Source organism: Flavobacterium sp. LC2016-01, from assembly GCF_009711135.1.
GTDB lineage: Bacteria > Bacteroidota > Bacteroidia > Flavobacteriales > Flavobacteriaceae > Flavobacterium.
The window spans coordinates 865,073-922,743 of the sequence record NZ_WMIC01000001.1 but is presented as its reverse complement, the minus strand read 5'-3'; the positions used below and the strand labels follow the sequence as shown (position 1 = coordinate 922,743).

42 protein-coding genes (2 of these 42 running past the window's edge) are annotated in these 57,671 nt (G+C 35.5%); 17 read left to right on the top strand and 25 right to left on the bottom strand.

Features of this window, described 5'->3' with window-relative positions:
- The 3 genes from GKZ88_RS04055 to GKZ88_RS04045 form a co-directional block, all read left to right on the top strand.
- Nucleotides 1-823, top strand: partial view of a DUF6596 domain-containing protein gene (locus GKZ88_RS04055; RefSeq protein WP_347343851.1) — the 3' portion only. Its footprint begins 425 nt before the window's first position; only the last 823 of its 1,248 coding nucleotides appear in the window; its start codon lies off the left edge, out of view; the stop codon is at nucleotides 821-823.
- Between the two features lie 20 nt (nucleotides 824-843).
- Nucleotides 844-1,716: an AraC family transcriptional regulator gene (locus GKZ88_RS04050; protein WP_155101110.1), complete on the top strand. Its 873-nt coding sequence runs from the start codon at nucleotides 844-846 to the stop codon at nucleotides 1,714-1,716.
- 78 nt (nucleotides 1,717-1,794) lie between these two features.
- The gene (locus GKZ88_RS04045) at nucleotides 1,795-2,844 is read left to right on the top strand and encodes an alpha/beta hydrolase (RefSeq protein WP_196216444.1); all 1,050 of its coding nucleotides are present in this window, start codon (nucleotides 1,795-1,797) and stop codon (nucleotides 2,842-2,844) included.
- A 106-nt stretch (nucleotides 2,845-2,950) separates the two neighbouring features.
- Here the strand turns inward: GKZ88_RS04045 and GKZ88_RS04040 are convergent, their stop codons facing one another.
- A complete protein-coding gene (locus GKZ88_RS04040) occupies nucleotides 2,951-3,826 on the bottom strand; it encodes an NAD(P)H-binding protein (protein WP_155101109.1) in 876 nt (291 codons plus the stop codon).
- A gap of 81 nt (nucleotides 3,827-3,907) precedes the next feature.
- Here GKZ88_RS04040 and GKZ88_RS04035 point away from each other — a divergent pair, with 81 nt between their 5' ends.
- Together GKZ88_RS04035 and GKZ88_RS04030 are read left to right on the top strand one after the other, a co-directional pair.
- The gene (locus GKZ88_RS04035; protein WP_155101108.1) at nucleotides 3,908-4,273 is read left to right on the top strand and encodes a helix-turn-helix domain-containing protein; all 366 of its coding nucleotides are present in this window, start codon (nucleotides 3,908-3,910) and stop codon (nucleotides 4,271-4,273) included.
- Between the two features lie 43 nt (nucleotides 4,274-4,316).
- On the top strand, nucleotides 4,317-4,742 hold the full coding sequence (locus GKZ88_RS04030; protein WP_155101107.1) for a DoxX family membrane protein: 426 nt from the start codon (nucleotides 4,317-4,319) through the stop codon (nucleotides 4,740-4,742).
- Between the two features lie 154 nt (nucleotides 4,743-4,896).
- On the opposite strand, the gene GKZ88_RS04025 is transcribed toward GKZ88_RS04030, so the two are convergent.
- From GKZ88_RS04025 to GKZ88_RS03995, 7 genes are all read right to left on the bottom strand, one after another.
- Nucleotides 4,897-6,525, bottom strand: coding sequence for a DUF5597 domain-containing protein (locus tag GKZ88_RS04025; protein WP_155101106.1), 1,629 nt, complete (start codon nucleotides 6,523-6,525; stop codon nucleotides 4,897-4,899).
- Between the two features lie 91 nt (nucleotides 6,526-6,616).
- Nucleotides 6,617-8,815, bottom strand: coding sequence for an endo-1,4-beta-xylanase (locus GKZ88_RS04020; protein WP_155101105.1), 2,199 nt, complete (start codon nucleotides 8,813-8,815; stop codon nucleotides 6,617-6,619).
- Nucleotides 8,816-8,827: 12 nt separating this feature from the next.
- Complete coding sequence (locus tag GKZ88_RS04015) at nucleotides 8,828-10,192, bottom strand: glycan-binding surface protein (protein WP_155101104.1); 1,365 nt, start codon at nucleotides 10,190-10,192, stop codon at nucleotides 8,828-8,830.
- Nucleotides 10,193-10,229: 37 nt separating this feature from the next.
- Nucleotides 10,230-11,861 (bottom strand): RagB/SusD family nutrient uptake outer membrane protein, encoded by a 1,632-nt coding sequence (locus tag GKZ88_RS04010; protein WP_155101103.1) that lies wholly within the window; start codon nucleotides 11,859-11,861, stop codon nucleotides 10,230-10,232.
- 13 nt (nucleotides 11,862-11,874) lie between these two features.
- Entirely contained in the window at nucleotides 11,875-15,042 is a 3,168-nt protein-coding gene (locus GKZ88_RS04005; protein ID WP_155101102.1) for a TonB-dependent receptor, read from the bottom strand.
- 601 nt (nucleotides 15,043-15,643) lie between these two features.
- The gene (locus GKZ88_RS04000; RefSeq protein ID WP_155101101.1) at nucleotides 15,644-16,675 is read right to left on the bottom strand and encodes a LacI family DNA-binding transcriptional regulator; all 1,032 of its coding nucleotides are present in this window, start codon (nucleotides 16,673-16,675) and stop codon (nucleotides 15,644-15,646) included.
- 86 nt (nucleotides 16,676-16,761) lie between these two features.
- Nucleotides 16,762-18,363, bottom strand: a complete 1,602-nt coding sequence (locus GKZ88_RS03995) for a Na+/H+ antiporter (protein ID WP_155101100.1) — start codon at nucleotides 18,361-18,363, stop codon at nucleotides 16,762-16,764.
- A 338-nt stretch (nucleotides 18,364-18,701) separates the two neighbouring features.
- Between GKZ88_RS03995 and GKZ88_RS03990 the strand changes: the two genes are divergently transcribed.
- The 5 genes from GKZ88_RS03990 to GKZ88_RS03970 all read left to right on the top strand — a co-directional run bounded on the left by GKZ88_RS03990 (nucleotide 18,702) and on the right by GKZ88_RS03970 (nucleotide 26,614).
- On the top strand, nucleotides 18,702-20,180 hold the full coding sequence (locus GKZ88_RS03990; protein ID WP_155101099.1) for an ankyrin repeat domain-containing protein: 1,479 nt from the start codon (nucleotides 18,702-18,704) through the stop codon (nucleotides 20,178-20,180).
- 162 nt (nucleotides 20,181-20,342) lie between these two features.
- Nucleotides 20,343-20,825, top strand: a complete 483-nt coding sequence (locus GKZ88_RS03985) for a DUF2271 domain-containing protein (RefSeq protein WP_155101098.1) — start codon at nucleotides 20,343-20,345, stop codon at nucleotides 20,823-20,825.
- A 49-nt stretch (nucleotides 20,826-20,874) separates the two neighbouring features.
- Nucleotides 20,875-23,058, top strand: coding sequence for a PepSY domain-containing protein (locus GKZ88_RS03980; RefSeq protein ID WP_155101097.1), 2,184 nt, complete (start codon nucleotides 20,875-20,877; stop codon nucleotides 23,056-23,058).
- 12 nt (nucleotides 23,059-23,070) lie between these two features.
- Nucleotides 23,071-24,078 (top strand): FAD:protein FMN transferase, encoded by a 1,008-nt coding sequence (locus GKZ88_RS03975; RefSeq protein WP_155101096.1) that lies wholly within the window; start codon nucleotides 23,071-23,073, stop codon nucleotides 24,076-24,078.
- A 187-nt stretch (nucleotides 24,079-24,265) separates the two neighbouring features.
- Nucleotides 24,266-26,614 (top strand): mechanosensitive ion channel domain-containing protein, encoded by a 2,349-nt coding sequence (locus GKZ88_RS03970; RefSeq protein WP_155101095.1) that lies wholly within the window; start codon nucleotides 24,266-24,268, stop codon nucleotides 26,612-26,614.
- 79 nt (nucleotides 26,615-26,693) lie between these two features.
- Here GKZ88_RS03970 and GKZ88_RS03965 read toward each other — a convergent pair whose 3' ends face one another.
- The 4 genes from GKZ88_RS03965 to GKZ88_RS03950 all read right to left on the bottom strand — a co-directional run bounded on the left by GKZ88_RS03965 (nucleotide 26,694) and on the right by GKZ88_RS03950 (nucleotide 33,083).
- Nucleotides 26,694-27,146 (bottom strand): hypothetical protein, encoded by a 453-nt coding sequence (locus tag GKZ88_RS03965; protein ID WP_155101094.1) that lies wholly within the window; start codon nucleotides 27,144-27,146, stop codon nucleotides 26,694-26,696.
- Nucleotides 27,147-27,320: 174 nt separating this feature from the next.
- The gene (locus GKZ88_RS03960) at nucleotides 27,321-28,727 is read right to left on the bottom strand and encodes an efflux transporter outer membrane subunit (RefSeq protein WP_155101093.1); all 1,407 of its coding nucleotides are present in this window, start codon (nucleotides 28,725-28,727) and stop codon (nucleotides 27,321-27,323) included.
- A gap of 18 nt (nucleotides 28,728-28,745) precedes the next feature.
- On the bottom strand, nucleotides 28,746-31,913 hold the full coding sequence (locus tag GKZ88_RS03955; RefSeq protein WP_155101092.1) for an efflux RND transporter permease subunit: 3,168 nt from the start codon (nucleotides 31,911-31,913) through the stop codon (nucleotides 28,746-28,748).
- A gap of 6 nt (nucleotides 31,914-31,919) precedes the next feature.
- Complete coding sequence (locus GKZ88_RS03950; RefSeq protein WP_155101091.1) at nucleotides 31,920-33,083, bottom strand: efflux RND transporter periplasmic adaptor subunit; 1,164 nt, start codon at nucleotides 33,081-33,083, stop codon at nucleotides 31,920-31,922.
- 267 nt (nucleotides 33,084-33,350) lie between these two features.
- On the opposite strand from GKZ88_RS03950, the gene GKZ88_RS03945 reads away from it, so the two are divergent.
- From GKZ88_RS03945 to GKZ88_RS03935, 3 genes are read left to right on the top strand one after another with little or no spacing between them, the layout of a single operon-like run.
- Nucleotides 33,351-34,394 carry a histidine kinase gene (locus GKZ88_RS03945; RefSeq protein WP_155101090.1) on the top strand — a complete coding sequence of 348 codons (1,044 nt, stop codon included), beginning with the start codon at nucleotides 33,351-33,353 and terminating at the stop codon, nucleotides 34,392-34,394.
- On the top strand, nucleotides 34,394-35,125 hold the full coding sequence (locus GKZ88_RS03940) for a LytTR family DNA-binding domain-containing protein (protein WP_155101089.1): 732 nt from the start codon (nucleotides 34,394-34,396) through the stop codon (nucleotides 35,123-35,125). Before GKZ88_RS03945 ends, GKZ88_RS03940 begins: the two co-directional genes overlap by 1 nt.
- A 19-nt stretch (nucleotides 35,126-35,144) precedes the next feature.
- The gene (locus GKZ88_RS03935; protein ID WP_155101088.1) at nucleotides 35,145-35,438 is read left to right on the top strand and encodes a DUF3861 domain-containing protein; all 294 of its coding nucleotides are present in this window, start codon (nucleotides 35,145-35,147) and stop codon (nucleotides 35,436-35,438) included.
- Nucleotides 35,439-35,489: 51 nt separating this feature from the next.
- Here the strand turns inward: GKZ88_RS03935 and GKZ88_RS03930 are convergent, their stop codons facing one another.
- From GKZ88_RS03930 to GKZ88_RS03915, 4 genes are all read right to left on the bottom strand, one after another.
- The gene (locus GKZ88_RS03930) at nucleotides 35,490-38,330 is read right to left on the bottom strand and encodes a hypothetical protein (protein WP_155101087.1); all 2,841 of its coding nucleotides are present in this window, start codon (nucleotides 38,328-38,330) and stop codon (nucleotides 35,490-35,492) included.
- A 352-nt stretch (nucleotides 38,331-38,682) separates the two neighbouring features.
- Nucleotides 38,683-39,294 (bottom strand): thioredoxin family protein, encoded by a 612-nt coding sequence (locus GKZ88_RS03925; protein ID WP_155101086.1) that lies wholly within the window; start codon nucleotides 39,292-39,294, stop codon nucleotides 38,683-38,685.
- Between the two features lie 3 nt (nucleotides 39,295-39,297).
- The gene (locus GKZ88_RS03920; protein WP_155101085.1) at nucleotides 39,298-39,774 is read right to left on the bottom strand and encodes a TlpA family protein disulfide reductase; all 477 of its coding nucleotides are present in this window, start codon (nucleotides 39,772-39,774) and stop codon (nucleotides 39,298-39,300) included.
- A gap of 99 nt (nucleotides 39,775-39,873) precedes the next feature.
- Nucleotides 39,874-40,191: a helix-turn-helix domain-containing protein gene (locus GKZ88_RS03915; protein WP_155101084.1), complete on the bottom strand. Its 318-nt coding sequence runs from the start codon at nucleotides 40,189-40,191 to the stop codon at nucleotides 39,874-39,876.
- A 166-nt stretch (nucleotides 40,192-40,357) separates the two neighbouring features.
- Here GKZ88_RS03915 and GKZ88_RS03910 point away from each other — a divergent pair, with 166 nt between their 5' ends.
- The 4 genes from GKZ88_RS03910 to GKZ88_RS03895 all read left to right on the top strand — a co-directional run bounded on the left by GKZ88_RS03910 (nucleotide 40,358) and on the right by GKZ88_RS03895 (nucleotide 43,733).
- Complete coding sequence (locus tag GKZ88_RS03910) at nucleotides 40,358-41,272, top strand: DsbA family protein (protein ID WP_155101083.1); 915 nt, start codon at nucleotides 40,358-40,360, stop codon at nucleotides 41,270-41,272.
- A 171-nt stretch (nucleotides 41,273-41,443) separates the two neighbouring features.
- Nucleotides 41,444-42,280 (top strand): sulfite exporter TauE/SafE family protein, encoded by an 837-nt coding sequence (locus GKZ88_RS03905; protein ID WP_155101082.1) that lies wholly within the window; start codon nucleotides 41,444-41,446, stop codon nucleotides 42,278-42,280.
- A complete protein-coding gene (locus tag GKZ88_RS03900; RefSeq protein WP_155101081.1) occupies nucleotides 42,267-42,674 on the top strand; it encodes a DUF1634 domain-containing protein in 408 nt (135 codons plus the stop codon). The genes GKZ88_RS03905 and GKZ88_RS03900 overlap by 14 nt, the downstream gene beginning before the upstream one ends.
- Before the next feature lie 36 nt (nucleotides 42,675-42,710).
- Entirely contained in the window at nucleotides 42,711-43,733 is a 1,023-nt protein-coding gene (locus GKZ88_RS03895) for an LLM class flavin-dependent oxidoreductase (RefSeq protein ID WP_155101080.1), read from the top strand.
- 144 nt (nucleotides 43,734-43,877) lie between these two features.
- Here the strand turns inward: GKZ88_RS03895 and GKZ88_RS03890 are convergent, their stop codons facing one another.
- The 9 genes from GKZ88_RS03890 to GKZ88_RS03850 all read right to left on the bottom strand — a co-directional run.
- Entirely contained in the window at nucleotides 43,878-46,307 is a 2,430-nt protein-coding gene (locus tag GKZ88_RS03890; RefSeq protein ID WP_155101079.1) for a TonB-dependent receptor, read from the bottom strand.
- Nucleotides 46,308-46,485: 178 nt separating this feature from the next.
- The gene (locus GKZ88_RS03885) at nucleotides 46,486-47,463 is read right to left on the bottom strand and encodes a glycoside hydrolase family 43 protein (protein WP_155101078.1); all 978 of its coding nucleotides are present in this window, start codon (nucleotides 47,461-47,463) and stop codon (nucleotides 46,486-46,488) included.
- A gap of 131 nt (nucleotides 47,464-47,594) precedes the next feature.
- Nucleotides 47,595-48,773 (bottom strand): aldose epimerase family protein, encoded by a 1,179-nt coding sequence (locus GKZ88_RS03880; RefSeq protein WP_155101077.1) that lies wholly within the window; start codon nucleotides 48,771-48,773, stop codon nucleotides 47,595-47,597.
- A gap of 33 nt (nucleotides 48,774-48,806) precedes the next feature.
- On the bottom strand, nucleotides 48,807-49,829 hold the full coding sequence (locus tag GKZ88_RS03875) for a glycoside hydrolase family 43 protein (RefSeq protein ID WP_155101076.1): 1,023 nt from the start codon (nucleotides 49,827-49,829) through the stop codon (nucleotides 48,807-48,809).
- A 196-nt stretch (nucleotides 49,830-50,025) separates the two neighbouring features.
- Nucleotides 50,026-51,837 (bottom strand): sugar-binding domain-containing protein, encoded by a 1,812-nt coding sequence (locus GKZ88_RS03870; protein WP_155101075.1) that lies wholly within the window; start codon nucleotides 51,835-51,837, stop codon nucleotides 50,026-50,028.
- 178 nt (nucleotides 51,838-52,015) lie between these two features.
- The gene (locus GKZ88_RS03865) at nucleotides 52,016-53,062 is read right to left on the bottom strand and encodes a glycoside hydrolase family 43 protein (RefSeq protein WP_155101074.1); all 1,047 of its coding nucleotides are present in this window, start codon (nucleotides 53,060-53,062) and stop codon (nucleotides 52,016-52,018) included.
- Nucleotides 53,063-53,338: 276 nt separating this feature from the next.
- Nucleotides 53,339-54,514, bottom strand: a complete 1,176-nt coding sequence (locus GKZ88_RS03860) for a cellulase family glycosylhydrolase (RefSeq protein WP_155101073.1) — start codon at nucleotides 54,512-54,514, stop codon at nucleotides 53,339-53,341.
- A gap of 83 nt (nucleotides 54,515-54,597) precedes the next feature.
- Nucleotides 54,598-56,121: a RagB/SusD family nutrient uptake outer membrane protein gene (locus GKZ88_RS03855; RefSeq protein ID WP_155101072.1), complete on the bottom strand. Its 1,524-nt coding sequence runs from the start codon at nucleotides 56,119-56,121 to the stop codon at nucleotides 54,598-54,600.
- 18 nt (nucleotides 56,122-56,139) lie between these two features.
- Nucleotides 56,140-57,671: the 3' portion of a TonB-dependent receptor gene (locus GKZ88_RS03850; protein ID WP_155101071.1), read on the bottom strand. Its footprint extends 1,477 nt past the window's final position; 1,532 of the gene's 3,009 nt are visible here — the last part of the coding sequence; the start codon falls outside the window, past its right edge — the gene reads right to left on this strand; the stop codon is at nucleotides 56,140-56,142.

The window sequence follows — 57,671 nt, the reverse complement described above, 5'->3', positions numbered from 1 at the left end:
AAGCGAAATATCGGATGCTTTTCTTTCAAATAAAGAAGTGATTTACAAACGTATCAATCGTGCTAAAGAAAAACTTAAAGAAGAAAACATTAAAATACAAAGTCCGAATAAGACTGAAATCTCAGACCGGATTGATACGGTTTTAAAAACCATTTATCTGCTTTATTCTGAAGGTTATTACTCGACTTCACAAAATACCACACTGCGTAAGGATCTTTGTGCCGAAGCCATGCGCCTTACCTATTTATTGGTTCAGAATCAAACAACTAATCTTCCCGAAGTAAATGCTTTAATGGCATTAATGTGTTTTCATTCGTCCCGATTTGATGCGCGTACCTCAGAAAGCGGTGAAATTATTTTATACCAAGATCAGGATAAAACGCTTTGGAATCAGGAATTAATTGACCGAGGAACTTATTTTTTAGGTAAATCTTCTATCGGAAATACACTTTCAAAATACCATCTTGAAGCCGGAATTGCTTATTGGCATACACTAAAAAGTGATACTTTAGAAAAATGGAAACATATTCTGGAACTTTACAATCATTTAATTATTTTAGAATATTCTCCAATTGTTGCTTTAAACAGAACTTTTGCTTTATCAAAATCTATTGGCAAACAAGAAGCAATAATTGAAGCAGAAAAGTTAAATTTGACTGATAATCATTTTTATTATTCGCTGCTTGGGAATTTGTATACCGATATTGACAATTTAAAAGCACTTCATCATTTTGAAACCGCTCTAAAACTGGCCAAAACTCTTTCGGATAAAAATATTATCAGTAAAAACATTTTAGAACTTTCGTCGAAAGAAAAGAATTAGAAATAAAAACAGCTTCACCAATGCTTAACCATAAATTTTTTGAATCTAATTATAAAAAGCTGGGCTTCTTCGCCCTGAATGAAGATTTTATTAAAGAAATTAATGGCGATTTGTACAAATCATATATTAAAGTCCTTTATCTTCCTGAAGGATATTCAATTACAATAGACTTTAAGCAGTATCAAACTTCCAGTCCTTCCCTATTTTTTATCAACAGCAATCAATATCTGCAAATTGATAAGGAAGGAAAAAAGCAAGGTTATTTTATGTATTATAACCGAGATTTTTATTGTGTACAAATTCATGATGCCGAGGTGGCATGCGACGGATTATTATTCAATAATATTTTTGAAATGCCAATGACTGCTCTGCCTGATAAAGAGGTCTTATTTATTGATGGCATTTACTCACAGCTGCAGCAGGAATTTGATGCACCTGATTCTTCTCAGGAAGAAATGATCAGAACGTATTTAAAACAGCTGATTATCAAAGCAACCCGAATTTGGAAAATACAGCAGTTAGGTGTTTTGAATGATGAACCTTCAAAAGAAATGGATTTTTTCAGAGATTTCAGCCGATTGGTCGAAATTCATTTCAGAACCAAACATACTGTAGCAGATTATGCCGATATTCTTGGCGTTGCTCCAAAAACACTTTCTAACAAATTCAATCGGTTAGAACTTCAACAGCCAAATGATATTATTAAAGACCGAATTATTCTCGAAGCAAAACGGCTTTTGGGCTATTCTTCCTTAAGCGTAAAAGAGATTGCTTATCAGCTTGGATATGAAGATCCGGCTTATTTTAACCGACTTTTTACCAATAAAGTCGGCGACACTCCTTCAAATTTCAAGAAAAAATACCTTCAAGGGAAAAATGTACAATTAGAATAGACTTTTGTCTATTTTTAAGGCTTTACAACCGCCATATCTTTGTCCTATCAAATTATAAATAATTAAAAGATAAAAGATATGAAAACTATTAAAGCATTACAACAAAGTTTATTTATTGCAGCATTGTTAATCGTAAATACAATTGCTTCAGCACAAGAAAGACCTTATAAAGGACAAAACGACCCGGAAATATTTACAGAAGTCAGAGGTTTTTTAAACGCACTAAATTCAGGTGACGGAAAACCGCTTGAACAATTATCTGTTACTGACGCACGTAATGTTTTAGTTGGTGCCCAAAAATCAGTTGAAGTTGATTATTCTGGTATCGAAGAATCTGAAAAAGTAATTTCACAAAACGGTTTAAAAGTAAAAATTCATATTACAAAACCAAAAGGAGCTAAAGACAATGCCCCTGTATTTATCTTTATTCACGGCGGTGGCTGGGTTTTAGGAGATTATCCAACTCATAGAAGATTAGTAAGAGATCTTGTGGTTGAAAGCGGTGCCGTTGCAGTTTTTCCTGACTATACTCCTTCTCCAGAAGCTAAATATCCTGTAGCAATAAATGAAATTTATGCCGCAACTCAGTGGGTTGCCGAAAATGGAAAAGAAATTGGCGTTAACGGCAAAAACCTTGCTGTTGTTGGAAACAGCGTTGGAGGTAATATGACTGCAGCAATTACTTTGATGGCAAAAGACAAAAAAGGACCTCATATCAAACTTCAAGTTTTACTTTGGCCAGTAACCGATGCTAATTTTGAAACTGAATCTTATAATTTATATGCCAATGGACGTTTCTTAACTAAAAATATGATGAAATGGTTTTGGGATAATTACTTGCCAGAAACTTCAAAAAGAGCTGAAAAATATGCTTCTCCACTTCAAGCAAGTTTAGCTGAACTTAAAGATTTGCCTCCTGCCTTAGTTCAAACTGCTGAAAATGATGTTTTAAGAGATGAAGGTGAAGCTTATGCCCGAAAATTAAACGAAGCTGGAGTTCCTGTAACTTTAACAAGATACAACGGATTGATTCACGATTACGGACTTTTAAATCCAATTTCAAATGTTCCAGCGATTCAAACAGCAATTCAGCAAGCTGCAATTGTGATTAAAACTACCCTGAAATAAGAATTTAACAATATCATAATGAAAAAGAGACAGTAATAAGCTGTCTCTTTTTTTGCTCAAAAAAGTTACAATAAACAGTGAATTTTTATTCTAGCTTTTGATCGATTTAGTAGTTTACAGCAAATTCTTTTGCAAAATCTTCCAGTTTTGTTTTTCCGTCAATAATCTTGTTTTTTAAGAAATCAGCTGCGATTGCGCCACTGCGTAAACCCGTTCCCATTTCAGTATATAAGCCGGCAAATTCTTCTGGCAATCCAGCCTGAATCATTCCGTTTAAAGATTGTTCATCCGTAAATTCAATCCATGGCAATTCTGGCTTTTCGATTGCTGTACCCAATATTTTTGCAGCCTCACCTGGAGTACGCACATCACTTATAATGTAGCGAATATTTTTTCCTGATCCTGCTTTTACCAATTCTTCTGCGGCCGCGTTTGCGATATCTTCTGGATGCACATAAGGAATTACAGTTGATGCAGGATAATTTGCCCCCATAATCTCGGCGCCTTTTATCATTGGAACATCATTATAAAAATTAGTATAGAAAAATCCTGCTCGTAAAAAAGTTATCGAAGCATTTTCTAATTTTTCATATATTTTTTCAATGTTGTAAAGTCCTGCAATAGGACCAGTACCATTTGGCAAATCAGCACCAATACTGCTCAACATTACAACTCTGCCAATTTGAGCACCAGCAATTGCTTTAGCAAAAGCATGTCCGGCATTTATTGTATTCGCTATAACATTACTGCCTCCCATGTTTGGCGGTGTCATTGCAAAAACAGCATCTGCTCCCTCAAATGTTTTCTCTAAAAAGACAGCATCGCTCACAGAACCAATTGCTGCTTTTGCTCCTAATGCTTCGATTGCTTCGCTTCGATCTGAATTGCTGGTAATTACTGTTACCTGATGTCCCGCAGCAATAAGTTTTTTAACTAATGGTTTCCCGATGTTCCCTAACGAACCTGATATTGTAATTTTCATGACTGTATATTTTTTTATTATCTGAAACAAAGGTATATTTGTACTTACTTTTACACAAGTACTTACCCTAAAGTATGCACTATGACAGCAATTAAAGAATCTTCAACAATTCAGGAAAACAAGCAGTACGCCTTAGAAAAATGCCCTGTTACCTATGTAATGGAAAAAATTGGAGGTTATTGGAAACCTATTATTCTTTATCATCTTTCGGAAGGAAGCAGACGCTATAGCGAATTAAAAAGAGCCATTCCTGCCGTCAGCGAGAAAATGTTGATCCAGCATCTTAAACAGCTCGAGGCCGATAATCTTGTTATCAGAGAAGCTAAACCTGTCGTTCCTCCTTATGTAACCTACCGCTTGAGCCCAGCTGGAAAGGGTTTAATGCCTGTAATTCATGCAATGGCAGAATGGGCTTTTAAAGATAAAGAAAACGGTTTTACATCTTAAGTTACCCAACATCTTTTTACTTTTACATAAAAAATTGTCCAATATGAAAAACATATCCTTATCAAATGCCGGTTTTATTTTAAGAATCTTTTTAGGAATTACCATGCTTTCTGCAGTTGCAGACCGTTTTGGCTTTTGGGGCGCACCAGGAGCGCCGGGAGTAGCGTGGGGAAATTGGGATAATTTTATTGCTTATACCCAAACGCTTAATTCTTTTGCTAGTAAATCTTTAGCTGGAATTTTAGGTGCATTAGCTACTTTTTTCGAAATTACATTTGGCCTGCTTTTGATTATCGGATTTAAAACCAAATATGCTGCTCTTGGAACAGCTGGATTAATGCTGCTTTTTGCATTGACAATGACTTTTTCAATTTCAATTAAAGCGCCATTAGATTATTCTGTTTTTACCAGTTTTGCGGCGGCGTTAACGCTTTCTGCAATTGATAAGACTTCTTTTTCTTTAGATTAGTTGTAAAGGGAGACAAAGAGACAGAGAGACAAAGGTTTCTAAACTGTATCCATAAAGCAAACCCGACAAGTTTTTAAAACCTATCGGGTTTATTGTTTAGTGACTAAAAAAAACCTTTACAACTTTGTCTCTTTGTCTCTTTGTCACCTAAAATTTACTCATAAGAGTACAATTTTACCCTCTGAATTTCATAATCATCAACAGCAATTCTTATATGTCGGCCTTGGTGAGTTTGATCTCCGTTGAAGTGGCGAATGGTTTTCCAAACTCCATTTTCAAAAATTCCCTGATCTGTTTTTAAGATTCCTGCATTCAATTCTTTATTTTTTAAAGGTTTAAAAGTGACTACAATTCCGGAGCCGGAAATATAGAATTCGTCTGGAGCAATTTCAATAATAATGGCGCTGGTCATTGGCCAAACTGCTTCCTTGGCACCATCTGACCAATTTAAAGTATAATCATGTTTGAACGTAAATTCATAATTTCCCAACTGAATAATTTGTGACTGATTTTCTTTATCTAATAAAACCCCGTCAATTCTTCCTTGCCCTTTATTTGCTTCAATAATTGGCGTTAATTGCTTTACCAATTCATAAATTTTTCCAAGCGGTTCTTTTTTTGCATCGGCAACAGATTCAATAGAAAAAGGCGAAAAACCTATGGCTTCATAATGACCAATGGCATACAAACCTTTGAACGGCGCAGAAGCATCAAAACGATGTTCAGGAATAAACAACGGGTCGCCCTGACGCGTAAACAAATCATTCCAATGCTTAAAATTTGGATTGTAAAAATCTGGCGAAAGAAAATCAATTGCTGTTCCGCCAGCTTTCCAGACATCCATAAGATGTGGCAACGGCCCGGCACTCGGATATTCGCCTGGTTTTTTTTCTGGCGCATTCAAAGCTGCGTTTACAAACATTGGCAATGCGTAAACCTCTTTTCCGGCTTTGGCAACTTTATTGGTAAACTGCGAAAAATACCAAGCCATAAAAATTTCATCGGTTTGAGTTCCTTTTCCGAAAATGTCTTCCCAATTTCCTTTCGTTTTGAAACCATTTTTCTTCCAGATTTCTAAAAATTCGGGAATTAATTTTTCTTTGTTTTGCTGTAAATATTTTAATAAATCAGCTGGAACTTCTTTCTGAAAAACAATATTCGCCTCTGAGCAATAATCTCTCGCAGTTGGCAGCATTCCAATTTCATTCTCCACCTGAATCATTATGACGGTCTGCTCCTTTTGATCAAAATCTTTGATGTGTTTCATCAATTTCTGAAAAGCATTCGAATCGGCTGTTAAGTTGTTTTCGCTGAAAGGCGTCAGGATCTCATGGCTTTTGTTTTTATCATCTTTAATTCTTGGATATTTCTTCTGATTTAATTTTACCCATTCTGGTGCGTGACTTGACATGCTGTTTTTCCAAGAACCAAACCAAAGAAACACCAGTTTTAAATTCTCTTTTCTGGCTCTGACAATTAAATCATCGACCAAAGAAAAATCAAATTTGCCTTCCTCCTTCTCTATCAATTCCCAATAAATTGGTGTCAGCACTGTGTTTAAATTCATATCCGTCAGTTTGGGCCAAATTGGTTCCATACTTTCCATCGTAGTTGCAGAAGAATTCCCTAATTCTCCTCCGCGAATTATAAATGGTTTTCCGTTAACCATTAACTGTGTCTTGCTTCCTTTTTTTTTTTGATTTGGAATTTTTTCCTGAGAAAATCCAAACTGTATAAACAGTACAAAAAGCAGAAAAAATCTCGTTTTTAGAAAATATTGCATTCTGATTGTTTTAAAAATTTAAGAAAACAAATAATCCATGCACAAACCCGAAATGGAATTTGTGTCATGGATTATTTTTAATTAAAAAATATTACTTCTTTACTAATTCACCAGAGAATCCAGCACTTACATCTTTTCCTGCAAGACCGTCTGCAGTTCCTTTGTAAGCGTGTTTACGAACATAATTTGCGTCCCAAAGGTTTGGAGATTCATTTGGAAGCCAGTATTCGTGCTCTTTAACACTGTCTGAAACACCCCAAATTGTAATTCCGTATTGCTGTGCTGCCGGAATATATTTTTTGTACATGTCAATAACATATTGATACATTGCCGCTTGCGAAGCCTGTTGTTCAACAGTTGGCGTAGCAGTACCTAATCTGATATCCAGCTCCGAAATTTTAATCAATTTCCCAGAAGCTGCCAGTTTTTGGAACATCTGAACAATTTTATCTTTATCAGTTGTCAACGAAATGTGCATTTGAGTTCCAATTCCGTCAACCGTAGCACCTTTGCTTTCAATATATTTCACATATTCAATCAAACCGTCACATTTGTCTAATCTTGATTCAAGATTGTAGTCATTGATGAAAAGTTTATCTGTAGCATTTCCATTTGTACGAGCTAACTTAAAAGCAGTAACGGCGTAATCTTTTCCTAAATATTTAATCCAAGAGAAATAATCTGTTGCTGTGTCGCCTTCTGTTCCGTTTCTTAAAGTTCCGTCTTCTTTCATTGGCTCATTCACAACATCCCAAGCAAAAACGCTTGTTTTATAATGTGCCATCATTTTAGCGATCCAATCAGCCATTGCGTTACCAATGATCGTTGTTTTTTCAGCATCCGTTTTATCGATATTAACTGGAGGAGTTGCACCACCGCTTGATGTTCCGTCAGAAACTACCACATTATCGATATAATACGTTCCAGCAGTTCCTCCTAAGTCAAAGTTCAATCCAGTTTCTGTTCCATTTCCTTTAAACTTCCATTCAATCAGTTTCCAAGTTGGTGAAGTTGCCTGATCTCCTTGATAATGTGCTGTTGTTCCAGTTGTAGAGCAGCGTACAGAACCTGTTGCCTCTGAACGAATCATAAAAGAAATTGTATAATCTTTATCTAAAACTAGCGTAGAAGTAAAATCAGAATGAATCTGTGTTTTCCATTGATTTGCTGCATCACTTGTAGCATTTACTACTTTCATAGCACCATTTCCTTCATAAGCATTTGCTGCTGTTGCAAGACTCAAAGAACCAGCGGCACCATTGTATTGAGACCATCCGTTAATATCTGTGTTGAATTTACCATTAGCAACCAAATTAGTAACCCCTACTGGCGCATCTAAATCAACAACCGCTAAAGTATTAACGTCAATTAAATACGTCACATTTGGCAAGTAACCTAAATCTAAATTAAACTGAAAACTTGTACTTCCAGCCTTAAAATCGCCTGGAGCCAACTTAATTTTAACCTGCTGCCATGATGATGTAGTTGCAAAAGCTTCTGTCTGCGAACCTGTGCCATACCAATCTTTATATGGATATTGACTATTCAATGATGCATTAAAAGAAATACGGCCTTTTCCAGCGATATCCGATTTAATATAAAATGAAAGTTCATAATTATGAGCAGCATTAATAGGAACATTTGGCGATGTCAGCTGTAAATTATACGCTACTGAAGATGTTGCGCTTGACTGTAATTGCACTGCCTGCGAAGTACTCGTAAGTCCAGAATTTGCAACTACCGAAATTCCTTTTCCAGGATTATTTTTTGCCCAGTTGGTAAACGCACCGCTTTTTAAGCCTGCAATATCTAAAATATTAGCACCACTTGAACCCGGAATTACCGTTGCCGCAATAATACTGTTCAAATAACTTGCATTTTGATTCGAATGCCAAACTAAAGTGTGCCCAAAAACTTTTAAGCCAGCTTCTTTAGTTTTAGCAATAAAAGCATCCATTGTAGCAAAGTTTATTTCTCCTTTTGAATTCACCATCGCGCCATGTTTCATCTCATATCCCGGTGTCACCTCGTCAAAATTTTCATTTACAATTTTGCGGTAAGCGGCATCGTTCAGGTATAAATCTGCTCCAATTCCGTTTCCTAGAACGAAATTGGTGTAGTTTTTTAATGGCTCATAACGGCCTATTTTTTCAACTAATTCTAATGGAAGCTCTGCGCCTGTTATAGCACCGTGTTCCGGATCTTTTTCCCAGTCCATCAAATTATCATCGCAAGATGATAAAAACATTAATGACAAGGCAGCTATTGGAAGTATATTTTTATATTTCATTTTGATGCTTTTTTAGTTAAAATCGTTGTAAACTGGTGTGTTTAAAGAAACTATTCTCCAGTTGTCTGTGTACACTTTTACAGAAGTTGCTTTTGATGGAAATTCGACTTCACTTGCAGTTCCTGTTACATCTTTAAGCTTGACATCAGAGTTTTCGAAAAACATTCCGAAGTTTTGATATGTTGCCGCTTCACGGAATGCCAAAACAGTTTCGAAAGTATAAGCTTCTTTCGACCATGCGTAGAATTTATTTAACGGAATAGTTACTGTTTTCCAACCAGTTGTTTTAAACTCTACTGATTTTCCATCAACAATCCACGGAACATAATTATAAACAGCGCCTGTCCATTCTCCTCCGTTAAAGTTATTAATCATACATACTTTTAAGAAACCCGAATCTTTCCATGCATCTGGAACAAAAACATCAAATTGCAATGCTACTTTATCAAGTGGTGTATTTGCCGGAATGTATGGCGTTAATTGTGTTCTCCAGTTATCAACTCCGCTTCCTGCAGTCCAAACTTCTGAAAGACGATTTTTTCCAGCATCAAAAGAAGCGATACGAGCCGGACGATGCGGTACATATTTCCCTTGAGAAACATTACCCGTTCCAATTGCTGCTGATTCCAAATCTTCTGGCTGTATCATACTTGTGCCTGTTCCCCAATATCCGTGCTGTCCTTGTCCGTCAAAATTAAGAAGCAATCCTTTTTTAAAGTTGAAATATGCCGGAGAATAAACACCGCCGTTTGAACCTTCAACATATAATGAACCTCCATTATCTGAAACTCCGTTTGGCATTGCAACCGTAAAAAATTCACCATCTGGATCTGAAACAATTCCTGTCGTTACAGTAACATTTCCTGGGAAAACTACTTTTTTAACTTCTGTCAAACCAGAACCTGAAACCGTAATAATTTCTCCTGGATTAGGCATTGTATTCGAAATTTCATTAATAGCTGGTTTTCCTGAGCGAATATCAAAATTGAAAGTCGTTTCAGTATTATCATTTACAAAACGAATTGTATTTCTTGCTGCAGGATCTGCTTCAATTGTTGGTGTATCAGCAGAAACACTGACAATCATTGAATTATCAGAAACAAATACCACATTAAAATACGTTGAATATCCATTTATAAAAACTCTTCTTAGTCCTGTAAATCCTGAACCTTCAATACGTAATGTCTGTCCTAAACGGGCAAAAGTTACTTCTCTGTCGGGAACAGATGAGTTTACATCTTCCAGAAATACTTTGCTTATTACTATTTGTTTACTGGCGCCATCAGTATTGTCGCAGGCAGTAAACAGCATATTAAAGACCATCATCCCAAGAAATGCGATGGGTGCCCAATACTTTTTATTTAAAATATATTTCATATTAATCTTTCTTTTAGATTTATTATTTTCAGTCTGATTAGAATAAGTCTTTGATTTTCTCTTCTGTAAATTGATACGGAACTGGATTTTCTCTCAACAGCGGATTCTGAACCAATTCAGATTCTGGATAAGGCAGTACAAAAATTGTAGCATCAATTACACCAATCGAACGTGTGCTGTTGCTTTTTGAAGCATCAACCGAAACCGTATTTGTTGCAGAATCATACAAAATTGGCACAATAGTTCCTCTGTTTTGACCTGTTATATAGTTTATTACTTCCTGTTGTTTGTAATACGATCTACGTACTAAATCATACCAATATTGTCCTTCCATACACAATTCTACTCTTCTTTCATGGATAATATCAGCATAAGTCAAAGTTGCTTTTGGATCAAGTCCTGCACGCTGGCGAAGCAAGTTTACACCACTAATTGCAAGAGCATCTGCAGTTGAAGCATTATTTCCTAAAGCGGCTTCGGCATAATTCAAATAAACTTCGCCTAAACGCAACATATAAGTATTTAAACCTGAATTCATACGCGTTGTTTTAGGGTTGTCTTTTGTAGAACCTACAACACCTTTTTTCACAGTAAGGAAATCTTTTGTATGGTCAACCGTATAACCTCCGTTTGATTTGTTTATTTCTGGATAAAAATCATCATCACCCATCCAAGTTGCTTTTCGGCGGGCATCTTTAGATTCATACTCATACAAAATATTATTAGAAGCTCTTGTCCAATATCCCCAAGCCGCATCATCTCCTGTAACATCAGAACCTAGCGCAAAATAAGCCTGATGCATATTATTCACTCCATAATCACCATTTGGAACCCATTGCAAAGCAAACATGGATTCTGTATTGTTATTATTATCAATTTTAAACAAATCAGCATAATTGGCCATTAACTTGTATGGACCAGAATTGATTACTTTTTCAGCTGCTTTTTTGGCTAAATCAAGATATTCCTGCTTTCTTGTACCGCTGTTTGGGTTATCACTTACTCCTGAAAAAGACAAATAAACACGAGAAAGCATTCCGAATGCACTATATTTTGTCAAACGTCCTGCCTGACCTGCCTGCTCTGGAAGATATTTTGCTGCAAATTCTAAATCACGAATCGCAAATTCATAAACATCTTTCATCGGACTTTTATTTACAATTGGATTTTTAACCAATTCTCTTGGGTCAGTAGAAATAATTGCGTCACCCCAAAGCGATGCCAAATACCAGTAAGCAGTTCCTCTCATAAAACGAGCTTCGGCAATGTATTTGTTTTTAATAGTTGTATTTACATTACTGTCTGAAATACCAATAATTACATTGTTTGACTGTTGTACAACATTATATAAAGATCCCCAGGCAGAAACTAAAGGTCCTGTCAGTCCTGTTTCAGATAAATCTGTAAATGGATAAACATAATCGGAATACGGTGCATACAAATTGTCCGAACGCCCGTCACCTAAACCATAATAAAATTTATCATTAAAATCGAACCAAACTTTATTGTAAAGCGGTCCCGTTGCAGCCTGAAAATCGGCTTCTGACTGATAAAAATTTTCTTTTGTAATTTGATCTTCGGGTTCAACATCTAAAAGATCACTGCAACTAGTCCAAACAAATGGTAATGCGATCAAAAGAACCGAGTATAATATTTTTTTTGTTTTCATTGTCTGCACGATTTTAGAAGTTAACATTTAATCCAAGTGTTGTAATCATTGGCGAAGGATAGCGTCCGTTATCAATGCCCGTTAAAAGCGCATCTTGGTTAAGCGAACCAACTTCAGGATCATACCCTTTATATTTTGTGAACGTTAAAATATTTTGAGCATTTGAGTAAATTTTGATATTCGAAATTCCGTATTTAGAATATAATTTCTGCGGAAGATTATATCCTATCGAAATATTCTTAACTCTTACATAAGAACCATCTTCTACAAAACGGTTGCTGAAACGGTAATTTGATGAAGAAGCGGCAGATGATGCAGCAATTCTAGGCATATAAGGATCTCCGCCAACGATGTGTACGTTACGGTAATCATTTGGTCCCGTTGGATCAATCAATTCCAATTGTGCATAAACTAAAGACGATGACAATAAATTGGTATTTTCACGAGGGTTTTCTAACCAGCGTCTTTGGTAGTTTACAACGTCGTTTCCATAAGAACCTGTCAGCAAAATGCTAACATCGAAACCTTTGAAAGAAAATGAGTTATTGATACCAAAAGTAAAATCAGGATTTGGGTTACCAACATAATCACGGTCTTTTTCATTAATTACGCCGTCTTTATTAATGTCTTCAAAAATATAATCCCCAATCCAAACACCATTTTCACCAATTTGCATTCCTTCTGGCAAAGCAGTCGGCTGTACAGCTCCGTTTTTATCTTTATAATAGAAATCAGTTGCGTTTTCAAAACGTCCAATTACTTTGTAGCCATAGAATTGACCAATTGGCTGTCCAACTGCAGTACGCGTAACAATCGTTACATCAGAACCTTGCTGAATGCTTTTGTTCAAAATTCCTGTTTCTGTGTTTAACGAAAGGACTTTACTTCTGTTCATTGAGAAAGTAACATTAGTTCTCCAAGAAAAATCTGGTCTGTCCATATTTAAAGTATTCAGTGTAAACTCAATACCTTTGTTTTCAAGCGAACCAACATTCACCCAAGGAGAAGATGTTGAACCTTGTCCAGTTGTTCCAACATAAGCCGGAAGTGGCAGTTGTAAAAGCAGATTGTCTGTCTTTTTATAATAAACATCTGTCGTAAGTTCGATTCTGTTATTTAAGAATCCTAAATCAAGACCAATGTTTGTTTGGCTTGAAGTTTCCCATTTTAAATCTTTATTAGCTGTATTTGCTGCAAGAAGTCCTGTTCCCCAATTTGTTGCCGAAGCATTGTAAGTTGAAGTATAAGCGAAGTTTGGCACATTTTGATTACCTACTTCTCCCCAGCCCACGCGTAATTTCATGTTATTGATTACTTTGCTGTCTTTTAAAAATTCCTCATTTGAAACTTTCCAAGCCAATGCTGCAGACGGAAACCAGCCCCATCTGTTATCTTCTGTAAATTTTGAAGAACCGTCACGACGGATTGTGGCAGTCAATAAATATTTATCGTTAAACGAATAAAATAATCTAGCAAAATAAGAGCTTAATCCACTTTTGTTGCTTCCGTTTGAGTTCTTAGCAGTTGTTGCGTCACCAGCATTCAAATCGGTTGCGCCGTTTGTTAAATATCCTGAACGGTATCCGTAAAGATTTTCCCAGTGTGATTCCTGCATTTCCTGAGACAACATTGCGTTGATAGTGTGTGAACCAAAAGTTTTATTGTAAGTCAAAATATTATTCCAGTTCCAATAATCACTGTTTGATTTTGTTCTTGTTCCTTCGCGAACATCATTTACAAGTGCACCAAAAGTATAAGACGGACTAAAAGTGTAATTGTTGGCAAAACTATAATCAACAGAATATTGTGATTTGAATTTCAAGTCTTTCGTAAAACTGATTTCAGCATACGTGTTGGCTCTCATATTGTAATTAATATTGTGATTGTCTTTGATAGAAGCAAGTCCAATAGGATTGTTTTGCACAAACTCAGTTGTATCTGGACCATCAAAAGTTCCATCTGCATTACGCACCGCAACGTTTGGTGTTTGCTTAAGCGCTGTCAAAATCAAAGATTCATCTGTAACCGTTGTCGTTTGGTTTGTTTTGCTCAGTGCAAAATTTACTCCGATTTTAAAATAACTTTTCACCTGAGAATCAACAACTCCTCTTAAATTAAAACGGTCAAAACCAGATCCAATCGCAATACCTTCCTGATCTAAATATCCAATTCCCAGTGCATAAGTAGTATTATCTGTCCCTCCCGAAGCAGATAAATTATAACTCTGCATCATGGCTGTAGTGAAAAGCTCTTTCTGCCAATCAGTTCCTTCTCCTAACAAATCAGGTCGAATGAAAGTATTATCACGCTGTACAATTCCTAAATCGGAACGCGTATTTTTTAGTATACCGTATTCTTTTAAATTCAGCAAATCCAAATGTTTTGGAATTTCCTGCCAGCCTACATAACTGTCAAAATTAAGGGCCATATCTCCTTTTTTGCCACGTTTAGTAGTAATGATGATAACTCCATTTGCCGCTCTTGATCCATAAATAGCAGTAGCTGAAGCATCTTTTAAAACATCAAGTGAAACAATGTCTGCTGGATTAATCGAAGCCAATGGGTTTGACATAAGCGCACTCGCTGTTCCGTCAATAATAACACCGTCGATTACATATATAGGTTCATTAGATCCATTTAGCGAACTGATTCCACGAATACGAACCGAAGAACTCGCTCCCGGCGCACCGCTGTTTGCCTGAATTTGAACACCCGCCACACGGCCTTGTAAAAGCTGATCAACGGTTGTTGTTACTGATTCTGCAACTGCTTTACTTGAAATAGAAGAAATGGCGCCGGTTAAATCGCCTCTTTTCATGGTACCATAACCTACTACCACTACTTCCTTTAAGTCGTTTGCGTCTTCTGTTAGCGTAACATCAATTTTAGTTTGGTTAGCAACAGCTATTTCTTTTGTTTTATATCCGATGAAACTGAAAACCAAAACGCCGTTAGCCGGCAATGTGTGAATGGTATAAGCACCATCAAAATTAGAAACTGTCGAAATATTAGTTCCTTTTACAATGATATTAACTCCAGGTATTGGTCCATTTGCATCTGAAACTACACCAGATACAGTGGTTTGAGCATTTACAGCAGCAGAAAACAGGAACATCAGGAACAGCAGTCCTAGATTTTCAAAGTATTTCCATTTGCTTTTCGTAATTAAAAAGTTAGTCATAAATGGTTGATTTAATTAGTTAATAGTATGGTTAGTTAGTTTTTTTAAACAGACATATTATAGGGTTCATTTGAATCATAATGAAAGCCAAAACAAATCTTGTCTGAACAAATATATATAAAATACAACAACACACAACCGGTTGTGCAATTTTTTTATTCGAATAATTAAAAAAAACGCAGTTTAAAAAATACATAATTCAATATTTATATTAAAATTTTAAATATTTAATAAAACAGCAATATTATTCAACGAAAACGTTGTAGATAAATTGATGTTTTGTTAAAAAAATTAAAAAAAATATAAAAGTTGAATATTGGAATTTTTTATTTCTCTTATAATAGCAGTTTTAAGCAATCTGTAAGTAAATATTCTCTAGTTTTACAGTGGTGTAGGAAAATTAACTAAAGACCTATTTTGTTCAGAAAAATAAACCCAAAAGACAATCGGTTGCTTATTACAACAAAAAAACTCCCGTCATAAAAATTGACGGGAGTTTTTTATATATTTCTAAAACTGATTATCAAAAACAATAAACATCTATTAATAAGACATTTAAACATAAAATTGAACTAACCATTAATCCACTTAAAACAGCAATTTACTTTCTATGTGAAGATTCTCGAACAAGAACCTCTGTATTTAAGAAAGTAATTTCCTGAACATCGCTTTCTTTTGACGATTTTAGGTTTTTTATAATGATTTCGGCTGCTGCTTTTCCCATTTTTTCTGCTGGATGCGTGATTGTAGATAAATTAGGATCTATAATTTCAGAAATAGGGTCGTTATTGAAACCAATAACTGCCAACTCTTCCGGCACTTTTATTCCTCTTTTCTTTGCAGTCTGCACGGCACTTACTGCTATAATATCTCCAGAAGCAAAAAGACCGTCTGGAATGGGTTTCAAATCAAACAATTTATTGCTTGCTTTTACGCCATCTTCATAAGTAACCGATTTTAAATCAACTATCAATTCCTCTATTATAGGCAAATTATGATCTCTTAAGGCTTCTATGTAACCTCTTTTTCTTTCATTATAAAGATTTCCAAATTCAGCGCCGGCAGTTAAATGTGCAATTCGGATACAGCCCTGCTCAATTAAATGTTTAGTCGCTTTATAACCTGCTGAATAATTATCGATAACGACTCTAAACGTATTATAATCCTTTGGAACCCTGTCAACAAACACAAGCGGAATATTATTATTTGAAAATTGCTCAAAATGCGAAGTATCTCTCGTTTCCATCGCCAGCGAACAAATAACACCGCTTACACGATTGCTGTACAATGATTTAGCCATATTTACTTCTTCGGCATAGGAATCGTGCGACTGCATAATAATTACAGAATAGTCCGATTTTTGTGCTGTAATTTCAATACCGCTGATTAAAGAGGACAAAAACGGCTGTGTAACTGTTGGAATCAAAACTCCAATTGTGTTTGTTTTATTTCCACGCAGACCAGCTGCCAGAGTATTAGGAACAAATCCCATTTCTTTGGCTGCCTTTTTGACTTTTTTTATCGTTTTATCACTTATTGAATGATGATCTTTCAATGCTCTTGAAATTGTAGAGGTTGCTAAATTCAACTTCTCTGCAATATCGTAGATCGTTACATGTTTATTCTCTTCCATGAAATAAATAATATGAGATGTAAATATAAGTTATTTTACAACACTATAGGATTTCTAAAATTGACTTAATTAATTATCTAATTACCTTATTCCTCATACATTTCCATCCAAAGGCGCGTTTCCTCAAGATCCAGCTCTTTTTCTATTTTTCTGAAAATCTCTTCGTTTACCGAGCCGTTTTTATGCATGAGTTCTAATTTTGCACGTTCAACATTTAGCAGATCGATCTGTAATTTCGTAAAATCATTAAAAATCTCCCCTCCCATTACTTTTCCTTTTCCAAAGAAATTTGCCGGAAGCTCTGTTTTCTGCAAACGATTAAATTTTACTTCATATTTACTTTTAATATTATGGAGCAAATCGTCATTTAGAAGCGAAAAATTATCTTCAATATGAGCGATTGTCTCTGAAACAATCACATTTCTGATCTCATATTCTTCGGCTAAAATCGAATACGGCTGTAATTTTAATTTTCGAATGAGCCAAGGCAGCGTAAGTCCCTGAACAACCAAAGTAGAAAGTATAACACAAAAAACTAAATAAATAATAAGGTCACGAAGCGGAAATCCTTCTTTTTCATTTAACATTAATGGCAAGGCCAATGCTGCTGCCATAGAAACCACACCGCGCATTCCTGACCAGCCAAAAATGATCATATTGCGGTAATCAAATTCTTCATTGTCTCGAATTTTTTTGCTGAGAAATCTCGGAACTAATGTTGCCGGAATAATCCATAAAAAGCGCACTACAACTACAACGATACTTATACTCGCACCCCATAAAAACAAAGAAGTTCCAGAATAATTGCTAATTCCCGAAATAATATCGCGCAACTGCAGCCCTATTAATATAAAAATCAGGCCATTTAATATATTGGTCAAAATATTCCAGATAGTCCCTGCCATCATACGGCTTTCATGCGTAAAAATAACGCTCGATCTCGCCGACAGAAAAAGTCCTGTCGTTACAACCGCAAGTACTCCTGAACATTCAAAGTGCTCTGCAATTAAATACGATGCAAAAGGCGTTAAAAGTGTCAGTGTCGCTTCAATAACATCATCACAGACAAATCTTTTATGAATAATACTCATGACATAACCCACCAAAAGACCAATCGCAATTCCTAAAGTTGACATGATAAAGAAATTTAATCCGGCTTCCCAAAGCACAAAATTTCCAGCAATTATGGCAGTAAGCGCATATTTGTATGCTACAAGTCCGCTTGCGTCATTCAGCAGACTCTCGCCTTCGAGAATAGCAATCAATCGCGGATGCAAGCCAAGTCCTTTAGTAATTGAAGTCGCAGAAACAGCATCTGGCGGCGAAACAATAGCACCAAGCAAAAACGCTAACGGCCAAGAAATATCATCTATCAGCATATGCGCCGCAACAGCAACGGCAAATGTGGTAAATAAAACCAGTCCGACTGCGGCAAGCGTTATAGGCCGAATTGTTTTTTTAAACTCATACCAACTAGTATACCAGGCCGCATGATACAAAAGCGGTGGCAAAAAGATAATAAAAACGACTTCGGGATTTAAGGCAATTACTGGAAGTCCTGGAACTACACTAATTGCAACACCACAAAGAACCAGTACAATTGGAATTGGAAAATTATATCTTTTACTCATTAAGCTCAAAAAAGCGACTCCAAACAGTAACATTATAATTACAGTAATATTCTCCATCTACAGGTTGTTTTGGGTTTTTAAATTTCAATGGTATCGGAAACGGCTACTAAATTAATATTTAATGATAATTATACCCTTTTTTGTTTCAGAAAATAAATTTTGAATGAAATTAAACTTTTATCCTTTACATAGGTCTTATAGAAAGAAAATCATATAAAAAACGCTTAAAATCTGCTTAAGTCCAAAGTTTCTGAGTCAAATAAATTGATTTACTGATATTAATTTTTACATTTGCGTTATTTTTATTTATTCTAAATAGAATCATTTCAACAAATGATTTTTATCAAAAAGAACAACCAAATTATAACTTATTGAATAACAACAAATACCAAAATATGAAAAAGAATATCTTTCTTTATTTGGCATTAACTACCGCTTTTTTTGTTAATGCACAGCAAAAAAATACTTTATTAGAAGCTTCTTTTTGGAAAACCGCGCCAGATGTAAATACCGTAAAAGCCGAAATTGCAAAAGGAAATAATCCGGCAGAAGCCAACGCAAATGCTTTTGATGTTACAACCTTAGCCATTAATAATGATGCACCTTTTACAACAATAACATTCTTATTAGAGCAGCCAGGAAACCCTATAAACAAATCTACGCACGATAATCGTATTTATTTACACTGGGCTGCTTATAGAGGCAATACCGAATTAGTACAATATCTAATCACAAAAGGATCTGATGTTAATTTTGAAGACAGCCACGGTACTACTCCACTAGTTTTTGCTGCGGGCAACGGACAATCTGATCCGGCACTTTATGAGGCATTTTTTAAAGCAGGAATTGATCCAAAGAAAAAATATAAAGACGGCGAAAACTTATTGCTTTTAGGAATTCCATCTGACAAGGATTTAAAACTTGCCGATTTTTTAACTACAAAAGGCTTATCATTAAAAGATACTGACAAAGATGGAAACACTGCATTTGATTATGCTGCCAGAACTGGAAATATTGTTCTTTTGAAAAAATTATTAAACCGAAAAGTAAAACCTACTGACAACGCGATTCTTATTGCAACTCAAGGAAGCCGCAGAGAAACAACTTCTCTTGAAGCGTACAAATTTTTAGTTGAAGATTTGAAGTTAAAACCAACTGTAACAGCAAAATCTGGAGATAATGTGCTTCATTTTTTAGCAACAAAGCCAAATCAAAAAGAAATTATTACTTATTTCTTATCAAAAAATGTTGATGCAAACAAAGTAAATAATGACGGAAATGCGCCTTTCATGAATGCAGCCGGTGCTAGAGAAAATGGAGCATTAGAAGTATTATTGCCTACAGCGAAAAATATTAATCTTAAAAATACAAAAGGAGAATCGGCTTTAACAATGGCTGTAAAATCAGGAACGCCTGAAGCTGTTGCACTTTTATTAGATAAAGGAGCTGACGTAAATATTGTTGATAAAGACGGAAATACTCTAGGTTTTTACTTAGTACAAGCTTACAGACCAGATCCTAAACAAGATACTTTTGATGCTAAAGCAAAACTGCTTCAGGAAAAAGGATTAAATCTTGCTGCACCGCAAAAAGACGGAAGTACTTTATATCATTTCGCAGCAGCGAAAAATGAGCTGCCGTTAGTAAAAAAATTAGCCGCTTTAAATATTGATGTAAACGCTAAAAACAAAGACGGAATTACAGCATTACACAAAGCCGCAATGGTTGCAAAAAATGATACAATCTTAAAATATTTGCTTTCAATTGGTGCTAAAAAAGATCTTATGACAGAATTTGACGAAAGCGCCTATGCGTTAGCAAAAGAAAATGAGTCATTAACAAAACAAAATGTATCAATCGAATTTTTAAAATAGTTTTAAAAGGCTAAGAGTTATTTGTTATGAGTTAAGAGTTTAAACTTTCTTAAACATATCTCTTAACTCATAACAAATAACTCATAACAAATAACTCTTAACGTATAAAACTCTTAACGTATAAAACTCATAACGAATAACCCATAACGAATAACTCACATAATGAAATCAATTCTAAAAATCGCACTTACAAGTGCTCTTATCTGCCTTGTTTCTTTTCAATCTAATGCACAGACTAGCAAATATAAATGCATGCTTCAAATGGCAAATTATATGGGAGAAGGCGCATACATTGTAGTCTCGCTGATCAATCCAAAAGGCGAATACGAGAAAACACTTTATGTAATGGGAGATGATAAAAAATGGTACAAATCATTGAAAGAATGGAACAAATTTCATACTGTAAAAGGCGATGATGTTAGCGCTATTTCAGGAGCGTCAGTTACTGGAGGAGACCGAAGTGTTACTACTTTTGAAATCGATGATTCTAAAATCAATAAAGGATATAAATTACGATTTGAATCGGCTGTTGAGGACCAGAAATATTACGTAAGTGATTTAGAAATTCCTTTGACAACGGCTGGTCTTGCTGATAAAACTGACGGAAAAGGTTACATCAGATATGTACGATTAAACAAAATTTAATACCTTATATTACCGATTTATATTTGATTACCTTTTTAGCTTACATTCAATGACTCTTTCTTTTTGGCGTTACACTCACTTAGCTTTGGCTTTGTTTTCTTCTTTGTTTTTATTGCTGGCATCCGTTACAGGAATCATTTTGGCTGTAGATGCTGTGCAGGAAAAAACGCTTCCGTACAAAACAGAAAATTTTGATTCGTTGACTTTAGGTCAGACGCTTCCTGTTTTAAAAAAGAAATATGCTGAAATCACCGAATTAAGTGTCGATTATAATCAGTTTGTAACGCTTCAGGCAATTGATGAAGATGGAAATGACATCAATGCTTATATTGATGCAAAAACAGGAAAAACGTTAGGAATTCCTGCAAAAAAAAGTGAATTTATTCAGTGGATTACAAGTCTTCACCGCTCTTTGTTTCTTCATGAAACGGGGCGTTTTTTTGTTGGTGTAATTTCGTTTCTATTATTCCTGATTGCCATTTCAGGCTTTATGCTTGTCTTGAGCCGACAAAGAGGAATTCGTAATTTCTTTTCGAAAGTAATCAAAGAATATTTTGCTCAATATTATCATGTTCTTTTTGGAAGATTAGCTTTAATCCCAATTTTAATAATTGCACTTACAGGAACTTATTTATCTCTTGAAAGGTTCAACTTTTTTATGGGAGATGAAAAAGCAAAACCTGTAAAAACAGAACTTTCGGCAATAGCCAAAAAAACTTCTGTCTTTGAAAAAACACTTTTGAAAGATGTAAAGAAAATCGAATTTCCTTTTACAGATGATCCAGAAGAATATTATATCATTGAATTAAAAGACCGCGATATAGAAGTTAATCAGATAACAGGCGCTGTAATCACTGAAAAGCTTTCGCCAATGACAATTCAGTTAGCCGCTTTAAGTCTTGATATTCATACAGGGCGAATAAATGCCATTTGGGCTGTTATTTTAGCAATTGCATGTTTAAATATTCTGTTTTTCATCTATTCTGGTTTTGCGATTACCTTAAAACGAAGAGCGAGCCGAATCAAAAACAAATTCAAAGCTGCAGAAAGTTCCATCATCATTTTAGCAGGTTCCGAAAACGGAAGTACGTTGCGTTTTGCCAATTCTATTCTGAAACAATTAATTGATCACGGACACAAAGCACATATTGCTGAATTAAATAATTTTACTGTTTTTCCAAAAGCAGAACATATTATTGCTTTTTCTTCAACGCACGGTTTGGGTGATGCGCCTTCTAACGGAAGTAAATTTGTTCAGTTATTAAAAAAACACAATCAAGAGCAAAAAATCAATTTTTCAGTCGTTGGTTTTGGTTCAAAATCATATCCAGATTTTTGCGGTTTTGCTGTTGAAATGGATCAGCTTTTAGAAAAACAAAACTGGTCGGAACGTTTCTTGGAATTACAGACTGTCAATGATAAATCGGCTTCAGAATTTGTAGAATGGGTTAAATTATGGAGTGCCAAAACTGGAATTTCATTATCGGCGACGCCTTCACTTTATAACCATGTTCCAAAAGGATTACAGAAATTAATGGTTTTAGATAAAACTTTAGTTTCTGAGTCAGAACAGACTTTCTTAGTTACTTTAAGAGCTAATGCAAGAACCAAATTTACGTCTGGTGATTTGCTGGCTATTTATCCTGCAAACGACAACAGAGAGCGCCTCTACTCTATTGGAAATCATTCTGGAAACATACAATTGGTTATTAAACTGCATCCGCACGGATTGGGTTCTGGCTTCTTAAATAATTTAGAAGTCGGAAAAGTCATAAAAGCAAGAATTATCAATAATCATGCTTTTCATTTTCCAAAAAAAGCATCAAAAGTAGCTTTAATTTCTAACGGAACCGGAATTGCGCCTTTTCTTGGAATGATTGAACAAAACAAGAAAAAAATCGAAACGCATTTGTATGCTGGATTCCGAATGGAAACTGAAATGGTTTTAGGCTATAAAAAGTTTACTTCGGAAATGATTGAGAAAAAACAGCTTCATAATTTTCATTTGGCTTTATCGCGCGAAGTAGAACATTTTTATGTGATGGATTTAATTAAAAAAGATGCTAACTTTTTTGTTGATTTATTAAAAGAAAACGGGACAATAATGATTTGCGGTTCGCTTGCGATGCAAAAAGATGTTGAAACTATTTTAGAGGAATTATGTTTGGCAAATGGCCTTAAAAAAATATCTGAATATAAAAATAATAAGCAACTACTAACAGATTGCTATTAAAAAATTTATATCATGAAGCCGAAATTATTATATCGAATACTATTGCTTCTTGCAATTTTAAGCTTCTTTTCGGGCAATGCTCAGGTTTTGCGAAAAAGAACGACTCTTTTGATGGGCGGACGTTTCGATATTACAATTGTAGCCAATGATTCATTAACAGCAGAGCAAAATATTGATTTGGTGATTGCCGAAATCTCACGAATTGAAAATTTAATATCAGATTGGAAACCGACTTCACAAGTTTCCGAGGTCAATCAGAATGCCGGAATCAAACCCATAAAAGTAGATCGAGAAGTTTTTGAACTGGCACAGAGAGCCGTAAAACTTTCTGAAATAACGAATGGCGGATTTGATGTGAGTTTTGCAGCAATGGACAGAATCTGGAAATTTGACGGCTCGATGACCGAAATGCCTTCGGCGGAAGCCATAAAAAAATCGGTTGAGAAAGTCGGTTACAAAAACATTATTCTTGACAGCGCACAATCAACAATTTTCCTAAAATTAAAAGGAATGAAAATTGGATTTGGCGCTTTGGGTGAAGGATATGCTACAGATAAATGCCGTGCCATGATGCTTGCAAAAGGCATCAATGCCGGAATTATAAACGGTTCAGGTGACATGAGTACTTGGGGAAAACAGCCAAACGGAACACCTTGGAAAATTGGCATTACTAACCCATTTAATCCAGAAAAACTTCTTGCCGTTGTGCCGCTTGAACAGCAGGCTGTCACTACTTCTGGCAGTTATGAAAAATTTGTTGTTTTTAACGGTAAACGCTATTCACATATTATTAATCCTGCAACAGGTTATCCTGCAACGGGTTTATGCAGTGTAACGGTTTTTGGGCCAAATGCTGAAACTGCAAACGGCTTAAGCACTTCACTTATGGTTTTAGGTCAAAAAGAAGGTTTGATTCTACTTCAAAAACACCCTGAATATTCTTGTTTGATGATTACGGATAAAGGAAAAGTGATTAAGTCTAAAAACTTTAATATTAAACATTTTAAGGCGAAATTCTAGTTGATTGTCTTCCAAAGCCAAGATAAGTCCATAAAGAATCAATCAAAAACACCTCAATAATTTGAAGCGCTTTATGTAATATTCTTTTGGAAATTCTACATTATATTTCCTATAATATTTCGTTAATTACACACCAGAAATAGCTAAAAAAATCTAAATTTGAGAACCCAAATTTCATTCTTAAATTATGATTCTAAAAAGAAGTTACCTCTACTTATTCGCCTTATTAACAGTCTTGTTTTTTGTGCCAAATGCCTACTCGCAAACGGCTCCGCAGAAAAAAGAAAACCGCCCAAAATTATTTGAAAAAACCACAACTGACAGCGATTATCTGATGGCAATTGAAAAAGCTGGCGAAGTTATGGAATCGGCCTATAACGATACTGATTTTGATGGTGAAACACGTCATTTATTTGGCGAAATCAAAAGAACACAAGGCAAACTTGATCTTATTTTAACGAGTCTGAAAGGAGCAAATCCTAATGTGCGTAATCAGCAAATGTATCGCATTGTTCTGAAAGAGATTCAGCAGGAACTGGAAGACCAAAATACGGCCATCAATTCCCGAAATGCCAATCTTGAAAAAATCAAAAACAGGTTTGTCGATTTACGCAAAGACAAGACTTTTATGGAACTCATAAAAGATACTGTTCGCCGTAAACAATTCAAAAAAGAGTTTGCCAACCTTAAAAAAAGATATCTGGCAACAGACAGTTTGATGTCGAAAAATCAAGGCATTTTAAACAACAAAAAAAGACTGACCGTTGAAAGAAAAATTGCGGTATCAAACGCCTTAATTACTGTTGAAGGAAAACTCGAACAATCCGGAATTAGTATTCTTAGAAAAGAGTATCCGTTTTTATGGAGCACAAACGATTCGGTACCTAAAAAAGCCGTTTCGCAAAATATAAGAGCAAAAGTCATTATAGAAAAAAGTGTTGCATCTTATTATCTAAGTTACCGCGCCGGCGGATTAATTACATTGTTATTCTTTATGGGAATTTTGTTTTGGTACATTTCCCGTAATTTAAAATACTTAAAAGAAAGTGGACACATTGAAAATCTTAGTCATTTCAATTTTAATTACTTAAATCGAGGTATTTTAATTCCCGTTCTAGTTATCGGACTTAACATTGCTGTCGTAAGTAATTTGTATGCTCCTGCCCTGTTTTTAGAAATGCTTCAGCTTATTTTGCTGGGAATTCTTACCGTATTATTTAAAAACAGATGGTCAGCAAAATCAATGAAAAATTGGACATTGCTTCTAGGTCTCTTCTTTACTCTTTGTTTTCTTGATTTATTTATAGAAGTAGGTTTTATACAGCGCTGTGCATTCATTGTAATTAATATTCTGGGAATACGCTATGGTTTAGTGCAGATAAAAAGCATCAAGGATCAATTGTATATCAAAGGATTTTTTAAATGGGCAAGTATCATTTTTATTGGCTTTAATGCTTTATCGATACTTGATAATCTTTTTGGAAGAGTTTCACTTTCAAATATGCTGACCATTACCGCTTTTATTTCGCTTACGCAGATAATTGCATTGAGTGTTTTATTAAAGATTATTCTTGAAATCATTCTGCTTCAAATCTATACGACAAGAATTAAACGCGGTTTAGAAAAGATTTTTGATTATGAAAGTTTATCTGATACCTTAAAAAAGCCTTTTATCCTTGTAATCAGTTATATGTGGCTTGTAGTGATTGCTTCTAATTTAAATATTTGGGAATCGCTTCGTACTTCTTTAGGCGATTTGCTGAGTCATCCAAACACTATAGGAAGCATTACTTTTACTTTAGGAAATATTGTTTTATTTTTTATCATTATTTGGATTGCCCATCTTCTTCAAAAGTATGTCGCTTACTTTTTTGGTGAAATCGATGATGAAAATGAAGAAAACGTAAACAAAAGACAACATTCTAAACTATTAATTACTCGACTTCTTGTTTTGATTGCCGGTTATCTTCTGGCCGTAGCAGCTTCAGGAATGCCATTGGATAAATTGAGTATTCTTTTAGGTGCACTTGGAGTCGGAGTTGGACTTGGACTTCAAAATGTGGTAAATAATTTTGTTTCGGGTGTCATTTTAATTTTTGATAAACCAATTCAAATTGGAGATGTTATCGAAATTAGTTCAGAATCTGGCCGAGTGAAATCAATGGGATTAAGAACTACAAAAATCAATGCGCCAAATGGAGCTGAAATCATAATTCCGAATGGAAATTTACTCTCTCAAAACATTACAAACTGGACGTATACCGACAACTTTAAGCTTGTCGAAGTTGCAATTGAAATTAGTGGCGAAACAACTCCAGACGCTATAAATGCAATTGTAATGCAAACTCTTGAAAGTCTGCCGTTAATTAATCTTGAAAAAGCACCTCAACTATTCTACACCGCAATTTCAGACGGAAAATACAAACTGCTGATTAAATTCTGGTGCAGCATTTACCGTACCGAAGAAACGATTAGTGGAGCTCGTCAAGCTTTGTTCAGCAATTTTAAATCAAAAGGCTTAACTTTCTCTACTTAGAATTTTAAAATAAGAAAGTATTAAAATCAAAAAACGTCCCGAAATTCGGGACGTTTTTCTTTGTCATGTTTAAATTTGCTTAATGGTGATCGTGGTTTTTATTTGAATGTTTTCCATTTCCTTTATCATTCCCGTAATGATTTCCGTTATTACCTTTTGGTTTTTCACCTCTGTTTTTCTGAGGTTTTCCTTTATATCCTTTTGGATATTCGGCTCTGTGTTTATTATGATACGTATAAGGAGCGTCGCCTCTGTAATCATTCAAAACTACTTTATAACCTGAGTAAAGATCATATTGTCTGTATCTTTCTGGAAGTCTTTTTTCGCGTACCCATTTTCCGTTATTATCAGAAATAAATACACTTTGAGTTACATCATAATACACATCAATATCTGGCAAATAATAATATCTGCTGTTATCATAACCAGCTGGCCCCCAATTTGGAGCTGTTCCAATATTTACATTAACTGAAACCTGTGCCTGAGCAAAAACACTTGTAAAAAGCATTAAGGCGAATACTAACTTTTTCATCTTTTTAAATTTTTAAATATTAATTACGGTAGATATTAATCTAAAGTAATGCCAAATATCGTTTTAATTGCATTCATTATACAAAACCACCAAACTAATCGACGAAAAGTGCTTCTCAACCGATATACATTGCAAAAAAACATCTCAGAATTTGAGATGTTTTTCTTTTAAATTTTATTTCCAGCCACCGCCTAAAGCTCGGTACAAGTCAACAACCGCTTGCAGTTTTTGTAAATTATCATTAATGCCGCTCAATTGTGCTGCTAATAAATTTTGTTCCGAAGTTAATACATCTGTATAATTGGTCGCCGAACTGTATTCTAAAAGCTGTTGTGTATAATCTACCGCTTTTACCAAAGCTTCAATTTGTTTTGTTCTCGAATCTTCTTTTTCGGCTGCCATTTGATACGCATACAAGGCATTTGAAACTTCCTGACCTGCTGTCAAAAGACTTTGCTGAAAATTATTGTAAGCTTGTAATTGCTGAGATTGAGCAGTTGTCAATCGCATTTTATTGAGTCCTTTATTGAATATTGGCTGTGTTAATCCTCCAATAATCGAATAAAAAACAGAATTGGTAAAAAAGTCAGTCAATTGCAAATTCGAAAATCCACCGCTTGCTGTAAGCGTTAAACTAGGATAAAAATAAGTTTTAGCCAAATTTGTAGACTCAAAAGCGACTCTGAAATTAAATTCCGCTTGACGGACATCAGGACGATTTTCAAGCAATTGAGAAGGCAAACCTAAAGCAAGATTTTGCGGAACAATCTGTGAATCTAATTTTCCTCTTTCGATTGGTCCTGGAGCCTGTCCTAATAAAATATTAATGACATTTTCGGTTTCGCGAATTCTTTGTTTTAAATCGGGAATCAAAACTTCGGCCGCATGCTGATTGGCTTCGCTCTGTACCACTGCTGCTCCGGTCACGATTGCGCCTTCTTTTAATTCCTTTATTGTTGCAACATTTTTAATACGGCTTTCTAACGTTTCCTGCGTAATTTGCAATTGCTTATCGTAAGCCAGCAATAAAAAATAATTGTTAGCAATATCCGAAATCAACTGTGTCTGAACGGCTTGTTTTGCTGCGTCTGAAGCCAGATAAGTTGCCAGCGCAGCTCTTTTAGAACTGCTCAGTTTTCCCCAAATATCAGCTTCCCAACTTGTACTTAAACCTAATTTATAAGTTGTTGTTAACGTATTGATGTTAATTCCTGCCGGAAAATTAAGTCCCGCCTTAGATTGCTTGGTATGCGTTGCATTTGCATCTAACTGCAAAGTTGGATAATACGCTAATTTGCTTTGTTGTAAAGAAGCTCTTGCCTGAACAATATTTTCAATTGCATTTTTAAGATTCAGATTCTGATCCAATCCTTTTTGAATCAGTGCATTCAGTTTTTCATCTTTAAAAACACTCTGCCATGGCATGCTCGCAATTGTAGTCGAATCGGCGAAAGCCTGATCACGATACAATCTATCTGTCGATAATGTTGTGGGGCGTTCGTACTTTTTGGTAACGGAGCACGCACTTAAAAGTACGGCCGTCATTACCAACAAAATATATTTATTTGAACTATTCGTCATTTCTTTTTTAATTAAATTTTACTCTTTATGAGCTTCTAAAACCTGAATTTCTTCATCGTCGTCTTCATCATCATAACCATCTTTTGCTGGACCACTTACTCTTTCTTGTAAGGTCTGGAAAATGATAAACAGAACCGGAATCACAAAAACTCCTAAAAGGGTTCCAATCAGCATTCCTCCAACAGCTCCTGTACCAATTGATCTATTCCCTACCGCTCCGGCTCCAGATGCAAACATCAGCGGAACAAGTCCGAGGATAAAGGCGAATGATGTCATCAAAATTGGTCGCAGACGCGCTACAGCTCCTTCAATTGCAGCTTGAACAATTGGCAGTCCTTTTCGTCTTCTGTCCAAAGCAAATTCGACAATCAAAATACCATTCTTGGCAAGCAATCCAATCAACATGATTAAGGAAATCTGCAAATAGATATTACTATTCAATTTGAAAATAATCGAGAACAAATAAGCTCCTGCCAATCCAAATGGAATTGAAAATAACACTGCAAATGGCAAAATGTAACTCTCATATTGCGCACTTAGCAAGAAATAAACAAATACCAGACAAAGAATAAAAATGAAAATCGTTTCACTTCCTGAAGCCAATTCTTCACGTGTTAAACCTGAAAATTCATATCCATAACCGGCTGGAAGATTTTCTGCCGCAACTTCTTGAATGGCTTTAATGGCATCTCCTGAACTGTAACCCGGTTTTGGTGCTCCAGTAATCGAAATAGAGGTAAATAAATTAAATCTTGAAATTGATTCGGGACCAAAAACTCTGGTCATATTTACAAACTCTGTAATTGGCGCCATATTTCCGGCATTATTACGAACGAAAATTTTATTCAAACCTTCCGTATTTGTACGGAATTCTGGAGAAGCCTGAATCATGACACGGTATTGTTTCCCGAATTTATTGAAATTCGAAGCATACAATCCGCCATAATAACCTTGCATCGTTGACAGAATCGTGTTTACAGAAACTCCGGCATCTTTGGCTTTAGCCAAATTAATATCCATCATATATTGAGGGAAACCTGGATTAAAAGGCGTTGTAGCGTATTGAATTTCTGGACGTTCTGATAATTTTGCTAAAAACTCATTGTTGACTTTATAGAATTCGGCCGTTGTATGTCCGCCTTTATCTTGCAATTGGAATTCAAATCCACCACTTTGTCCAAAACCTTGAATAGTTGGCGGTGAAATAAAGAAAATATTAGCCTCACGAATACCGCTGGTTTTAGCAAAAAGCTGTCCAATTACGTCATCAACACTTAAATCACGTTCGTCCCATGGTTTCAATTTCACAATAACCATACTATAGGCACTACCTGCTCCAGCTGTAAAGTTTTGTCCAACAATTCGAAGCGTATTTTTTACTCCCGGAATGGTTTTCGCAATACTGTCTACTCGTTTCGCAATAATATCAGAACGTTCCATAGAAGCTGATGGCGGTAAACTAATATTGGCAAAAACAGTTCCCTGATCTTCCGAAGGAACAAAAGCCGATGGCGTGGTTTTCATCATATAAAATAAAGACAAACCTGCTATTAAAATCGACGCCAGCACAATCCATTTTTTCACAGAAAGAAAACTTACTGAACGTTTGTATCTTTCGGTTACATTATCAAATGCAACATTAAATGAAGTGTAAAAACGTTGTAAATAGCTTTTATGTTTATGATCGTCTGCATGCGGTTTAAGCAAAAGCGCACACAAAGCTGGGCTCAGCGTCAAGGCGTTTATAGCCGAAAGAATAATCGCTACAGCCAGTGTAATACCAAATTGCTTGTAGAAAACCCCTGTTGATCCATTGATGAAAGTTACAGGAATAAATACCGCTGCCATTACCAGAGTAATCGAAATAATCGCTCCAGAAATCTCGTTCATCGCATGAATCGTCGCTTTTTTAGCCGATTTATACCCGTGATCGAGTTTGGCGTGAACGGCCTCGACAACCACAATCGCATCATCGACGACAATACCAATGGCGAGAACCATCGCAAAAAGCGTCAATAAGTTGATCGTAAATCCGAATAAATTCAGGAAGAAGAACGTTCCCACAATCGCAACCGGAACCGCAATCGCCGGAATTAAAGTCGATCTAAAATCTTGAAGAAAAATAAATACTACGATAAAAACCAATATAAAAGCTTCAATCAACGTATGAATTACTTTCTCGATCGAGGCATCCAAATTCTCATTGACATCTACCATGATGGTATATTTCATTCCTTTTGGGAAACTCTTTGCTGCTTCTTCAATTAACTTTTTAGAATTGATAATTACATCACGCGCATTTGAACCCGGAGTCTGGCTTATCGCCATTGCTGCCGATTCGACACCATTTGTTTTAATTGTTGACGAATAACTTAAAGATCCTAATTCTACTTTAGCAACATCTTTAAGTCGAAGCATTTGTCCGTTCCCAACAGCTTTTATAATTATATTTTCAAATTCCTGAGCGCTCGTTAAACGTCCTTTGTATTTAATTACATATTGAAACGCCTGATTTCCGTTTTCACCAAATTTACCTGGCGCCGCTTCGATATTCTGCTCTGCCAAAGCGGCTGAAATATCACTCGGAATCAATTTATATTGCTGCATTACATCTGGTTTCAGCCAGATTCTCATCGAATAATCTTTTGCACCAAAAACGGTTACATCTCCTACTCCAACAACACGTTGAATCTGCGGCACCAAATTGATCTTCGCATAATTTTGAAGAAAGGTCTGATCGTAAGCTTTATCATCACTGTATAAAGAGAAAATCAGTAAGTTACTGCTCTGACTTTTAGTTACCGTAACACCAGCCTGAGTTACCTCAACAGGCAATAAACTTGTCGCTCTTGAAACCCTGTTTTGCACGTTTACCGCTGCTAAATCTGGATTTGTCCCTACTTTAAAGAAAATTTTAATAGAAGCATTTCCATCGTTTGTTGCTGTAGAAGTCATGTACGTCATGTTTTCTACACCATTAATCTGCTCTTCCAATGGAATTACGATACTTTTCAGTACCACATCGGCATTGGCACCTGTATAACTAGCCGAAACATTTACGGTTGGCGGGGCAATATCTGGATATTGAGAAATAGGCAGCTCAATTAATCCTAAAACACCCAAAATAACAATAATAACAGATATTACTGTTGAGAGTACAGGTCGTTGTATAAATTTTTTAAACATGTGTTTTTATTTTAAATCGGCGTAAACTTTATCTGAAGATTGATTTTGGCTCTTAATTTCTGTTCCGTCTTTCAATGTTGCCACTCCTTCAAGAACAATTTGATCTCCAGCCTGCAAACCGCTTGTTACCACATAATAATTTCCTGCGCTGTTGTCTAAAATCGTAATATTGGTACTTTTTGTTTTACCATCTTTTCCAACAGTAACCGCAAATATTTTATCCTGAAGTTCATACGTTGCGCTCTGCGGAATAATTAAAGCTTCTTTTACTTCGTTCGGAATACGAACAGTGGTACTGCTTCCGCTTCTGATAATACTCTTTGGATTTGCAAAACGTGCTCTGAAAGTAACCGAACCCGTTTCAGTATTAATCAATCCATTTACGGTTTCCACTCGGCCTTTTTCTGAGTAAGGAGAACCATCCGAAAGCACTAATGAAACTGCAGGCATATTTTGGATTTTTTGTGCCAATGTTGTACCCGGCGTTTTGCTCTCCGTAAAATCTAAAAGCTTTTTTTCATTAATAGCAAAATAAGCATAAACATTTCCGATGCTCGAAACCGTGGTTAAAGGATCTGCGGTATTTGAACTTACCAAACTTCCTAAACGAAACGGAATTGACCCAACAACTCCATTCACCGGACTTGTTACGGTTGTATAACCTAAATTAGTTTTAGCATTTACTAAAGCTGCATTCGCCTGCGCCAAAGTTGCCATAGCCGATTCATAAGTATATTGTGCTGATTCTAAATCGTATTTACTGATAATTCCTTTTTCCACTAAAGGTCTCACTTTATTAACCGCCAGTTTTGCTGCGCTTACCTCTGCCTGAGCACTTTTAATACTGGCACTTGCGGTGCGAACCTGCTGTTCATATTCCGGAGCACTAATTTTAAACAATGGCTGTCCCGTTTTTACTACAGCGCCTTCATCTACAAAAATCTTATCAATATAACCTTCAACTCTTGGACGTATTTCAATATTTTGCTGTCCTTGAATACTGGCAGGATAATCGCTGTATAATGTTGCAGACTCTGGCTGCAATGTCAGCGTTTTATACTCCTTAACCTGTGGCGCAGCTCCGGCCTGAGCCGATTTGTCATTTTTATTACCGCAAGAAGCGATGATAATTGAGGCTGCGAAAATGCTTAAAAATGATTGCTTATTCATCGTGAAAATGTGTAATTATCTATTTATTAATAAGCAAAGGAACTAAAATAGGGCATGCAAAAATTTCACAATAGACGAACAGCAAAACACAATCGATAGAGACAGCCTGACACCCGACGGATTTTTTTTAAAATTAAACAAGCGTTTAATTTACAAGCTCGTCGGCTAAAAAATGGTTTCTGATGGCTGTAATGTTATTTTGGGCGATTGGTTCCAAATCGTATTCAAATAAAATGTAATATTGTCTTTAAAAAATCACAACTTATAATGGCTTCAAACATCTACAGACCCTATTTATTTACCGGACTGCACATTCTCGGGTGGTTATCGCTGGGCTTTATCATGCTGTTTTACATTCCTTTAACTTGGAATGTTGTTCTTCCAGATGCTTTTTGGCTTTGGCAGATGATTGTATTGTTTTTGCTGATTGTTATTTTTTATACTAATGCAAAAATCATAGTGCCAAAAACCATTATTAAAGACAATACTTCGCCGTTTTTGATTTGGGCTTTTCTTGCCATTGTTGCGATGCAGTTTATCGCTTTTTTATATACTTCAGAAACTGATCTTCATAATAAAATCAGCTTAGTTTTAGGTTTCAAAAAATACAAAAACCCCTATTTTGACAATTATGTTCTTACACTTACTTTATTAGTTTTAGGAATCAGCACCAGCTGGGCAATGCTGCAATATTGGCAAAAGGCAGCGCAGCACAAACAAAAATTGGAACAGGATAAAACCATGGCCGAATTAGCAATGCTGAAGGCTCAAATTAATCCGCACTTTTTTTTCAATTCGTTAAACAGTATATATTCGCTTACTTATACAGATATTGAGGATTCCAGAAATGCACTTCATACTTTAAGCCGAATGATGCGCTACCTGCTTTACAGCACCGAAGAAACAACGACTTTGCTGAAGGAAGCCGAATTTATGAAAGATTTCATAGCGCTTATGAAACTTCGTGCCAACAGCAAATTGACAATTGTAACTGATATACCCGAAAAATTGCAAGATTATCCAATTGTTCCAATGTTGCTGCTTCCTCTGGTTGAAAATGCATTTAAACATGGAATTCATGCAACAGACAAAAGTGAAATCTACATTAAGCTTTTGCAAAATGGGAGCAATCTTGAATTTGAAGTAGAAAATACGTATTTTGAAAAATCTGGAACCTCTAGCGAAGGCGGTATTGGCTTAACCAATACGAAAAGAAGACTTCATTTGATTTATCCAAACAAACATACTTTAAAAGCCGGCGTTGCTTCAAATGGAAAATATAATGTAAAACTGCAGCTAAATTTAGAATAATGATGATATTAAAATGTATAGCAGTTGACGATGAGCCACTAGCATTAAAACTTGTGGAAACCTTTATTGAGCAGACTCCTTTTTTGGAATTGACGGCAAGCTGTGATAATGCTGTTGAAGCAATGGGATTAATTAGAGAAAAACAGCCCGATATCGTCTTTCTGGACATCAATATGCCCAATCTTACAGGCATGGAACTGGCCAGACTTTTGCAGGATACCCCAGGATTAATGCCTAAAATAGTCTTTACAACGGCCTATAATCATTATGCGATTGAAGGTTATAAAGTAAATGCCGTTGATTATCTTTTAAAGCCTTTTAGTTATGAAGAATTTCTACGCGCTGCCAATAAAGTTTTGCAGATAACAGAAGAAAATTCAAATAACTTTCAACCCATTACCGCCGATGATGAATTTATTTTTCTGAAAGTAGAATATAATTGGGTCCGAATTTCGCTGAAGGATATTTCATATATCGAAAGTCTGAAGGATTATGTAAAAGTTCATGTCGATGATTCGCAAAAGACAGTGCTTTCTTTAATTTCATTAAAAGCTTTAGAAGAAAAACTGCCTTCAGCAAAATTTATGCGAATTCATCGTTCGTTTATTGTGTCGCTTGACAAAATAAGCGCCATCAGCAAGCATTCTGTCTTTATCGGAAAAACCGAAATTTCCGTTGGAGAACAATATAAAGAACCCTTTAAAACCATCGTTGACAAATGGTTAAAATAAAATAGATTTTTAAATTATTATGGAAAAAAGATCAAACAAATATTACTTAACATTAAGCTTAAAAGAATACGCAAACGGAGAAACTGAACCTGCAAAAGAACTCGGAATCGAATTTTCTAATCACGATGAGATTTTTAGTATCATTCAAAGAATCAAAGACAAAAACTTATTTGATGATCCGTCTGAAGCAACTCAGTTTGCACTCGGATTAAAATTATTCAGTGAAATCAAACTGAAACACCGCAAAAATCCTTTGTTTGAGGAGCTAAACGAAGTTTTTCCGGTTTTTATGAAGAAACTGAAAAGTATGTAATAAAAAACGCCTCAATTTCTTGAGGCGTTTTTATTATAGTTAAATCGTGTATTAACAATCACAATTTTCATTATCAAAAGTAATATCAATATTAATTTTACGAACAGTAATTGATTTAATTTTGGTGTTTGGCAAATCAAGACATTTTATTAATGAATTGGCTGTTTTGAAGCAATTGGTCGATTCATTATCAATTTGATGTGATGGAAATTCCATCAACGGATCAATATAATAATTCATTCCACCCACTACAATTCCGTCTTGTTTTACTACGATTTCTATATTCTTATTTATCGCTTCCTTCTTCAGATCGACCGGATTGCCTGCTGTCATTCTCATTCGCACTTGTTTTCTTTCGCCCGCATTCATGTAGAAAGACTGTCCTCCTTCACTGATAATGCTAAGTTTCCAGTTATCTTTCGAAATTATATCCGGTAATTTAATATTAATTTCAACTTTTACTTTACGATCAAAAGTGTTTCTTATCCAAAAAGGACGATTTTCAAATGATGCTTTTAAGCCTTCTGAGGTTGATGCAACTGGTGCTACATTACGTTGCCCTATATTATTATCATGAGGCACAAGGCGCCACTCAGGAATTGGCCCAGTGACACGTCCATCAGTATTACATGGATCGCCTGTTGCCGAAACAGTAAAGAACATACATTCATGTCCTATTTGTGAAGGTTCCCATTCAAATGGTCCCACAATTTCACCAACATTGTCATTCGCAGCTAAATTAGAAGCACTTAATTGAGGCGTTGTCATTGCTATCCAATCATTTGGAAATTCCAGACCAACACCGGGATTACAATGATAGCCCTTAACAATAATTCCTGTAGCGGCTTGATAACCTCTGTTTTTGATTCTTACATAAGCATAATTTGTCTGTCCCATTATAGGCTCCTCATGTACGCCCCCTCCATCACCTATTGTTGTACGATTCCAAATATCCTGACAGCTCCAATGGTTTGGCTGATAGTCATACTCTCCATTTCTTCCGTCATTAATGTATACATCAACCGGAGGTGGATTTCCTGCATTGTTATTTGGAGTTGCTGTTCCTGCAAGTTGAAAAGCTCCTTGTTTTTCGAACGCCCAACGAATAACTTTCATGTATGCACCTCCCGCATGAGTTTCTAGTGGACTTTGTGAATTCCAGTCTGCTGCGTCACCATTCTCCATGGCAAGTTCAAATGCACGTGCTGTAGCCGGATTTGTAGTTGTAGTCAAAGTACCGATTGCTTTTAATATCAGGTAAACGGCAAAACGGGATGCAAAACGTTGCGTATTTAAATCAGCAGAATCGCCACCCATACTGCGATACAAACGAAAAAGTGTGGTAGATAAAATTTGTTCGTTATTATATCCACCTGGGTCTGAAGAGCTAAAAGGATTTAATGCAATACTGCCTGCCCAACCCCAGCCTGAGGCAGGAGTACGGTTGTGAAACCTACGTGAAGTTGCAGGCAAAGACAAGAAAGTGAAAGGAAATGTTTCAAAACGATCAGGAGCTAAAGAACCCGGATCACTTAATATTGCCGCAATACTGTCTCCTGCGCTATGCGAGAAACCGAAATTTGCACTTCCAACATGACAATATAAAACACCATGTCCTCCAATTTCGTGAAGAACCACTCGTTTATCGGCAGCTATACTTAATGGACTTGCAGTATTATTATCTGCCAAAGCAAAATTTACGGAAGTGATTCCTGTGCTGTTTCCAAGGCAATAACCATTTACAGTGCCATAACTAAATGCCTTTTGATCACAAGGAACAGGAAAAGCAGTCCCATTAAAATAGGACATTCCAAAACCCATATCAAGAATAAGCTGTAAAAAACCATTACAATGATGATAAACATTTACTGCAGCAAAATTATCGGTGCGGGCATTGTAGGCAAATGAATATGGCGAATTTGTTGTTGGTGCGGCAATTGTAGGAGACTCGACTTCCTGAATGCTTACTAAACTTCCTGCCAAAGATTGTACTCCACCTGATGAAGGTGCATTCAGATTACTAAGTGTTACACTATCTCTTATTCCGGTTAGTAAAGCATCTGAAGAGGATGGAACTAGTCCACTGCCTTTAGTAATAGGATCTCTATCAAAAACCATCGCAGTAGCATTACTTCCAAAAGCACGCAAAAACAAAACTGCCCCGGTTTGCAATTCAATAAATGCACGCCAAATCAGTGAAGCATTGACTACAATAGGAAAATCAAAAATTATTTCTTTTACTACATAAAAATTACCATCTTTTATTGAATCTGGAACTGGAGGCAAAGGCAAAATAAATTCACCATCATTTTCAAAATTATCTTTTTCTGTTTTTTCATGACGCAAAGGAACAATAGTTCTCTTTTTTTCTTCATATTTATATACAAGCAGCCTTTCGCTTTCAATTTTTACTTCTCTTTTTTTCTCTCTTACTTCAGCTTCAATCCCCAGAGATTTATGAAGAAAACCTAACTCTGTTTTTTTTGACAAAGCAGCTTTATTTACATTCGCTACTTCAATTTCATCATAAGCAGAAGAGATGGAGCTTAAAATGCTTTCTCTTTTTTTATTAACAGTAACTGCGACTCCTGCCTCCCATACCGGTAATCCAAAGTAGGTCTGTACAAAAACATAAGTAACAACATCACTTGTGTCTTTTTGAGCCTCAAGTCTGAAAGAAGATTTTTCTTCTATAATTCTCTCTTCCAACTGAAGAGGCATTTTTTCAAGATCGTCTTTGCTTAGATTATAATATGCTGCATTATCATGCAAATAGTCGATTACCGATTTCAGTACTGAACCCTCCTTTAATACAAGAGGAAGTGCATTATGATTTAATTGTCGTTTTCCGTCAAATGAATCATCATTTTTGATTAATTTTTTCGTTGCCATTTGATTGTTTTTAGGGTGCCTACTCTGCATCGGATTTTCGGCTACTTCCGTTTAATCTTTTATTCTCAAAAAGTTAAGACGCTGCATTTTTCTTTGTATGGTAAACAGTTATAAAAAAATTCAGAATTTCGCACTAACAACAAATTAACCATTTGATTTTGACGAAATTAGACATTAACAATGAACTGAATTAGGGGAAAAAAACCCTTTTTTTATTCCCTAAAATGTTAAAATACTTCACCACTAAACAATCTGGTTTTCAGATCTATAACAATTCCTTCAAATGACTTCATAAAAAAAACGCCTCAAGAAATTGAGGCGTTTTTCGTTTCACAAATTAATATTCTAAAATTTATGCTTTAGCTTTTCTTTTTACAGTACAGCCAATTTCTTTTGTCTGCGTAACTGCTGGTTTTTTGTTGCTTTGCAAAGCTGCAATCACATCTTCGGCATATTTTGTTTTTTCAGTTTTTGTTCCTTCTGGATCATTATCGATTGCTCCTACATATTCAATAACATTTCCTTTTGGCGTTTTAGATACAATAAAAATATGCGGTGTGTGTTTTGCACCATATTGATCTGTAACTACTTGTCCTGCATCAAATAGATATGGGAACGGATAGCTTTTATCTTTTGCCAAATCCTGCATTTTATTGAAAGCATCTGCTTTTGAAGCCTCTGGATCATTTGGATTAATAGCAATTACTGGATATCCCTGAGGTCTGAATTTTTTATCCAAATCAATAATTCGCTGCTCATAAGCAACTGCATACGGACAAGTATTACAAGTAAAAACAACAATAAAACCTTTTGCTTTTGGGTAACTTGCAAAAGAAACTTCTTTATTGTCTACATTTTTAAGTTTAAAATCTGGTGCCGGATCTCCCGCTTTCAGCGTTGCTGTCTGTGCCTGTGATAGCCAGGCTGTAAATACCAATACTAATAAAGTGATAATCTTTTTCATAATTTATAGTTTTTTATATTCAGTTAATAGTTGTTCGTAGGTGAGTTCAGTCTCTACAAATTTTCGTTTATCATCTTTAATGAAAATTGTTGCCGGAATGCTTCCTGACCATGAAGGATCAATTCTATCAATGTATTCCTGGGGACTGCTTTCATTTAATAAAAACACTTGATTTTGAAGGTTTTTTCGTTTAACGAATGGAATTACAGCCGAATTTAATTTGGATTTAAAATCGACACTTACCAATAAAACCGCCAGTTTCTCTGATTTAAATTCAGTCTGAAGTTTTTCAAAATTAGGAAGTTCTTTTACACAGGGTGCGCACCAAGTCGCCCAGAAATTGACAACATAAGTACTGTCTTTTCCGTTTTTGATTCGTTCATGAAGTTGATCGACAGTAATAAGTTTTACGTTTTGCCCGTAAGAAACTGTCGATAAAACGACCAATAAAAAGAGGCTTAAAAAAGGCTTTACTTTCATAAAAAACAGTTCTTTAGATTTAATTTGTCTCTTACAAATATAAACTAATGAAAACTTACTTTTTGTTAATGAAAATTTAATGAATAAAAATTCAGAAAATTATTTTTCAAAAAAAGACTCTAATTGCCGAAATACCGGAATTAATGATTTTCCTCTTTCTGATAAATTATATTCAATATGAAGCGGTTTTAATTTGATAACTTCTTTATCTAAAAGTCCAAATTCCTCAAGTTCGCGCAATGCAACTGCAATTGACTGTTTGTTAGAACCTTTAATATCTCTTAAAAGTCCGTTGAAACGTATTGGTCCGTCAACGGTTAATAAAAAAATCTGAGGCTTCCATTTTCCTGATAATAATTTTAGAAGTCCTTCAGCCGGACAACCTTTATCTTTTTCTTCTATATTTTCTGTAGTCATATTTTTTAGACTAATTGACTTTTGGTTAAACATCTGCGAACTTTGATATAAAAATATAAAATATTAAACGCCCACCCTCTGTTTTCCTACCATTTTTATGAAAATAGGACCATTAGTATTAATCCTGATCTACAGCATATCCTGTCAGTCACAAACCCACTTAAAAATGAACCAAAATAATATAAATCCGCTGCTATGTGATCCCGAAAATGGCGCATGCGAAATGCCTTTCAATGAAAAAGCGGTCGAAAATACCACCATTACAACAGAACATAAACCGGTAAAAATAATTTATTATACTGATCCCATTTGCTCTTCGTGTTGGGGAATTGAACCGCAGCTAAGAAAGCTTAAACTGGAGTATGGCGACTATTTTGATATTGATTACAAAATGGGCGGTTTATTGCCAGATTGGAGTTATAACAGCGGTGGTATCAGCAAACCATCAGATGTGGCACATCATTGGGATGAGGCAAGTTTAGTTTACGAAATGCCAATTGATGGAAATGTTTGGATTGAAGATCCGCTGGATTCTTCCTATCCTTCTTGTATTGCTATGAAAGCGGCTCAAATACAGAGCAAAGAAAAAGCAGTTTATTTCATGCGTGTGTTGCGTGAAAAATTATATCTAGAGAAGAGAAATATCGCAAAATGGAGCAACATTGAAGAAGCTGCAAAAATAGCCGGACTCGATATTCAAAGAATGAAATCAGACTATGACGATGCCGAGGAATTATTTCAGGAAGATCTGGACTACGGAAAAAAACTTGGCGTAAGAGGTTTTCCAACACTTTTTTTTGCCGACCAAAGCAATAACCGTTTTGCCGTTTACGGTTCCAATCTTTATTCGGAATACGAAAATGCTTTACTCGCTGCGTTTCCTGATGCAAAAAAGAAAAACATTCTGAACACAGATCCTTTATTTATTTTTGAAATTTATCCAACATTGGCACCAAAAGAATATGCTGTTATTCTAGATATACCATATGCTGAAACCATTATCCTTCTTGAAAAACTATTTGAGAAAGGCAAATTAGGAAAACAATCCATAAAAAATGGTTCGCTCTACTATAAAAAATAGCACTTTATAAAAGCCACAATAACAAACCTTTGTGGCTTTTTAATTTTATAGAAAAGTTACTTTTTATACTTCGATAAAAATCGTTTTCGGATTTTTAAGGATTTTTTAAGCTCCTAAAAATTCCTTCACCAAATATCAATTCGTAAATTAGCCAAAACAAAATTTATTCGAATGACAGTACTTACGTTTACGCTGATTATGATTCTTGGTGCTTTTTTAGCAGGTTTTATTGGTTCATTATCAGGATTGGGAGGCGGTATCATTATTATTCCGCTTTTAACTGTCATTTTAGGAGTTGACATTCATTATGCAATTGGAGCGGCTTTGGTTTCGGTAATTGCAACTTCATCAGGTTCTGCAGCTGCTTACGTAAAAGAAGGAATCACCAATATGCGATTGGGAATTTTTCTAGAAATCGCTACAACAATCGGTGCGGTTGGAGGTGCGTTGCTTTCGGCTATTGCTCCTACTTCTTTCATTGCCGTTTTATTTGGATTAACCTTGATTTTCTCGGCAATAAATTCTCTTCGGAAAAAAGAAGAACATATTGTTTTAGAATCTAGTCCATTGGCAAAAAAACTAAGATTAGACGGAACTTATCCAACACATGACGGCGAAGTAGTAAGCTACGGCACTAAAAATGTTCTTGGCGGATTCAGTATGATGGGACTTGCGGGAATGATGTCAGGTTTACTCGGAATTGGTTCTGGCGCTTTTAAAGTAATTGCGATGGATAATATCATGCGAATTCCGTTTAAGGTTTCAACAACAACCAGTAATTTTATGATGGGCGTTACCGCAATGGCGAGTTCTGTAATTTATATTCAGAAAGGATATATTGAACCCGGAATTTGTATGCCAGTTGTAATTGGTGTTTTGTTTGGAGCTATGGCTGGAGCCAAAGTATTAGTGCGAACAAACCCTAAAAAACTTAGAATATTTTTTGCCTGCTTAATTTTTGTTTTAGCAATTAATATGATTTATAACGGACTTAATGGAAAAATCTAAAAGTATGCAGCACGAAAAATTTGGAGAAAAAGATTTTCAGGCTATTGTTGGAAATTTATTGCGATACGGCGTTTGGATTTCGCTTTCAGTCGCTTTTATAGGTGGAATCGTTTATTTAATGCATCATGGAAGTGATATTGAAGATTATTCTGTTTTTAAAGAAAATGACCGAAATATATTTGAAGTAATAGCCGATGTTTATCGCGGCGTAATTCAGGGAAATGGGGAATTTTTAATTTTCTTCGGAATTATATTATTGTTTCTTACGCCGGTTTTCAGGGTTTTGCTGTCGTTATTTTCTTTTCTTCTTGAAAAAGATTATTTATACGTTGTTATTACGCTGATTGTTATTTTGATTATTATTACCAGTATCTCATTTGGGTTTTCACATTAGAAATAGGTCAAATTTAAATATTGAAATTTAAATATTATGGAAATAGGAATTGACAGTTTTGCTTCGGCAATGTACGGAAACAACAACACTTTGAGCAGTGTTGATGCAATGGAACAATTACTTCAACGAATTGAACTTGCAGATCAGGTTGGTTTGGATGTTTTCGGGATTGGAGAACATCATAAAAAAGAATTTTTAGATTCGGCTACAGTCGTAATATTAGCTGCGGCTGCGGCGAGAACAAAAAATATACGTTTATCGAGTGCGGTTTCGGTTTTAAGCGCTGCAGATCCTGTGAGAGTTTATCAAAGTTTTGCAACATTGGATTTAATTTCAAAAGGAAGAGCCGAAATTGTGGTTGGCCGAGGATCTTCGATTGAAGCTTATCCCCTTTTCGGATTTGATTTAAATGATTATGATGCGCTTTTCAAAGAAAAATTAGACCTTTTTTTACAAATCAGAGATAATGAATTTGTTACTTGGTCAGGGAAATTTCGTCCCGCTATAAATAACCTTCCGATTTATCCGAGAGCTTTGCAGGAAAAATTTCCCGTTTGGCTTGGTGTTGGAGGAACTCCAGAATCTTTTATCCGAGCTGGATCATTAGGTCTGCCTTTGATGGTGGCCATTATTGGAGGACAAACACATCGTTTTCGTCCGTTGATCGATTTGTATCGAGAAGCCGGAAAAGCAGCAGGTTATAAACCCGAAGAACTAAAAGTAGGAATACATTCGCCAGGTTTTGTTGGAACAACTACCGAAAAAGCAATCGAAGAATATTATCCAGGTTATGCCGAGCTCTGGACAAAATTAGGCTACGAAAGAGGCTGGCCACCAGTTACCAAAGGGAAATTTGATGGATTAATTGATGATCTTGGTGTCTTAATTGTGGGAAGTCCTGAACGCGCTGCCGAGAAGATTTTACGCCATAGTGAAGCATTAGGCGGTATTTCAAGATTCACTTTCCAAATGGACAACGCCGGACTTACACATCAACAATTAATGAATTCGATAGAGTTAATTGGAACAAAATTGATCCCTTTAATTCAAAAAGGATAATTTTTCAGCCGCAGATTAAAAGGATTAAAAAGATTTCTTTTTTAATCTTAGAGCCTCAGTATCTTAGCATCTAAAAAAAAAGCATCCGCTAAATAGTAACGGATGCTTTCTTTTTCACTAACAATTCTTTTTAAAGGCGTATAATTAAAATTTATAAGTTACACCAACTCTAACATTTGTTGGCGCTTCAGTCTGCCAGTAGTAAGCATTAAGCCATTGGTAATATGAACCGCTGTAAAGATATTTGTTCAAGATATTAAATACGTTAGCCGTTACTTTCACTTTACCAGTTTCATAAGATAGACCTCCGTCTAATTTAAAGTAAGAAGGCAATTTTTGAAGACCTGCGCTCCAAGTATCCGTTTGTCTTCCGTCAAGGAAAGTTCCTCCAATAGAAGCTCCAAATCCTTTTAATTTACCATTTTGAAGCGTATAGTTTAACCAAGCATTTGCTGTATGTTTAGCATAACCTGGGACAACAGAACCCGCTACAATACTTGGTACATTTGACTCCTTTACAATTGATTCTGTAAAAGCATAATTTGCAATTACATTTAGTCCGTCAAAGATTTTTCCTCTAACGTCAAACTCCACACCCTGAGCTCTTTTTTCTCCCAAAACAACTTTAAATGGATCATTTGGTCCATTTGTTGGATCCGAAGTAAGCTCGTTTTTCTTTAAAATACTGTATGCAGATACACTAGTGCTCCAAGAACCTTCAAACCAATCTTTTTTGATTCCAAATTCAACATTATTACCTGTAAGAGGTTTTATTGGATCCCCATTCTTAATAACGCCCGACTGCGGAGTAAATGCCTGATCATATAATCCGTAAATTGCTGTGCTTTCGTTTACAGAATAACTTACTCCTACACGAGGTGTAATATGACTGTCTTCTTGTGCAATATCATAGCTGCTCGTCTGGCTAATCCATGTATATCTTGCGGCAAGAGTCAATCTTAATCTATTTTGAAAAAATCCAAGCTCATCCTGAATATAACCGGCAGCATATTTCGAACCGTAAAGTCCTCCAGCTCTCTGGCTTAATGGTGTATCATGATCAAAGGCTGGAAGTCCGTTAGATGGAGTACCATAATTTGGATTATACACATTGAATGGACTATCAACGGTGTCAAGATCATGAGATTGTCCCCAATCTGCCATATAATCTTTATCTCCTAAATCAACTCCACTTAAAATTTTATGGCTTACAGATCCAGTGTTGAATTTTCCGTTTACAAATATCTGTCCCAAGTACATATTACTTTCTGCATCCCAAATACCAACGTTTCTGATGATTTCTCCTTTTGCCAGTGTTCCTTCAGAAACTCCGTCAAAATTTCTATCAACATCGCCAGGACCAACTACACCTGGCCAAGAACTGTATCCTTGCTGAATGTATTTAAAGTAAGAAGTCTGAGCCGTAAGTTTCCAGTTGTCGTCAAATTTATGTTCAAACATCAAATAACCGCTGTGATCCTGAATATTGGTATCAGGCAGACCTGGCTGTGTCATTGTAAACCCAACAGGCAAAGTTGCATATCCGTCAGATGCAGGTCCGAAAACATAGTAAGAACCAACCTCAGTCATATTTGCGTACTGAAAATTATATTCAGCTGTAATTTTTGTTTTATCATCAACTTGATATGAAATTACCGGAGCAATTACATAACGGTCGTTGTGTTCAAACGGACGGTGAGAACCTTTCTTTTGAGCTGCTCCGTTAAATCTGTAAAGCAATTTTCCTTTTTTATCTAATTTCCCGTCAAGATCAAGACTTACTCGGTAAAAATCATAGCTTCCGCCAAGCACCGAAACCTCACCTTTTGTAATTCCGGTTGGTTTTTTAGTAACTACGTTATAAAGTCCGCTTGGGTCTCCGCTTGAAAGCATAAATCCAGCAGGTCCTTTTACAAATTCAATATGATCTACAAAACTCATATCTTCCGTTAATGGTCCCCAAAAAGAAGAAACCACATTAAATCCGTTACGGAAAGCCTGAATTTGAGAACCGCGCATGGTAATATTGGTGTACAAATCACCCCAGTGCTCTAAACGCACAGCACCGCTCACATTACGAATTACACCGTCGCTCATACTTGTAATTTGTTGATCTTTTAAAGTCTGACCACTTACAATCTGAACGTTTTGCGGAATCTCCAAAACTGGAGTCTGAAGACGCAAAGACAGCGAAGGTTTGTCCTGCTTGTATTTATTTTTTGTAATAACAACTTCATCAAGATCTTCTTGGCTTTCAGAAAGTCCAAAGTTTTTTGTCGTGACTTGTTTTGCAGTTACCACAATCGCAGCTTCTTCACCGTGAATCCCAACTGAATGAATGCTGATTGTGTAAGAGCCAGGTTTTACGTTTCTAATTTCGTACTGTCCATTCTCATTGGTTACAGCACTATATTTTGTTCCTTTAAGAGCCACTGATACACCTTCTGCCGGAACATTTCCGCTCAAAGATATTTTTCCTGTTACCCTGCCTGTATTTTGATTTTGCGCCATCATAGCTAATGATGTTACGAAAAGTACAAAAAAACAGATTTTTTTAATGGTTAAGCTATTCATTTTGTCTGGTTTTAAATTTCGTTGCCAAAAGTAGCTTCTATAACTTGTTTTTCCAAATTATTTTTAATTATTCTAAATAAATATAATTTACCAAACCTTGCATAAATGAAAATAAAATCCAAAAAAAAAGCCCTTCCAAAATAACAGGAAGAGCTTAAAACTAGAGACTTATAATTTTTTATTTCTTTTCTAAAAACATAAAACTTTCAGGTTTTGCGGTTAATTTATCGCCAGTAAATTCAATTGAAATTATTCCAGATTTTCTTGGCGAAACGGCACTTTCGTTAAAATGAGTATGAAGAACATAATGCATTTTATTGTCTTTGTCCCAAAATACATCGCCATGTCCTATACCGTTTTGCTTGGTATTTATTCTGCTGATAATTGGACTGTCTGGAGCTTTTTCCCAAGGTCCAAGCGGACTTTTACTGGTTGCATAACCAACAGCATAATCAATATTTCTGAAATCGTTAGCCGAATAAATCATGTAATATAAACCATTGTGTTTTAAAACTGTCGGCCCTTCTGTAACGGGCCAGCTTACATTTTGTGTGTTTTCCCAAGGCAAAGTTCCCGAAATACATTCAGTTAAAGTTTCTGGTTTAATACTTTGAAGATCATCGTTTATTTCAGCTGCAAAAATTCGGTTTCCATTTGTCAAGCGAACGTGATACAAGTATTTCTTTCCATCTTCATCAATAAAAATGAATGGATCTATTTGGTTTCCGGTTTTGATAATCGGTTCTTTTGATTCGCTCTTAAATGGCCCAAGCGGACTGTCGCTTGTTGCAACTGCGATATTTTCATTGGCCGTATAAATCATATAAAATTTGTTTTTATACGACAGAATCTGTGGTGCCCAAAAACCTTTGTCACCAAAAGAATCTCCTTTTTTTAAAGCTAAACCATTCTGTGCTCCAACAGGACCTTTCCAGTCTTTTAAATCAGTTGAAGTATAAACTTGAAATCCTTCACCGTTTGGGATATCTCCAGTTGTCGTTCCGTATAAATAATAGGTTCCTTTGTCGTAAAATATAGTTGGATCTGCTAATAAAATAGCATTAGATTTTACTTCTTTTGGTTTGTCTGTGCTTTTTTCCTGCGAACACGCAGAAAAAATAGTTAAAGACATTATTAAGGTTATTATTTTTTTCATTTTTAATGGTTTATATTTTTTTTTAACCGCAAAGAACGCTAAGGCTTACGTAAAGCACACCAAAGATTAAATGATTTGCGCCCTTTGCGTAAGCCTTAGCGTTCTTTGCGGTTAAATTCGTTAAACTAATTCTACTTTTTCACAGAAAACTGATAATAAGAAACCGTATGATATTTACCTCCAGGTTTCAAAACAATCGGAGCAAATTTTGGCTGATTTGGTGCGTCTGGAAAATGTTGGGTTTCTAAAGCAAAAGCAGTTCTGAAATCATCTTTTGAACCTGATTTAAACGTATTTTTTGACTGCATGAAATTTCCGCTGTAAAACTGTAATCCTGGTTCTTCGGTAAAAATATCCAGTGTAATTCCAGATTGATCTCCAGAAATTGTTGCAGCATGATTCAGACCATTTTTCTTGGTTGCGTTTAAAACGTAATTATGATCATAGCCTTTTCCAAATTTCAACTGCTCGTCTTTGGTTTCGATTCTTTCTCCAATTGTATGTTTTGAAGTAAAGTCAAAAACTGTGTTTTTAACTGATTTCAATTCTCCACTCGGAATCAAACCTTCATCAACTGGCGTAAATTCATTGGCATAAATCTGCAATTCATGATTTAAGATGGTACCGCTTCCTTCTCCATTTAAATTAAAAAAGGCATGATTTGTTAGGTTTACAAGTGTTGTTTTATCAGTCGTTGCTTCATATTCCATTTTAACCGAATTATCATCAGTAATCGTATAAGTTACTTTTACAGATAAATTTCCAGGAAAACCTTGTTCTCCATCTGGCGAAACATAAGTAAAAACTAATGTTTTTTCATCTGTTTTTTCAGCATTCCAAACCACATCCTGAAAACCTTTTATACCGCCATGCAAAGCATTTTTTCCATTATTTAGCGGCACTTGATATTGCTTTCCTTCCAAAATAAATTTTCCTCTTCCGATTCTGTTCCCAACTCTTCCGATTGTTGCGCCAAAATATGGTTCTGTCGAAGTTTTAAAACCTTTGGCGCTGTTCATTCCAACTACAACATCAGTCGGTTTTCCGTTTTTGTCGTTAACCCAAAGTCCAACTAATCGTCCACCGTAATTGGTAAAAGCAGCTTTAATTCCTTTGTTTTCTATCCAATATAAATTAACTTTTTTACCGTCAATTATCGTGTCAAAATTTTTAGTTTCTAAAACCGATTTTACAGAATCCGATTTGATTTCAGTAGTCTCTTTTGAAACTGAATCCTCCTTTTTATTTTCTTTACAATTAAATTGAAAAAGTGCCAGCAATACAACTGCAGCAATTTGAATATTTTTCATTTTTATATAATTTATAAGATGATTTTCAATATTTTATTTTGATGGAATTGCCAAAATCGTTTCTTCACTAACCGGTTCTCCCAAAACAGGAAATCCGTTGGCATCCCAATTAATTTTCTGCATTCTTGGCGATCTTTTGTTTCCGCAACCTTCTCCCGGATTTGAATTGGCATGGTATAAAATCCAATCTTCTTTTCCGTCTGGAGATTTAAAAAAGGAATTATGTCCTGGCGCATAAACCTTATTTTTATCTGATTGTTTGAAAATTGGTTCCGGAGATTTCTTCCAAGCTGAAGCATCTAACAAATTATCGCTCCCATTAAACGTTAATAATCCTAAAGAATAAAAATCGGTCCAGCATCCGCTTGCTGAAAACACAATGAAAATCTTGCCATTTCTTTCTAAAAATTGTGGTCCTTCGTTCACGTTTACTTGCGCCGGATTTACATCATCATGCAGCGCTCCGTGCGTTTCCCAATCGTTTGTTGGTTCTGAGATCATAACCCTATCGCCATCAATTTCCAGTGGGCTTTTCATTTTGGCGATGTAAATATTTTGCTGTCCGTTGGTATCTCCTTTCCACCCAGCCCAGATCATATAAAGCTGTTTTTTATGTTCAAAAACGTTTCCATCAATAGCCCATTTGTCTGTTTTTGCAGCAATTTTTCCTTTGAATTCAAAATTGCCTTTAAACGGATCTGACGATTTATTTTCTAAAACATACATTCTGTGATTGTTGTTATTGCCATTATCTGCGGCAAAATAACAATACCATTTTCCGTTGATAATATGAAATTCCGGCGCCCAGATTTCTGCAGAATAATTGGTGTTTTTGGGCGGTGTCCAAATCACTTTGCTTTCTGCATTTTTAATGTCTGACAAATCTTTTGTTTTCCATAAAACGAGTTTATTTCCCAGCGTATTAGTATAATAATAATACCCTTTATAATATGTACTATAAGGATCTGCACCCGATGGAAAAATTGGATTTGTGAATGTTTTTTGCTGTGCAAAACTTATGGTTGTGAGCAGAAAAAGGATTAGGTATTTTTTCATTTTAGTTTTTTTATTGTTGGGCGTGGTTTTTAAACACATAGAGACATAGTTTTGCTTTGTCTGTAAAAAAGGCATTTCATTTGTTTTAAACAAACATAGTATTGATTGTGTGAACTATGTGTGGAAACTAGTTTCTTCTACTTCCTTTTTCAACACAAAAAATTCTATGTTTCTATGTGTTTGAAAAAATCACTAATTATTTATTCAAAGCATTTATAACTTCAGTATTAATTGAATTTATCGCTTTAAAATCCATTTTATCTACTTTTCTGTCGTACGTCATGAAACCGTTTACTTCGCCTTCAACATCGGTGGTCTGCGTATAAACTGCAGCTGAAAAACCTGTTTTTACATAATTCTTTAGAACTTTCGCGTATTTAATATATTCGGCTGTAACTTCAGCTTCATTTTTAAATTTGACATAACCCCAGTTGTCATTTGCTCTCCACAAATGACCTTCCAAAGGAAGTCCAATTCCGCCATATTCCCCCAAAACAGTAACTCTTCTAGCATCATACAAATACATTTCTGGTCCTGGATAATTGTGTAAATCTAAAATATCTCCTGTTTGAAAATGATTTCCGCCACTTGACGAATTTGTTAAACGGCTTGGATCGTGATTTTTAGTCCATTCCGTAATTTCAACTGTTTTAAATTGTCCCCAAGCTTCGTTAAACGGAACCCAAACCACAATACTTGGATACGAATACAAATGATCCATTATTTCGCGCCATTCTTTTCTATATATTTCTTCTGATTTTGCAGAACGCTGTAATTCAGTTCCTGTAAAATATTTTGTGTTTTGCCAAATTGGCTGATCATCTCCACTTGGCATATCCTGCCAAACCAAAATTCCCAATTGATCACAATGCGTGTACCAACGTTCCGGCTCTACTTTTACATGTTTACGAATCATATTAAAACCTAATTCTTTTGTTTTAATAATATCATATTTCAAAGCTTCGTCTGTTGGCGCCGTGTACAATCCGTCTGGCCACCAGCCTTGATCTAAAGGTCCATATTGAAAATAATCTTTGTTATTTAATTGCATTCTCATAATTCCGTTTTCATCTCTTTTTGATGAAATTTTTCGCATCGCAAAATAACTTTTCACTTCATCAACAATTTTATTTTTGCTGATTAATCGAATTTTCGTCTGATACAAAAACGGAGTTTCAGGCGACCATAATTTAGGTGAATTTAAAACAATATCGTTGCTTTCTCCTACAACCGCTTTTTCTTTTGCAATTTCTTTTCCGCCATCAAAAACAGCAATTTCGATTAAATCTCCTTTTTCTGCACCAGCAACATCAGCTTTAATACTAATTATGTTTTGATCAATATTTGGCATCGTTTTTAACTCGGTAATGTTTTTAGCATTTACAGGTTCAATCCAAACGGTCTGCCAGATTCCGGTTACCGGCGTGTACCAAATTCCTTCCGGCTTTTTAACTTGTTTTCCTCTTGGTTGCGGGCCATCATTTGAAGGATCCCAAACTTTCACAACCAATTTTTGATTTTTCCCTTTTTGAATAAATGGCGTAATATCAAATGAAAACGGCGTATATCCTCCTGTATGCGAACCAACTTTTACATCATTAATATAAACTTCTGTTTTCCAGTCTACAGCACCAAAATGCAAAAGGATATTTTTTCCGCTCCAATTTGATTCAATCGAAAAATTAGTTTCGTACCAAAGTTCATTTTTGGCTCCCACTTCTTTCATAACGCCAGACAGACTCGATTCAGCCGCAAACGGAACCAGAATTTGCCCATCATATTTTGAAGGTGCTGTTTTGCCAAATTCTTGAATAGCATAATTCCATAGACCATTCAGATTTTTCCATTGACCACGCTCCATAATCGGACGGGGATATTCAGGTAAAGTTTTATTCGGATCAACCTGTGCCGCCCATTTTGTTTTGATTTTATCTCCTTGCGGTTTCCATTGTGCATTCACTGCTAGTACGGAAAATAGGGCTAAAAAAAGGATACTTTTTCTTTTCATTCTATATATGTATTGGGCACTTTTTGATAAATAATGCCATCATGTTTTTTCGAAATCAAAATGAATTACCAGACTTGTTCCACACAAGCCTGGTAAATTCTCAAACTAACTTAACTAACCAAATCTTTATAATTGTGAATTATTAATTGTTAATTATTAATTCATCAATACTTATAATTTATAACTTCTTACCTGCGGTAAGACCGAATTTCTTGACTAAACTGTCGTATTCTTTTTTAGATATTGTAATCATACAGCCGTGGCGTACTTTTTCTGGAAGACTGTATTTGTCCCAATCGGAGAAAAAAGTATAGCCTGAGGCCTGATACCAAGGTCCGTTTAGATTATCTGCAATTGATAATCCGTAGGAAACACCTGGATATTGTTCATAATACATGTACCATATTTTATCATCTGGAGAAGGTATCAACATTGGCGCTTCTCTAAAGTTTGGACTGATAGATTGCTGGGGCAAAGAATAAGGCCCTAAAAGGGATTTTGATTTGGCAATTCGCACCGTTTTTCCGGTTGTCCAATATAAAGTTGGATACGTTTCATCTTTAAGAACGGCGTAGTAGGAATCGCCGACTTTACGAATAAAAACATCTATTGTTCCCATATCCCAATCGAATAAACGTTTTGGTGTTCCTTCGAAAGTTTTTAAATCTTTAGACAAAACATACAATGTTCGCTGACTTGCCCAATAACGCTCGCCATCTTCTTTCGTTCCTTCAAGATGTGGCGTGTGCCAAGTCATAATGAACTTTTCAGAGTCTTTATCGTAATATAATTTTGGCGCGCCAATTCGCTGTAAAGCATTTGAATAATCAGGTGTGCTTTTTAAATCCGGTGTATAATCGGAATGTTTTTTCCAAGTAATCAAATCATCCGAAACCCAGATATTAATGCTTTTTGCATCGTCACCAGTATTTCCTGCGATGTAATATTTTCCGTCTGGACCTTTGCAAATGTCTGGATGCCCTTTATATTCTTCAAAAACACGTTTCCCATCATTTAAATTTTCCCAATGCAAACCATCAAGGCTGACAGAATAATACAATCTGCCGTAATCTTTATGCGTCATGTGCGCAAAAAGATAAGCCTCGTTTTTTGGTTTTTCATTCCCTTTAACTTGTCCCGGCGGATCTGGTTGTTGTGCTTTCGCAGAAAATCCAACCAGAATCACCGCTAGAAAAAAGAGCTGTTTTATTTTATTTTTTCTCATGTTGCTAAAAATTAAAATGCTTTTGCCACAGATTAAACGGATTAAAATGATTTTTTAACACATAGAGACATAGCTTTACTTTGTCTACAAAAGGCATTTCATTTATTAAAATACACATAGCTATGTGTGAAAGCGAGCTTTTTCTATACTCTCAAAAAAGAAATAATAAAATCTATGTTTCTATGTGTTTAATTTTTCCGCCACAGATGTTAATCATTTTAATCCGTTTAATCTGTGGCCAAAAGCAATTATCTAATTATCTAATTGACATATTATCTAATTAACCTTATTAACCTCAGAAGTCATTTTTTTAATCAAATCTGTTTCGGCTTTAATGTATGGAGTTCCATCTGTATGTAATACTTCGTGAAACCATAATTTTGGTTCAGCAGTGTACGTTTTAGTCCAACTGTCCCAAGCGTATTTTGTTTGTGTTTTTCCGTCAACAAATCCCCAGTTGATCATACCAATATTGTATTTTCTCGCAATTGGAAGAAATCCTTCGAAAGTACTTCCGTTTGGTCTTGCCATATATTCTGTACATAATAAAGGTTTTCCGTAACGCTGTAATTGTTTGATCACTTTTTCAAAATCCTGAGGCGTATTGTAATTATGGAATGAAACAATATCTGACTGTTCAATCTGCATTTTGTGCATTGGCTGCATTTTAGCTTCGTCGCTCCAATCCCCAACCCAAACTCCAGAAGTCAATGGCTGTGAAGGATTACTTTCTCTTGCCCAAACAAAAACATCTTTTAAAAGTGGCAGAATCAAATCGACTTTATTTTTAATCTCTACTTTTTCATAAGATGGGCCTGTCATATTATCTGGCTCGTTCCAAACATCCCAACCTAAAATACGTTTGTCATCTTTGAATTTAGCTACTGTTTCTTTTACATATTTCTCTAAACGAGGATATTGTGTTTTATCCTGAAGTGCTTTTTGTCCTGGAGCCTGAACCCAGCCTGAGTTGTGCGTATGCGGTTTTGGAGCACGTTGTTTTCCCAAAGCAGGAAACGGATCCCAGCAAGAATCAAACAAAACAAACAGTGTTTTAATGTGATGTTTATCTGCAATTTCTAAAAATTTATCCATGCGTTTGTAAAGTCCTTCTGGATCTTGCTGATGTAATAAATCGTGCAGATATACACGCATTACATTCATGCCAAGACCTTCTGCCCAGCCCAATTCCTGATCAATTCTTTTTGGATCAAAAGTAGCTGACTGCCACATCTCTAACTGATTTATAGCTGTGCTAGGAGAATAATTTGCGCCTACTAACCAAGGTTGTTCTGCGTACCATTTATTGGCCTGATCTTTAGTCCAGATTTCTCTTTTTTCTACTGAAGTGGTTTCGGTTTTATTTTCTTCAGAATTACTCTTTTTATTGTTGCAGCTAAGCAATACTAGCCCTGCCAACACTAATGTCAGACACAATTTTACTTTTTTCATTATAAATTTTGTTATTATGAACAATCGTTCTTTATGATAAGGGAATCAGACTTAAGGAATCTGATTCCCTCAAAAATTAATTTTTAATATCCTGAGTTTTGTTCAAGATTTGGATTATTATCTACATCTGTTTGTGGAATTGGCATTCTTTGATTTTTACCCACTTTGAAGTTTTTAAAATCGGAATCACGAAGCGCAATTTTATCAACAGAAGCTTGCGTATTCAAATCTCCCCAACGTTTTAAATCTTCCCAACGAACACTTTCTCCAGCTAATTCTAAAACTCTTTCCATTTTTAATCTTTCCAAGAACAAATCATGATTATTTCCAATTTCAGGATGTGCAACAGCTAGCGTGTTCATGTTAGCACGCGCTCTTACCATGTCAACATATTGATACGCCTGAGCTGTATTTCCTAATTCGTTCAAAACTTCGGCATAGCGCAACAAAATATCACCATAACGAACTAATCTGTAGTTTACTTGAGAATAATAGTCTTCATTATCTCTGTAATAATCACGGCTTCCTTTTCTGAACCAAGCTTCGTTATTGTTCCATTCCCAGTTTCTGTTGTAGGTTTTGTCTCCAAAATCAGCCAATAAATTAGGGTAGTATAAAGTCCATCTTAAACGGATATCAAGATTTCCATCTTTATTTTTTTCTTCCTTGAAAGCATTTACTAGCCAAAAACGAGCTTGTCCATCAGACCATCCAATTCCTCTTGGTGCAAAAAACTGACAACGGTTGCTAGAAACTGCAGCATTTTGATCTTCTCCAGTTCCTCCTTTTCTTTGATCTCCAAATTGGATTTCAAAAACAGATTCGCTGTTGTTTTCACGTAAATCTGTAAAATTGTCTCTGTAGTTTGCTTGTAAGCTGTATTTTGCTCCTGCACCAGAAATCAAATACTCTAAAGCTGTTTTTGCTTCAGCCCATTTGTGCTGTTGCATATACACTTTTGCTAGAAAAGCTTTTGCTGCACCTTTATCAGGTCTTCCAATATCTGCGCCTGACCAATCTCTTGGTAAATCGGCGTAAGCTTCATTCAAATCTTTTTCAACTTGGGCCCAAATTTCAGTTACCTTAACTTGCTTTGGCAAATCTGCTGGTGTAGATGGATCTAAAACCAACGGAATATCTTCCCAAATTACTGCTGCATAATAGTAATGCAAGGCTCTTAAAAATTTAGCCTGCGCTATAATTCTCTTTTTTGCATCTTCATTTTGGAATGTAATATTTGGAACATTTGCCAAAACTTGGTTACATCTAAAAATCGCTTTGTAAGTATCTCTCCATGTTACAGCATTTCCTTCCCAGAAATTATAATTGATGTAATTGAATCTTGTCCAATCTGCCAATTCTGTCCACGGACTTACACTATATCCTTCATCAGAAGTTAAATCTAAACGGAAGTAGATCCATCTCGCCCACAAACCATCTTTATAAAACATGGCATAAATAGAATTTACTCCGGCTTGTGCATCACTTTCAGTTTTCCAATATTGATCTACTGTAATATCATTCGGGCTATTTAGGTCAAGTTCTTTTTCGCATGAAGCAAAAATGAGACCTAGAAAAGCTACGGTTATTATTATTGATTTTTTCATTATGCTATTTTTTTAAAATTAAAAGCTAAATTCTACACCAAAAGAATATGTCTTAAGATTTGGGAAAGCCCCATTATCAACACCTCTTTCAAAAATATTACCGTTGGTAAACTCAGGATCCAATCCTTTGTATTTTGTAATAGTAATAATGTTTTGTGCCGAAATCGTTAATCTTGCTCTTGTAATACCAGAATTTTTCAAGACACTGCTTGGCAAATTATAGCCAAATCCGATGTATTTAAGTCTGATAAAATCACCGCTTTCTAAGAAACGATCACTGTCTCCTCTTGAGTTTAAAGTTGAACCTTTTGTGATTCTAGGAAAATCAGTATTTGGATTTTCAGGTGTCCAAGGCTGAATACCAGTTCTGTAGTTACTGTTATCGTCAAAACGATCTACAACACTTCTAAATCCGTCATAAACAGTTGCTCCGTGTGAAGCAATCCAGTTCATAGAAAAATCAAAACCTTTGTAGTCTGCTCCTGCATTGAATCCCATTTCAAATTCTGGCCATGGACTTCCAACAACAGCTTTATCTTCATTCGTAATTTGTCCGTCTCCGTTATTGTCTTTAAAACGAATATCTCCAGGAACTGCACCAGGCATAATTACTTTTCCGTCTGCCGTTTTGTAGTTATTAATTTCGTCTTGATTTTGGAACAAACCATCTGTTTGTAAAACATACCACATACCTACTGGCAAACCAGCTCTTGTAACTGTATTTCCAGAGAAGTTTTCGTTTTGTCCATTACCTAATGAAACCAATTTGTTATTCACTTTTGTAAAATTCACAGAAGCATTAAACGAGAATTCATTGATTTTTTTGCTATAAGCCAATTCCAATTCAAAACCTTTGTTTTCAACAGTTGCAGCATTAGAAATTGGATTTCCGCCATCATTTCCTGTCGTCAATAAAATTGGGAAACCAAATAATACATCTTCTGTACGAGCAATAAAATAATCTGCTGTAAGGCGCAAATCATTATTTAAAACGCCAAGATCTAATCCAAAATTCGATTGTTTTAATTTTTCCCAACGCAATTCTGAGTTTGATAATTTTACTTGCGTTGCAGATGGATATAACTTTTGTTCGTTACCCATTACAATCTGTCCAAAATTGTTTACGAAACTTTTGTATTCATAATTTCCAATATTTCCAGAACCTAATTCTCCGTAGCTCGCTCTTAATTTTAAATCTTTAATGAATTCTGATTTAAAGAAAGATTCATTGCTTATTCTCCATCCTGCCGAAAGTGAAGGGAAATTCCCCCATTTGTTAGCGTCGCTGAATCTTGATGATCCGTCACGTCTTAAAACAGCATTAAACAAATAACGATTATCATAATTATACTCTAACCTTCCTAAGTAAGAAGCTAAAGCCGCTTCATTAATAAAACCACCCACAACTGGCGAATCTCCTTGATTTAAAACTTCATAATATTCACCCGTTCCTGAATTCATTGGAAGATTTCGCTTTGTTCCATAAATTTGGTTGTAGTTGTCTTTTTGGTAAGTCTGCCCCACTAAAAATGTAATATCATGTTTACCGA

What these genes read in the sequence shown, in the direction of transcription:
- GKZ88_RS04050 (WP_155101110.1), top strand. Translation starts at nt 844, where the DNA reads ATGCTTAACCATAAATTTTTTGAATCTAATTATAAAAAGCTGGGCTTC.
- GKZ88_RS04045 (WP_196216444.1), top strand. Translation starts at nt 1,795, where the DNA reads ATGAAAACTATTAAAGCATTACAACAAAGTTTATTTATTGCAGCATTG.
- GKZ88_RS04040 (WP_155101109.1), bottom strand. Translation starts at nt 3,826, where the DNA reads ATGAAAATTACAATATCAGGTTCGTTAGGGAACATCGGGAAACCATTA.
- GKZ88_RS04035 (WP_155101108.1), top strand. Translation starts at nt 3,908, where the DNA reads ATGACAGCAATTAAAGAATCTTCAACAATTCAGGAAAACAAGCAGTAC.
- GKZ88_RS04030 (WP_155101107.1), top strand. Translation starts at nt 4,317, where the DNA reads ATGAAAAACATATCCTTATCAAATGCCGGTTTTATTTTAAGAATCTTT.
- GKZ88_RS04025 (WP_155101106.1), bottom strand. Translation starts at nt 6,525, where the DNA reads ATGCAATATTTTCTAAAAACGAGATTTTTTCTGCTTTTTGTACTGTTT.
- GKZ88_RS04020 (WP_155101105.1), bottom strand. Translation starts at nt 8,815, where the DNA reads ATGAAATATAAAAATATACTTCCAATAGCTGCCTTGTCATTAATGTTT.
- GKZ88_RS04015 (WP_155101104.1), bottom strand. Translation starts at nt 10,192, where the DNA reads ATGAAATATATTTTAAATAAAAAGTATTGGGCACCCATCGCATTTCTT.
- GKZ88_RS04010 (WP_155101103.1), bottom strand. Translation starts at nt 11,861, where the DNA reads ATGAAAACAAAAAAAATATTATACTCGGTTCTTTTGATCGCATTACCA.
- GKZ88_RS04005 (WP_155101102.1), bottom strand. Translation starts at nt 15,042, where the DNA reads ATGACTAACTTTTTAATTACGAAAAGCAAATGGAAATACTTTGAAAAT.
- GKZ88_RS04000 (WP_155101101.1), bottom strand. Translation starts at nt 16,675, where the DNA reads ATGGAAGAGAATAAACATGTAACGATCTACGATATTGCAGAGAAGTTG.
- GKZ88_RS03995 (WP_155101100.1), bottom strand. Translation starts at nt 18,363, where the DNA reads ATGGAGAATATTACTGTAATTATAATGTTACTGTTTGGAGTCGCTTTT.
- GKZ88_RS03990 (WP_155101099.1), top strand. Translation starts at nt 18,702, where the DNA reads ATGAAAAAGAATATCTTTCTTTATTTGGCATTAACTACCGCTTTTTTT.
- GKZ88_RS03985 (WP_155101098.1), top strand. Translation starts at nt 20,343, where the DNA reads ATGAAATCAATTCTAAAAATCGCACTTACAAGTGCTCTTATCTGCCTT.
- GKZ88_RS03980 (WP_155101097.1), top strand. Translation starts at nt 20,875, where the DNA reads ATGACTCTTTCTTTTTGGCGTTACACTCACTTAGCTTTGGCTTTGTTT.
- GKZ88_RS03975 (WP_155101096.1), top strand. Translation starts at nt 23,071, where the DNA reads ATGAAGCCGAAATTATTATATCGAATACTATTGCTTCTTGCAATTTTA.
- GKZ88_RS03970 (WP_155101095.1), top strand. Translation starts at nt 24,266, where the DNA reads ATGATTCTAAAAAGAAGTTACCTCTACTTATTCGCCTTATTAACAGTC.
- GKZ88_RS03965 (WP_155101094.1), bottom strand. Translation starts at nt 27,146, where the DNA reads ATGAAAAAGTTAGTATTCGCCTTAATGCTTTTTACAAGTGTTTTTGCT.
- GKZ88_RS03960 (WP_155101093.1), bottom strand. Translation starts at nt 28,727, where the DNA reads ATGACGAATAGTTCAAATAAATATATTTTGTTGGTAATGACGGCCGTA.
- GKZ88_RS03955 (WP_155101092.1), bottom strand. Translation starts at nt 31,913, where the DNA reads ATGTTTAAAAAATTTATACAACGACCTGTACTCTCAACAGTAATATCT.
- GKZ88_RS03950 (WP_155101091.1), bottom strand. Translation starts at nt 33,083, where the DNA reads ATGAATAAGCAATCATTTTTAAGCATTTTCGCAGCCTCAATTATCATC.
- GKZ88_RS03945 (WP_155101090.1), top strand. Translation starts at nt 33,351, where the DNA reads ATGGCTTCAAACATCTACAGACCCTATTTATTTACCGGACTGCACATT.
- GKZ88_RS03940 (WP_155101089.1), top strand. Translation starts at nt 34,394, where the DNA reads ATGATGATATTAAAATGTATAGCAGTTGACGATGAGCCACTAGCATTA.
- GKZ88_RS03935 (WP_155101088.1), top strand. Translation starts at nt 35,145, where the DNA reads ATGGAAAAAAGATCAAACAAATATTACTTAACATTAAGCTTAAAAGAA.
- GKZ88_RS03930 (WP_155101087.1), bottom strand. Translation starts at nt 38,330, where the DNA reads ATGGCAACGAAAAAATTAATCAAAAATGATGATTCATTTGACGGAAAA.
- GKZ88_RS03925 (WP_155101086.1), bottom strand. Translation starts at nt 39,294, where the DNA reads ATGAAAAAGATTATCACTTTATTAGTATTGGTATTTACAGCCTGGCTA.
- GKZ88_RS03920 (WP_155101085.1), bottom strand. Translation starts at nt 39,774, where the DNA reads ATGAAAGTAAAGCCTTTTTTAAGCCTCTTTTTATTGGTCGTTTTATCG.
- GKZ88_RS03915 (WP_155101084.1), bottom strand. Translation starts at nt 40,191, where the DNA reads ATGACTACAGAAAATATAGAAGAAAAAGATAAAGGTTGTCCGGCTGAA.
- GKZ88_RS03910 (WP_155101083.1), top strand. Translation starts at nt 40,358, where the DNA reads ATGAACCAAAATAATATAAATCCGCTGCTATGTGATCCCGAAAATGGC.
- GKZ88_RS03905 (WP_155101082.1), top strand. Translation starts at nt 41,444, where the DNA reads ATGACAGTACTTACGTTTACGCTGATTATGATTCTTGGTGCTTTTTTA.
- GKZ88_RS03900 (WP_155101081.1), top strand. Translation starts at nt 42,267, where the DNA reads ATGGAAAAATCTAAAAGTATGCAGCACGAAAAATTTGGAGAAAAAGAT.
- GKZ88_RS03895 (WP_155101080.1), top strand. Translation starts at nt 42,711, where the DNA reads ATGGAAATAGGAATTGACAGTTTTGCTTCGGCAATGTACGGAAACAAC.
- GKZ88_RS03890 (WP_155101079.1), bottom strand. Translation starts at nt 46,307, where the DNA reads ATGAATAGCTTAACCATTAAAAAAATCTGTTTTTTTGTACTTTTCGTA.
- GKZ88_RS03885 (WP_155101078.1), bottom strand. Translation starts at nt 47,463, where the DNA reads ATGAAAAAAATAATAACCTTAATAATGTCTTTAACTATTTTTTCTGCG.
- GKZ88_RS03880 (WP_155101077.1), bottom strand. Translation starts at nt 48,773, where the DNA reads ATGAAAAATATTCAAATTGCTGCAGTTGTATTGCTGGCACTTTTTCAA.
- GKZ88_RS03875 (WP_155101076.1), bottom strand. Translation starts at nt 49,829, where the DNA reads ATGAAAAAATACCTAATCCTTTTTCTGCTCACAACCATAAGTTTTGCA.
- GKZ88_RS03870 (WP_155101075.1), bottom strand. Translation starts at nt 51,837, where the DNA reads ATGAAAAGAAAAAGTATCCTTTTTTTAGCCCTATTTTCCGTACTAGCA.
- GKZ88_RS03865 (WP_155101074.1), bottom strand. Translation starts at nt 53,062, where the DNA reads ATGAGAAAAAATAAAATAAAACAGCTCTTTTTTCTAGCGGTGATTCTG.
- GKZ88_RS03860 (WP_155101073.1), bottom strand. Translation starts at nt 54,514, where the DNA reads ATGAAAAAAGTAAAATTGTGTCTGACATTAGTGTTGGCAGGGCTAGTA.
- GKZ88_RS03855 (WP_155101072.1), bottom strand. Translation starts at nt 56,121, where the DNA reads ATGAAAAAATCAATAATAATAACCGTAGCTTTTCTAGGTCTCATTTTT.